This window comes from Pseudanabaena cinerea FACHB-1277 (assembly GCF_014696345.1).
GTDB classification, from domain to species: Bacteria; Cyanobacteriota; Cyanobacteriia; order Pseudanabaenales; family Pseudanabaenaceae; genus Pseudanabaena; species Pseudanabaena cinerea.
Genome location: NZ_JACJPY010000005.1, coordinates 57,672 through 114,801, shown reverse-complemented (window position 1 = coordinate 114,801; position 57,130 = coordinate 57,672). Strand labels below are relative to the sequence as shown.

Genomic DNA, 57,130 nt, shown 5'->3' with positions numbered 1-57,130 from the left:
GCTCCCGAATATTAGCGCTTCTCTGCCACAGCTAACGGCAGCGATCGCTGAGTTACAAGTCAAGGGTTACAACATCCCCAACTAGTCGATCCGCAAACTGAAGAAGAGAAAGCGATTAAGGCGAAATATTCTAAGTTTTTGGGCAGTGCGGTCAATCCTATGTTGCGGGAAGGGAATAGCGATCGCTACTTTCCTGCGTCAACTGTTCAAACTTGGCTGAGAATAGCCATGAATGTAGTCATGTTGACGATCTGAATTGCGATAAAATCGTTAACATGAATTTCCTAAATCATCACCACAAACCATTGCCCGAAATCCTTCCCAAAATCATTTATTACGAAGAAATTGATTCGACTAATAGCGAGGCTTGGCGGTTGCTCGATCGCCGACAGGCTGATGTTGGTGATGCGATCGTTGCCAAACGGCAAAGCCAAGGGCGAGGGCAGAGAGGACATCATTGGCAGTCAGATGTGGGGGGCTTATTTATGTCTGTGATTTTGCAACCACAGATTGCCGCGATCGATGCCCATCAAATCACCCTCTGGACAGCATGGGCAGTTGCAAAAGCCCTCAGAGAGACGGGGGCAGATGTCAATATTAAATGGCTCAATGATTTGGTAATCGATCGCCGCAAATTGGGAGGCATTCTCACCGAAACGAAGATTGAATCGGGCTGGATTGATTATGCAGTGGTGGGGATCGGTATTAACTGGACAAATACTGTCCCCGATGGCGCGATCGCCCTGAGCGAATTGCCCACCACCCTATCAAGTCTAGATGAACTGATCGAAATCGTGCGATCGGGCATAGCTTTGGGGCAGCAGCGTTACACAAAGGAAGGAATTACAGGCATCTTAGCGGAATACTGCGAGATGCTCCATAGCCGTCAAGTGCTGACAAATATTGCAGGACAGGAACAGCGCGGCAATATTATCGACATTAGACCAACGGGCGAACTGGTTGTAAGATGGGAGAAAAATTCCACTGATGCGCTCTATCAACCTCACACATTTTCTGTTGGCTATTAAACATAGACTGCAATACGCAAAGCATATGCGAAAAATCACGATTCCTTCGATCACCCTAGCAACCTTGCTCTGTTTGTCCACAAACAGTCATCTTACTGATTTTCTATCAGGTTCTGTTTTTGGTAGTCCAGTCTATGCTGCAACCAAATCAGCGATTTCACCCGAAATCATGCCTGAAGCTGCCCCAGCGATCAATCCAGCGATCAACCCAGTGATCAATCCAGCAATTAATCTGGAGCCATCAGCACCAAGTTCTGTAACTCCAGGACCAGAGGCGATCGCCCCAATCAACAACGCCGCTCCTGAGCGTGAAGGCATCCAAATCAAAATTGAGTCTAACTCGAATATGGCAGTGGAGCCATTATTGGAGCGTCCTGTGGAAGTGGTCTTAGAAAATCGTGCCACTGGCTGCAAATTTACTGCTAGTAGTCTGTTAGAGCGAGATGCGGATCTTTGTAATCCTGAAGCGGCGATCGCTAAGAGCAGACAACAGCAATATCAAGCCAACAATTACGACAGCAGCGTGATTTATACGGCGGCGGCGGGAGAAACCTCACTGCAAGTACGCCGCCTCACACCGAAGGAAATCGCTGCCATGAGCATTCCTAGCAATGGCGACAAAAAAATGCTATTTCCCTTAATCGTTCCTTCGATTATTAGCTCTATCTTTGGTGAAAGGGTACATCCCATTACAGGACAAGTCAGCTTTCATCAAGGAACTGACCTAGCTGCGCCAGAGGGTACGCCTGTGGTTGCGGCGTTTAGCGGTCGGGTTGAGGTGGCTGGCTGGGCTGGTGGCTATGGACTGATGGTGAGCATCACTCACGGCGACACCCATGAGACGCGCTATGCCCACCTGTCAGAGGTACTGGTCAAGTCTGGTCAAGAAATCAAGCAAGGAACCGTCATTGGACTAGTCGGCAGCACGGGGATGTCCACAGGTCCGCATCTGCACTTTGAAATCTGGAAACGGATGCAGGATGGTTTTGTGGCGATCGATCCCACATCACAGCTAATTCTGGCAATGGAAAACCTGCAAAAGTACTTAGCTCAGACCTCAAAGGCTCCTAACAAAGCATAAAGTTACTCCCTTCCCAATCGAAAATTAGCGGTGCAAAGCGCCGCTAATTCTTATTTATTAAGGATTTATTACAGAACAGACTAGGAACGCAACACCCTTACCACTGTACTTTGGGGCAGATTGCTCGCCCTGAGTTCTAGGGTTGAGCTATTTAACTTCTGTACCGTATCCTTGGGCATTAATGCCAGAAAGTCATCGATCACCGCCAATTGGCAGGAGGCACTAGATTTATCGGTACGGTAATAAACAGGGATCACCACCTTCGGATTTAGCTCCTGCACGATCGCCCTAGCTTCTGTCGCCGAATATGCCTTAGCCTGCATCGGATCGTTGCCACCAGTAACACCACCCACAGGCACAATCAACACATCAGGTCGTCCCATCAAAATCCTCTGCGATGGCGCGATCACCCCTGCCGCGCCGCCCAAATGCAAAACAAAAATGCCAGACTGCTTCCAGCGCCAAGCCACATTGCGCCCAAACCTACGCCCACCAATGCGATCATGATCCATGGTAATCCCTTGCAGATTTATGCCTTTAAGGTTATAAGAACCTGGCTCCGACAGTACTCTAGCATTCTTGGGCAACTCTTCTAAATAGCCCTCATCAAGCAAGCGTGAGCTAATCAGAATATAATCGGCGGCGGACTTAGGGGCGGGTAAATTGGCAGTACAACCAACGGGCTTAAAGGGATGGGTCAAAAAACGCACCCCATCACCCGAAGCCAAAAATGACATATGCCCTAGCCATTCTAGTCTGAGGGTGTCATTGGTTTGAGACTGGGCAGCATCAGCGATGACCATACCTGTAAAAGCCGATATGAGTCCACCTTGAGCGAGTCGAAGAATTTGTCTGCGGCGCATTATGTTTGGCTTATGTTTGAATTTGTGTATGGAATTTGTGTGTAATTTTAGTTGAGAACTGCACCTGTGACGGTCAGATCCTTGAGAAAGTTTCTGAGTAAATCTTTACCCGCATCGGTCAAAATACTTTCGGGATGAAACTGTACGCCTTGCACATGGGGATATTGCTTGTGGCGCACCCCCATAATGATGTCGTCCTCAGTCCAAGCAGTTATTTCAAGGACATCAGGACAGTTGTGGCGATCAATCACGAGGCTATGATAACGGGTGGCGGTGAATGGATTTGCCAAACCAGCCAAGATGCCCACCCCAGTATGATAAATCTGCGAGGTCTTGCCATGCATTAGATAAGGGGCAGCAACCACCTTGCCGCCATACATTAAGCCCATGCTTTGATGTCCCAGACATACGCCTAAAATCGGCGTATTTGCACCCATATCTTGAATGATATCTAGGGATACGCCCGCTTCTTCAGGACGACCAGGCCCTGGGGAGATCACCACGCCTGCGGGATGCAGTTGCTTTACTTGATCAATAGTTATTTCATCATTGCGCTTGACTACAACTTCGCCTAAGTCAGGAAATTCGGGCAGTAACTCGCCAAGGTACTGGACAAGGTTGTAGGTAAAACTGTCGTAATTGTCGATAACGAGAATCATGGTGGCTGTAGTTTTATGAGGGCTTGATGTTCTGCGATCAACGGTGCTTTGCGCCACCTATCGCAGACTAGTAAAATACTTTTGGGTGGGTATCTCAATATATTTGTACATTAAATAGGCAACGATCGCTGAGACGATCAGCGCGATCGCCACGCCCATAATTTTGATCGGTTCACCCTGCCCAAATCTAGAGATAATATTAATTACCCTAAAGCCAATTGTACAATGTACCAAGTATAAAGAATAGGAAATTGCACCTAAGAAAGTAAAGAAACTAATTTTAGGCGATCGCACAAATACGATTAAAACAGCACTCACGAAGCCAACTGACATATACAATAAGCCTTTATCAAAATATAAAATCAAACAAGTTATGGCAGTTGTCAATATATATTGAGTTAAGTTTATTTTTTGAGAGACAAATTGAAAGCCAATAGTACCCAAGTTAAATAATAATAGCCAACTAAAGACCAGGGACTTATCTGTTATCAAGAATGGCAATCCGTAGGCAATAGCTAGGACGATTAACTGATAGAGCAGCTTGGAGCTATTGATCAAAGGGAAAAGACAAATAATCAGCAAATAATATTGTAAATCGATCGCTAATGTCCAAAACACTGGACTCATGGCAGGAGCCGTTGGTATTAAATCATTTAAGAAAAACAAATGCAAGAATATATTTAATGGGGTAATACTGGGATCATTGACTTGAAACTTTGATGTAACTAGGGTAACTAAAAATAAACCAATAACTAATAAAATAGTTGCCAAATAAGCTGGATAGATTCTAATAATTCTTTTAGTTAATGAGCTATACCAATCAGATTTTAATTGGAAGTTTTTGCGCCATAGGGAATAGGGAATTACAAATCCTGAGATGACAAAAAATACCGCGATCGCCACCCAACCATATTTAGGGATTAGCCCCAGAGACAATGGTATTGCCTCTAAGTAACGATCTTTGCCATAGTCGGTTAAATGAAATAAAGCAACGACCAAAGCCGCTAAGCCTCTTAAAATCTCAATGGTTTCAAACTTGGCTTTGTTTGAAGACTGATGGTTAATTTGCAAACTTGGCATTACTGGTATAGCTTTTTGAGGTTTGAAGTACTAATTTTTGGGCATCGCGGCAAACCGCACTTTCAAAAATCATCTTGAGTGATGTTACCCCGCAAGGACTTGATCTCACCACGCTTGGCTTTGGCTTCGATGCGGCGATCTTGGGCGCGGCGAGATGGTTTGGTGGGTTTGCGCTTGATCGGCACGATCGCCACACTTTTAATTAATTCTTGCAACCGTTTGAGGGCATCTTCGCGGTTCTGCTCTTGAGTGCGATGCTGTTGCGCTTTGATAATGATCATGCCATCTTTGGTAATGCGGCGATCGCTGAGATTTAGCAATCTCTCTTTATAAAGTGGCGATAGGGATGAAGCATGGATATCAAAGCGCAAATGAATTGCTGTTGATACTTTATTCACATTTTGTCCGCCAGCCCCTTGCGATCGGATCGCATTTAGCTCGATCTCATCTGGGGAAATGGCAGTATATTTAGAAATCTGTAACATATGATTTCAATATACTTGCCTGCGACTATATTTGCTAAGATTTGGGCATTTAATTGGCATTGATCGAAAACTAGTTGCAAATTCAACTGCAAACTTAACTGCAAACTTAACTTTATGAAACTAGTTCTGGCAGCTTTTGCATCAGGCTTAGCCCTTGCCCTTTGTCCTATGGAGTTGGCGATCGCCCAGTCCCGTCAAAATCTATCACCAAAAATTCCCGCGCAAACACAGGTGGTTATCCCAGCTAATGAAACGGCAGATCAACTTTTAGAGAGGGGCAATGCCTATGTGCGTTTGGGCAATGTAGAGGGCGCAATCATTGTTTTTCGGGCAACCATCAAGAAAAATCCTGAATTGACGGCAGGGCATTACAACCTTGGGTTGGCATATGCCCAAGCGGGTAAGCTCAAGGAAGCCATTCACTCTTTTCAGAGGGCAACCCGCCTCGATCCCAAATTTGCCCTTGCCTTTAGCAATTTGGGTGCAGCGCTGTTACAGTCTGGCAATCCTAGCGCCGCCATTCCCAATTTGCAGAGAGCCGCCAGCCTTGATCCGAAATTAACGGTTGCCTATTACAATCTGGGGCTTGCCTATAAAGAAAAGAAGGATACTAATCGAGCGATCGCCAATTTTAATCAAGCTTTGCAACTCAATCCCCAATCACCAGAAACCCTCTACCATCTGGGTTTATTATTTCAAGGACAGGGAGACATTCGTCGGGCGATCGCCAATTATGCTAGTGCTTTAAAGCTCAATCCTGAATATGCCGAGGCTTATTACAATTTGGGGGCTGCCCTATTAATTCAGGGAGATGTCAATCAGGCGATCGACCTAATTGGCAAAGCGATCCAGTTGCGCTCAAACTATGCCGAGGCCTTTTATACATTGGGTATTGCTCAGGCGCGATCGGGCAGAAAGCAAGAGGCAATTCAATCTTTTATTCAGGCGCAGGCTTATTTTAATCAACAAAAAAATACACAATGGGCGCAACTAAGTGATCGGCAAATCCAAAGGTTGCGTCAGTCTTAATCTTTGGCAAGGTTACGAAAATGGTTTGCTGTCGCTATATCATAGAAAGTTAGCCCTTTTAATTTTTATTGCAAACTTAATGACCTTGACTGCCGCATCTCACGACCTTTCCCAAGCGATTCAAACCATTGATCACGAATTGTCTAGGCGATCGCTTGCCCTTGATCCTGCGGGCTACTTCATCATCTATATTGATCGTGAGCAAAACCTAATCTGTGCCAAATACTATAGCAACAACATTAATGAGCAGGGCTTAGCCACTGACCCCGACACAGGTAAGCCGATTCCTGCTAAGGGCAAGGTGGATCGCCAAGCTATACAATTGTTTACGGGGCGCAGTGCCAAAGAGCTATGCGTCAAAATCTTCGAGCAAACTCAACCCTGTCCTGTTACACTGTTTGACCATGCTGCATATTTGGGACGAGAGGCGCAGCGTGCAGAATTAGCATTATTGCAGCAACAGGAATATATTCAAGACTAGTACTTGTAGCGGTTTGCATCTTATCTTGTCTTGGGCAAAATGTAGACGCAAAACCTAGACGCAAAAACATTACTAGGATTGATTTTTTGTTTTCAAGTGGGTACGCACTTATTTGAAAGCCCAATAAGTTAGGAAAATCTTTGCTAAGTCCAATCACCTATTTTTCAGATGTCATTCCCCATGCTCACCTCCATCAATAACTGGTGGGAAATCCAAGTTGTTGCCGACTCCCCTCTAGAAGAACAGATCTTTTGGCGCTTGCAAAATTTTGGCTGTCAAGGCATGGTCACGCAATCCAAAGATGGACAGATTCTTGTACAGAGCTATCTGCCCATTGAAAAGGGGACGGTCTTAGATCTTGCCGCCCTTGCCCTCTGGCTCAAACAAGATGCGATCGCCTTTAACTATGAGCCACCAGTTACAAAATGGGTGGTGATCAGTGACGAAGATTGGTCGTCAAGTTGGAAACAACATTGGCATCCACAAAAAATCGGCGATATGTTTGTCATTTATCCCGCTTGGATTGAGCCAGAAACCACAGATGGCGATCGCAAAATCTTAAGGCTCGATCCTGGTAGTGCCTTTGGTACTGGCGCTCACGCCACCACCCAGCTATGCCTAGAAGCGCTAGAAATGCGACTGTGGGGTGCAAAACCAGAGGATAACATTGTGGTTGCCGATGTCGGTTGTGGCTCAGGTATTCTGAGTATTGGCGCTCTGTTGATTGGCGCAAGTCAAACCTATGCCATCGACAATGACATTTTAGCGATTAAGGCGACTAATCATAACCGTCAGCTCAATGGCATCGCCGCCGACAAAATTTGGGTGCAGGAGGGCAGTATTGAGGATCTGATTGCCAATATGCCTGTGGCTGCCAATGGTTTTACCTGCAATATTTTGGCGGATGTGATTGTGGAAATGGTTCCCTATTTTGATCAGTTGGTGGATGCCAATGGTTGGGGCATTTTAAGCGGTATTTTGACGGAGCAGGTTCCTAAGGTTGCCGATGCCCTTGATGCTCATAAGTGGGTGATTGCCACCTTTTGGAAGCGGCAGGAATGGGCTTGTTTAACCATCAGGCGATCGGAATATTAAAGTAAGAACGGCGCAAAGCGCCATTCTTTTTTTTGATGGTTTTAAAATGGCTTTAAGTGGGAACTAACTCTCCTGGGCGGAGCCTAATCCATTTGCCCATTTCAGATACAAAGCTTTCACAACCGACCACATCCCATTCCATTTGAATATCGTCTTGATCGGTGCGGATATTGACGTTGATTGTGGGTGAGGTTGCTTCAAAGTCTGGAAATTCGGTTAAATGCGGCTGCAAATGCTGAGCCTCGACTGCATGGTAAGTTATGCAGCGATCGACATAGGTGCAGTTAATACAGATACACATAGTATTACCCTAAGTATTACCCTAAATCACCTTTCTATTTTAGCTATAGCAAAGCTAGGTTTTGTTTATAGCGCTTTGTGCTGGCTCAAAAGCCAGACATTACGACCAAGCCGCGCCTTATCTTGGTTCTTGATCTTGGTTCGTGTTTGAGTATAAACGCGATATAATTTGATTCGCACAGAAATCTTAAAATTTAAACCTTAAAATCTCAAGTAAAGGCAACGCATGGCGACACCACATAGGACCAAACAGATCAGTCTTCGGTTTCCTTTGCCTTTATTAAGCCAAGTTAAGTCCCAAGCTGATGCCAAACAACAGGCGATCGCGGATTGGATTTTGTCAGTAATTAGTCGTGAGGTGGAAGAAGTTAAAAGTGAATCTGACCCAGAAGAGGAGCATAAGTCTCAATCTCAGCCATCTCAGCCTCAGTCTGAGCTTGTAAGCTATATCGATGACTATGTGCAGAGCTATGTACAAACCTATGTGCAGAATTATTTAAAAAAATGTCTAGAGCCAATTTATTTGCAAGTATCAGAAATTAAGGAACTGAGGTTACAGTTGGGGGAGTTCAAAGCCTGATTGAGCAAGGTAAATTCAATCAGGCGACTCCAGAGCAAACATTTCCAAATCCTAGTAATCAAGGCGATCAAGCTGCCAACTTTGAGCAGGTTTCCAACGGCGTACCTAGTGGGGCATGGTCAAATATTGGTAAGCCTTTGTTTAATTCTTTGGTGGGTTTTGCCTTAGAGGTGGGCGATCGCTTGGTGATCAATGGGGAAGAAGTAATTTTTAAAGGATGGATCGATCAATCGCAAACGTCAATAACGGTGCAGGCGATCGCTGATGCGACCGAGCGGAAAATTCAGGCTAGGGAGATCAAAAGCTTGGGGCGATCGGTCATGACAGAATCGCCAAATCCATCTACTGATCATCAGTCTCCAAATGCGGAAATGCCTCCTGAAAATCACGCAGATCCATTATTTACTGATACTGCCCATGGGGATCATGACAATGTTGATCCATCCCCAACTGTTGCAGAAACACCCGATGAGCCTGTAACTCCTACCTATAATGCTTGGGAAGTTTGGACATATCTAGAACGGCAGCGCCTCAAAACCTTGAAGCTAATTAATACCTTTGATGCTGAATGGGAGGCTAATCGATTTGTGCGTGAGGCAGAGCGCAATACACCGCCCAATTTACGCATACATTACGAGATCTGCCCAATTTGGCGCGATCTTGATAGTGCCGCCTCAGATGTTAATCAGGATGCTCAGGCTTCTTCCCCAGATGACAGTTCAAGCGATCACGATGCTGGCGAATATGCCGATGCGATCGATGTAGAAATTATTAGCTAGTCTGAGGCTCCAGACATTACGAATTTCAATGGATTTGAGACGGATGATCCCAATACGACTTGGACATTGCGTTTTTACGATAGTGCTAATGGCAATGTCGGAAATTTAACAGGGGCAACACTCGACATTACGCCTGTTCCTTTTGAGTTTTCCCCGACCTTTGGCTTATTGGCTTTAGGTGGTTGGATTGGGCGCAAAAAAATTGCCAGCAAATTTAAAGCTTGGCGCGATCGCGATAACTAGATCGATTGTTCCATTCTCTCTAATGTTGCTAGAGATCTGACGGATCGATGCCCAGTTCTCTTAATTTGGCAAAGGCGCGATCGCGTTCCTGAGCGAGCCGATCGCGTTCTTCAAAAATTATATCGGGGTCGTTAAATGGCTCCCCATTGGGATAGAACAGTGCTAGACCATCCGCAAACATCTCAAAACGAACACCTAACATCGGTGAAGTCCAAGGAAAGTTAAGGGGCGTAATTGCCTCAAATTCCAGACCTTGAGATGATCGCACCATTCCCAAAAACTCGTAAGACTTAGGATCGTAGAAGAACATCTCTAACACACCATACTGCCGATAAAATTGTTGCTTTTTGAGCATTTCAGTGGCGCTATTACTTTCCAAAAGAATTTCAAAGACCACATGGGGGGCAATATTTTCCTCTTCCCATTGTTTGTAACTGCGGCGATCGCCATCCGATCTCCCAAAAACCACCATTGCATCTGGGGCTTGGGCTGGCGCAGGAGGAGTCGTAACCTGTTGAGGATACCAGAGCAAGTCCCCTGCCACAAAAACCGTTTGCCCTCGAAATAGGTGCTTGAGGTTAGAGACTAATAGCACAATCCAACGGTATTGCAGAGTATTGTCAGCCATGGGTTTACCATCGGAGTCTGGGTAAAGATTTGGGAAGTCGAGCGAGCGGGTGAGGGCTTGGATCATGGGCTTCTTCTCCAACAGTGGATCTTATTATATGGTAGTTATGAGAGCATAATCATCCTCAGAACATGAAAACTTCACGCAAATAGGTGAAGCCAGGAAAAGGATATGACCGAAATCTTTTGAGATTGGCAATTTTGAGATTGGCAATTTTGTTGCTGACTTTTCATGTAAAATACCCAAAGCTATGAACTCATCAAAATAATACAAATAAATAAAAAATTATGGGAGAAATTGGTAACGCAATGGTTTTGTCAATGGTGCTGATTCCTGTTGGCATCGCTTTTGGCTATTTTTTGCTTAAATTACAGGGCGAAGAAGAAGAAGCTTAACGGCAATTACTGCAATAACGACAAGTACCTAAGGGAGAATCGTGGCGTAAAGGGTCACAATTATCTCTTAGGTTTTATGATTTTTATTTTCTATTTTTCGCTCTATGGCAATTTTTGAAGTTTCTGTGCCTGCCACTACAGGTAATCTTGGTCCTGGATTTGACTGCTTAGGTGCAGCTTTGTCTTTGTATAACCGCTTTGAATTGGCGATCGCCGATCGCCTGACGATTACGGCTGCGGGTGAAGGAGCCGCACAGGTGGAACGGGATGAAACAAATTTGGTATATCGAGCGATCGCCAAGGTTTATCAGCATTTAGATCGTCCCATTCCCCCAGTGGCAATCCATACGGATACAGCGATTCCTCTGGCGCGGGGCTTGGGCAGTTCGGCAACGGCGATCGTGGGCGGCATTGTCGGCGCAAATTTATTGGCAGGTTCGCCCCTTGATCGTCTGGAATTATTAAATTTGGCGATCGCAATGGAAGGACATCCTGATAATGTTGCCCCAGCGCTGTTGGGCGGCTGTCAATTAATGGCTTCTAATCAGGCTGGCGGCTGGGAATTTTGCGATCTAGCTTGGCATGATGACATTGCGATCGCTGTGGCAATTCCTAATTTTGAGTTATCAACCGCCAAGGCTAGAGCAGTTCTGCCCAAACAGGTTTCGATGCAGGATGCCATTTTTAATGCCTCTCACCTTGCCCTCTTGAGTCATGGCATTCAAACGGGCAATCCCCAATGGCTGACCGCAGGGCTACAGGATCGCTTGCATCAACCCTATCGCCAAGATTTAATTATAGGAATGCCTGAAGTGCAAAGGGCAGCGATCGCCGCAGGAGCCTATGGCATGGTGATCAGTGGTGCAGGTCCGACATTGTTATCCCTTGCGCCGCAAACTAAAATTGATGCCGTGGCAATGGCAATGCAGCAGGCTTGGCAAAATTTAGGCATCACCGCCATCACTAAATGCTTAGCGATCGCCAAAGATGGTACGACCATTCGTTAAAAATATCGCGAGATTCTATGACTTACGCCCCTATGCAGCCACCCTTGCGGGTTGGTATTGTTGGTTCTGGCTTTGTTGCCAAGCTCCGTGCCGATATTCTCACCCAAGATCCTCGCACTGAAGTCATGGCGATCGCAGGGACTCTTGCCAAAGCCACAGCGATCGCCCAAGAACTACAAATTCCCCATGTGCATCAATATTGGTCGGAGATGGTGATCCGCGATGATATTGATCTAGTGGTCGTATGCAATGTCAATCGCGATCACAGTGCCGTAGTTCGGCAAGCAATGCGATCGGGCAAGCACGTTATTGTCGAATATCCCCTCGCCTTTACCTATAGCGAAGCTCAAGAATTAATTAACTTGGCGCAACAGCAAAACCTCATGCTCCATGTGGAACATATTGAGTTATTGGGCGGCGTACATCAATTAGTTTTAGAAAATCTATCTAAAATTGGCAACCCCTTTTACGCTCGCTATGTCACCAAAAGCCCACAACGCCCTGTCCCTGATAAATGGACTTATAAGTCCGACCTGTTTGGATTCCCCCTCACCGCCGCCGTTTCTCGCATCAATCGCATTACTGCCCTATTTGGCAAGGTGCAGCAGGTGTCCTGTCAATTACGCGATGACAGCGATCGCGATCATAGCTTCAAGTCTTGTATTTGCAACGCCCAACTTCAGTTTGAGAATGGCGTGCTAGCAGATATTAGCTATGCCAAGGGCGAAAACTTTTGGCAAGCAGAAAGGACTATGGAACTTCAGGGCAGTGATGGCGCAATCATTTTTACAGGCGATCGCGGCAAATTAATCACTGCCGATGGTGAAATAGAACTAGATGCAGGGACAACGCGGGGGCTATTTAAAAAGGATACGGAAATCGTGCTAGAGCATTTGCTGAGTACAGGCGATCGCCCTCTTTACAACAGCCATGATCTAATTTTGCATTCGATCGCTGTCGCCAATGCGGCCGAAAAGTCGGCAACCACGCACCAGATGATCGCGCTACCAGACTTTAGCCTATCATGACAAAGCAATGAATGCCTTTACCAAATCTAGAAATTGAAAATAGATAGAATTGAAAATAGATAGAGATGCTATGCACCCCAACTGGCAGGAAATTATTCCCGTAATTGAGAACTTGACAAAGCAGGTGGGCGATCGCCTGTTAACAGATTTTGAGCAAACAAGAGTAGCGATCGCTAAGGATGATGGTAGCCTTGTGACTAAAAGCGATCGTTGGGCAGATACATACATCAAAGATGCCTTAGAAAAAGCATTTCCTGAATTTGGGGTATTAACAGAAGAAGGTTCCCAAATCCTGCCCGATCTTGAATGGACTTGGGTAATAGATCCCCTGGATGGCACGACCAACTTTGCTAGAGGGATTCCGATTTGGGGAATTTCTCTAGGGCTTTTACACCAAGGCACACCCGTATTTGGCTATGTGGCGATGCCTCCTTTGCAACAAAACATCTATGGTTGGGCAGACGATCGCAGTGCTGCGGCTTTTTGCAACGGATTACCACTCCAATTGGCGGCTGATCCCCCTGATGCGGCAAAGCTCGATAATTATTTTTTCAGTGCCTGTTCCCGTAGTTTGGCAAAAATGGGGCGATCGCAGTTTCCCTTTAAATTGCGAATGTTGGGTGTAGCTAGTTACAACCTATTGACAGTCGCCCTCGGTTCCACGATTGGTGCGGTGGAAGCCACCCCAAAAATCTGGGATATCGCCGCAGTCTGGGTCATCCTCAAGGCGATCGGAGCAGTTTGGATGCCCTTAGAATCCGCAGATATTTTTCCCTTAGCATTAGGCAAAGATTTTAGTCAGCGCAGCTTTCCCACCTTAGTAATTAGTCATCCTCAGTTTTTGCCAATGGCTCAAGAAATTATTGGTTCTTCTTGGTTGGAGGGAATGGGTAAAACTAATGCGAAAGACAGACTAACAATCTAGAATTAAAATACTTAAAATTCACAAAACATACAACAATTATCGAAGGCGCTGTAAAGGGAAGAAATGCCCAACGGGACCTTGCCCCTTACCGATCGCCAAAGCATATTTCAAAGCTGTGGTTACATACACCTTTGCATCCTGTACCGCTTGCAAGTTGGGCTTACCCAATGCGAGATTGGCAGCGATCGCTGCTGATAGGGTGCAGCCAGTACCGTGAGTATGGATCGTGTCAATCGCTTCTGTTTGCAAGGTTTCGAGGCGATCGCCATCAAACCATACATCAACAGCTTTGAGATCCCCCGTCATGCCGCCGCCCTTGATCAATACTGACCGCGCCCCCAATTTGTAGATTTTTTGTGCCGCCGCCTGCATATCCGCCAAAGTATGAATCTCCATCTCTGCCAAAATTTGCGCTTCATAGCGATTAGGTGTAGCGATCGCTGCGATCGGGAGCAATAAATCGCCCATGGCATGAATGGCATCATCATCTAGCAACTTTGCGCCCACCCGCGACACCATCACAGGATCAACCACCACATTGCCACATCCGAAAGCCACTAATTTTTTGGCTGTAATTTGAATAATTTCTTGATTGAGCAGCATTCCTGTTTTAATCGCGCTGACCCGCATATCCACCATCACCGCCTCAAACTGTGCAGCCACCGCCTGTGCCGACATTGCATCTACCCTTGTTACACCCTGCGTATTTTGAGCAGTGATGCAGGTCAATACAGAAGTCCCATGCACACAGTGAAAAGCAAAGGTACGTAAATCTGCCTGTATGCCTGCACCACCGCCACTGTCCGATCCTGCGATCGTCATAGCGATCGGTACATTATCCGATTGGTATTTATCTTGATATTTATCTTGATCAGTCATCGCAATTATCACCAAAATCAACTTATCAGAAAAATGAGTTTACCGCCCCTGCTGCTTCTCCACAAGCTCAGTAACCACCAGCAAGGTTTTAAGCTAATTCCTGCTACCACGGCTAACGTGAATAACAATGATGTTTTAAGGTCTATTTGTGATTAAGCCTTCGGGTGATGGTGTGGCGATCGCCAATGATGAAGATTTTAAGCCTGTTACATGGTAGGATAATCGCCTTGTTAAACCGCTTGAGAGGACTTATCAGGGTGGTTCGTATATCGAGTTACCGCTCCCTTATGATTTATCTCCTTATCTCCTATGTTAGTCCAGCCTAGATAAATGGAGGGTTTTGAAAAAATGCAACTTTTTACTATTGGTCATTCAAATCACAGCATCAAGACTTTTATTGAGCTTTTACAAAAGCATAATATTACGGCTTTAGCTGATGTGCGCTCGCGTCCCTATACCCGTTACTTACCTGACTATTGCCAAGCACAATTAAAAGATCATCTAGAAGCTAATAAAATCCGTTATGTATTTCTAGGACAAGAGCTAGGTGCAAGACCAGAAGACCAAGGTTGTTATGTAGATGGCAAAGCAATTTATGAAAAAATCGCCGCTACAGATTTATTTGCTGATGGAATTAGACGTATTTTAAAAGGTGTTAAAAGTCGTAATCGCATTGCTCTAATGTGTGCCGAAAAAGATCCAATGACTTGCCACCGTGCGATTTTGATTTGTCCTCATCTTAAAGAATATAATTTAGATATTCAACATATTAAGCCCGATGGTTCATTAGAATCTTATGCAGAGTTAGAAGATCGTTTATTGATTAAACATGGATTTAAAGGAGTCATCCAGACATCTTTATTTGAAATGTCACCTCACAGTGATCTAGATCATGAAGATCAACTTATGGAGGCATATAGAAAGCAGGGTGCAGAAATTGCCTATGTAGAAACCAAAGGAGAAGTTTATGCCTAGTTCAACTCAACTATTTACAATTGGCTTTACCCAAAAGAGTGCTGAGCAATTTTTTGAGATTTTGATCAAGTCTGGAGTAAAGACATTAATTGACACAAGACTAAACAATGTCTCTCAGTTGGCAGGTTTTGCTAAAAAAAATGACTTAAAGTACTTTCTCAAACAGATTGGTGGTATTGATTATATTCATATTACAGATTTAGCCCCAACTAAAGATATTTTGGATGATTACAAAAAAAATAAAGGAGATTGGGGGATATATGAAGAGAAATTTCTTAAACTGATCTCAGAACGTCAAATTGAAAAGAAAGTAACACCTGAATTAATTAATCATGGCTGTTTGCTATGCAGCCAAGAGAATGGAATTAAACAATTGATTTGGCTAAAAAGCGGCGATCGCTATAACAGCCTGTATGATCGGAGAAAAACACACAGAAAGATCATGGCTGAACAACCAGAAGCACAACTAGAAAGTAAATTTGATAGCAGATTAGGATTTTGGGTGATCTGGGTCTTATTTGGGATTTATGCCTTTATCTTTGCGCCGCCCGATCGCCCCGAAACCTTGACCATGATCCAAAAGCTAATCGCTGGCGAATGGTCTAGCATCAATGGCTATATCGTGGCAATTTTTAATTTGATGGGGATATTTCCTTTAGTTTATGCCTGTATTTTGGCGAGTGATGGTCGCGGACAAAAAGTACCTGCATGGATATTCTCCGCATTATCATTCCTAGTCGGCGCGTTTGCTCTTTTGCCTTACTTTGCCCTACGTCAACCCAATCCCAGCTTTACTGGCGAAAAAAGTTGGTATGTCAAGATTTTGGATGCTCGCATAACCGCGATCGCTGCAACCGCGATCGCCATTTATTTCCTGCTGTATGGCTTTAACAATGGCAACTGGTCAGACTTTATCCAGCAATGGCAAACCAACCGCTTTATTCATGTGATGAGTTTAGATTTTTGCCTATTGTCACTACTGTTTCCTTGGTTACTCAGTGATGATATGGAACGGCGCGGCATGATTAATGATGGCAATGTGCAGTTTTTCACAATCATCGCCCTGATTCCCCTAATCGGAGCTTTGATCTACTTATGTCTGCGATCGCCCTTACCATCTGAGTAAAAAGAACGTGGCAAAGCCACGTTCTTTTTACTTTACGATCGCCTGCATCATGCGACTAGCTTGCAATCCATAGCTGCCGCCGAAGAGGTTGAAATGATTGAGAATGTGGTAGAGATTGTATAGAGTCTTGCGGCGATGATAGCCAACATCAAGAGGATAACTGGCTTGATAGGCTTGATAAAACTGGGCAGGAAAACCACCAAATAATTCCGTCATCGCCAGATCCACCTCATGATCGCCGTAATACAGCGCAGGATCAAAAATTACAGGCTCACCATCGGCAAAACCCACATTTCCACCCCAAAGATCCCCATGCACCATTGCAGGCTGTGGCTGATAGTCTGCAAACAAAGCAGGAATGACATCATAAACTTGCGACTCAGCGATCGGGCAGCGCCAACCTTTGCGCCTTGCTAATTTAATCTGAAATCCTAACCGATGATTAATCCAAAAATCTAACCAATCCTTTGTCCAATCATTCACCTGCGGCGTTGCCCCAATCGTATTATGGCGATCCCAACCGAAGCCTCGATCGCTAGTGACATGATGCATCGCTGCTAGCTTACGCCCCATAGCATCCCAATTTTGGCTCCCACCCAGATTCAGATTTTCCATCACTAGATAGGCTGTCTCGCCCGTAGTTCCCCAGCAAATCGGTTGAGGGACGCGCATAGTTTGAGTTGCATAGATCTGTTGCAGGGCGATCGCCTCAGCCATAAACATTTCTAGGCAATTAGCCCGATTAGTTTTCACAAAAAAGTGGCGATCGCGATCGGATACAGTCATCGTCTCATTGATACAGCCCCCCGTTTGGGCGCGTTGCTGACCAATAGTAAATTTTTGCCCTGTCACCTGTGAAATAGCGATCGCAATTTCATCCCACATACTACCCCAGCATTACCATCATTACATTTATAGGTATTTTATAGATATTTATAGCGCTTGATAGTGCTTGACACTGCCATAAAGTCCAAAAAAATAGTTAATGATTTGTAACATTTTTAATAAAAAGCAAGTACAAATCAAAGAAAAAAGCTAAAGTTGCTTTCATGTATTGCCATACAAAAGAGCAGATCAAGATTCTGCACTAGAAAACAATCTTGATTTACTTTTTCCAGAAATATTTTCGGTTATTGTTACTACACAACGATGCTCGAAAATACTTCTAAGTTTCAAGTCAGCACCAAACGCTGCATTTCTTACTTTTCACTCTTTACTCTTCACTTTTTATTTTTTACTCTTTACTCTTTACTCTTTACTCTTTACTCTTTACTCTTTACTCTTTACCCTTTACTTTAAATCAGGTGAAATATGATGAATAACATTGGTAAATACCGCTTTGTCTGTACCCTGACCCTCAGCGACATCTTAGGGCAGGTTATTGTTTGGCTAGGAGTTATTTTTGCCGCCCTAGCCTCAGCCCTATCTCTAATGAGCAAGCCGATCTATTCCTTTGGCGCAGTGGGTTTAATCGTGGTGACATCTTTGCCATTTCTACTATTTACCTTTGTCACCACATTGTTTAATCATATTGATATTGTGCCACTCACTGAAGAAGAGATTCAAATCAAGAAGTCTCAAGTCTCAGGGGTGCGTAAAACTGCCGCTAAAGCTTAAATTTCAAATTAAATTTCAAAAGCTTTTTGGGTTTAGCCCAAAGCGTTGCGGTACAGACAGTTAAGATTTTGAGTAGTACAGAAAGATTTTTGATGATGGTGCAGAACGCCAATAATCAAAGATCTTTCTGCGTTTTTACAATGCTTTGCGCTCAAACCCAACCCAGCCAAAATTTTAAGCTTGTTGCCAAGCAAGGCTTTTAGGCTTCTTCCTATAGTTCATTAAGGCGGTAAGCGCAGTAAGCTGATTGACTGACAAATCTTAACCATAAACTGGCAAGATGCTCGTTTCACAAGGATTCTTGCCTTTGTGGGTCAGACATCTTGACTGACAAGGCTTGCAACTTTTGTCAGTCAATCAGGGGCTGTAAGTCAGTGCCAAGCGCTATAGGATAACGGCAGAAATAGGTAGACATTGCGATCATTGTCTGCTAGATCATTAGCAAACTGTCACAAACTATTCAAATAGGTGGGGTCTAATTACTGTGCGGCAAATTAACTTTGTGATTATTTTTGTATTTGCATTGGCGCTTGTCCTATTTTCTTTGCAAAACAACTCTCCAGCATCAATACAACTGATTCCGAACCTTAAGGTATCTGCACCGATCTCGGTGGAGTTAATTTTGGCTATGGGGCTTGGTGCGACTTTAGCTTGGCTATTTAGCATATGGTCTGGACTACAACGATCGCTAGAAATGCGAAACAAAAACAAACAAATTCAGAATTTGCAAGAAACTGTTCAAAGTCTCTCCGTGGAAATCGAAGAGCGTAAGCGACTAGTCTCAGCATCGGCGATCGATGTGGAAATTGATGAGGACAAGTCAAAAAACTAGAATACTAGCTATTTCGACTTAATTGGTGTATTTTTAAGCATCTGCTTCTTGGAAGCTTCATGACCCTATCGATCGCTGAATCTGTAACCAAAGACGCTATTGCCCTCTTGATTGACCTTGCGGAACGAGGCGAAATTGATCCTTGGGATGTACAGGTCATTGACGTGGTGGATCGCTTCTTATCACGCTTAATTATCAGCGATCGCCACGACCTGCATGAGTCTGGGCAAGCTATGCTTTATGCGGCGATGCTAGTCTTGCTCAAAGCCAATTCTCTCGCCGCTCAGGCAAATTACGATCAAGAAGCAGCTTGCGGCGAACAGTCAGAAGATCTCAATGAGCTAGAAAATGAATTAGCGATCGCACTGAGGCTGCCCACAGACTTTGATAAAAGACTGCGGCGGCTACCTGTTGCCAGACCACCCCAAGCTCGGAGAATCACACTAGAGGAGTTAATTGCCCAGATTGAGGCGATCGCGGAGGTGGTGGATCGCAAATCCTCAAAATCTAGCAAGCGTCCTATACAGGGCAAGATCGCAAGGAAGGCAGCGATGAAAGCCATTGCTCAACTTGCTCACAAAGAGAATCTATCGGAGATGGTGGAAGAAATAGAACGCTATTTCTTAGCTCACCCTGATACAGAAATAGAGATCTCAGACTTGGCGGCAGTATTTAATGATCGCGTTGGTGTGTTTTGGGGACTATTACTGATGTCTGCCCAATCCAAGGTGGAATTATCTCAAGTAGAATTTTACGGCAAAATCCAGATCAAGCCCATCTTGCCAGCACCTGCTACTAAAGAAGAAAACTTAGTGAATAGGCCCTATAGTTTGTCACCAGAAAGCACTCAATTACAATTATTCTCTGAATTAAAGGAAGTGTCGTGAAATATTTATATCAAATTCTCTCAAAGCAGTTAGCAAAGAAACTCTTAGGTATAGGAACGCTTGCATTATGTAGTATGCCCATCGCCTATGATCATGTCGTAGCCCAAATCAGAAACAGAGCGCCATATCAACCACCGATGATTACTATTGGCATAGATATCAATGATGTCCTTACCGACAAAGATATTCCCACAGGGCAGAAGGGCTTTGCTCGCGACTATTTGATCACAGCAACCAAGGACGATCGCTTGGAAATCTCGGTTAATGCCAGTGGGTTTGATACAGTATTAAGCCTTTTGGACAGCAAAGGTGAGGTCATTGCCGAAAATGACGATATTGCCAGCAGTGACACTAATTCGCAGATATTTTTACGAATGCGTCAAAATGGAACCTATACGATCCGTGTTTCTTCCTTTGGTGGCAGTAGCGGCGGTAAATTCACATTGAGGGTAAATAAGCTTCAGTTGGCTAATTAAGCACCTCAGAAACCATGCTTTCTTGCCAATCTAAAATGGCAAATAAGACCGAATAAATTCACCCACCAAATATAAAGAACCGCATAAAACAACAATGGGCGGCATGGGCGATCGCCTATTGGTAAAGGCAGCAGTTAAGCCACTGGACAGGTCGGCACAGGCAATAGATGGTGCGTTGAGAAATTGATCGGCAAGTTTTGCTAAGTCTGCGGAGTCGGTCGTAGCAGCACTTGGCACAGGGACAGTGATGCAGAGATCATCGGGATGCAGCAATGCCTTGAGAATGCCTGTTTGATCCTTGGTGTTGAGAATGCCAATCAGCCAAATTCGGCGCTGGTGTGGATAAGTCTCATCCATAAACTGCCGCAGATACTCAGCCGCAGGGACATTATGCGCTCCATCAATGAGAATTTTGTGGATTTCGCCATGCAAATTAAACTCAAGCCATTGCAAACGTCCTGCCCATGCTGTCTTGGCTATCCCTTCACAGATCGCCCGATCGCTTACCTGCCAACCCTGATTTCTCAGGCTCTGGATCGCGGCGATCGCCAATGCCGAATTTAATAATTGATGCTTGCCTAGCAGGGGCAGAGCATAATTTAAACCTTGGTATGTCGCACCTGCGGGTGTGGCTTGGGCAGGCTCAACGATGGTGATCGGTGCAGCATAGGCTTGTGCCTTAGTCTGGATCGCGGCGATCGCTTCGGGGGCATTGATGGCAACCACCACGGGGCATTGGGGTTTGATGATTCCTGCCTTTTCCGCCGCGATCGCGCCAAGGGTGTTGCCGAGTTGCTGACAGTGATCTAACCCAATGGCAGTAATTACCGATACTAAGGGGCGATCGCCAACATTTGTGGCATCTAGTCTGCCCCCCAAACCTGTCTCCAGAATTGCCAGATCGAGATTATGGCGGCGCTTCTGCTCAGCAAAATACCACCACATCGCCGCCGTAAATACTTCAAACTGGGTTGGGGGCAAATCAGGCGTGATCGCCCGATCCACTGCTTGCAAAGCGGCGCTCAAGTCCTGCTCACTGATCCAATCGCCATTAATGGAAATTCTTTCGCGCCAATCTAATAAATGTGGCGATGTATAGCGCCCCACCCGATAGCCTGCCTCCTGCAAGATTGACAGCAAAAAGGCACAAACGGAACCTTTGCCATTTGTGCCTGCCACATGAATGAGCGGAACTTGGGTGTGAGGATTACCAAGACGGGTTAACAGATCGGTGATCCTTTCTAAACCAAGGTGAATGCCAAATTTGTCAAAACTGGCTAAATATGCGTCTGGAGAGAGATCAACTGGCTTTAGATACATGAACTTCAAGGGCGTAGATTTTGCCTTGGGCATCGATTTCGGCGATATGCCGACCCTGCATCGCAAATAGTTCACCACTATTGCGCTTACCTGCGATCGCCCAAATTGCTTCTAGTCCATTTTCCGTCTTTCTGGTTGTCCAGATCCGTTGCATCCCTGCATAGTTTTCAAAAAACTGCCTGTATAACTGGGCGATCGCCTGTTTGCCCATTACCTTCCGCGCCCCCGCAGGTTGCACTTCCGCTTCGTCAGCAAATAGCGCTACCAACTGCTCAAATGCCTCACTATCAATACTTGCCCGTTCTGAAAGCTCAAAATATTTGTCTAAAACTGTCATAGTTGACCTGCCCCAATTTAATCTAGTGCCACAATGGATAAACTTAATTTAAACTTGTTTGTAAATATATATTAAGCATTTCTTGCTGATTAGCACTTCATCCAATGGGATCAGAAAAAATAACCAGACCGCAGCATTGCGGTAGGATATAGCAACTGGAGACTAAAAGAAATTGTATGGTGCATCAACTGCCGACAGGCGCAAAGGACTTATTACCCCTCGATGTTGCTCAAAAATCTTGGATCGATCAACAGATTCAGCAAACTTTTCAGGCTTGGGGCTATCAACGCATCATCACACCGACAGTCGAGCATTTGCGATCTCTGACCGCAGGCGGAGCGGTTGATCCTGAGTCAGTAATCCAACTGCACAGTGACAGCACTAATATTTTAGGGCTACGTCCCGAATTTACCGCCTCGATCGCCCGTGCCTATGCTGCTAGATTGGGGGCTAACGTGACTGCGCCGCAGAGGTTGTACTACAGCGCTAATGTATTTCGGCGCAAAGCTAACCGTAGCTCTGAGGAATCTTTTCAGGCGGGGGTGGAATTATTGGGGGCATCGGGACTAATTGCTGATGCGGAAATATTAATGTTACTAGGCGACAGTCTTGATGCAGTGGCGCTAGGGGATTGGCAAATAATTTTGGGGGATGCCCGTTTGACAGGCGCTTTGCTAGATCTATTGCCTGAGCAGTATCGCGCTAAGGTACGTCAAGCCTTGTCCAGCCTTGATCGAGTGGGCTTGATGGAGATGGATTTGCCTGAAGATGTTAAGGGCTATGGGTTGGACTTAATCGATCTCAGGGGCAAGCCCAAGGATGTCCTGAGTCGGCTTTCGGCAATGGCATGGACATCTTCTTTAACTGGTGAAATTAGCTATCTCAAGTCCTTAATCGAGATTTGGGAAAGTTATGGCAAGTCTGGTTTGGCAAATGGGGGCGATCGCCTCATTTTAGATTTGAGCTTAGTACAAACCTTTGATTACTACACAGGTATCGTCTTTGAGGTGGCTTGCAATAATTATATAGTTGCCCAAGGGGGACGCTACGATCAACTATTGGGCATCTATCACCCCAAAGGTGTGAGCTATCCCAGTATCGGTTTTTGCCTTACCCTAGAGGAGATCCAACAGGCTTTAGGCGCAAAGTTATCCGCTCCGCTCAACAGTCCATCTTGCCTAGTGGTGGCACGTACCCCTGCCGCCATCCCTGCCGCCTTTGCCTATGCTGCGGATTTGCGTCAAACCCAAAAAGGGGCGATCGAGCTAGAGCTAGAATTTCGTGATCCTGATATGGTGCGAAACCATGCGCGATCGCGTGGCATTACCCAAATCGCATGGATAGACGGTCAAGGCGCAATCAATTTTGAAGAGTCTGATTAATTTCAAATTCAAGAGCTAAATGAGGCAAAAAGTAAATGAGCATGACCTTTGAGCAAATGCAGGAATTGCTGACACAGACAGCAATGGGGTTAGCAGAAACCAATAAAGCGTTGGCAGATACTAATAAGGCATTGAATCGTGTTGAGGCGATCGCTGAGTCCAATGCAAGAGCTATACAAGCAACAGCCAATAAACTAGATGAAAAGTTTGATCAAATTGCTAATGCGATCATTAGAGATCAAGAAATGATTACAAAACTAGATCGACGTTATCGCAAGCAACAAGCAGAAATTAAAGGGCTAAGGCTTGAGACAAGACGAATTTTAGAGCGCTGGTTAGGCGAGCCATTTCCCGATGATCCAGACCTAGATGATGAAGATTAGAAGATTAAAGGAGTAAATGCGGTGCGATACGCCGCTTCTACTGCTTTCTGGATTTAAAGTCAACTAATGGAAAATAAGCTGGGGACGAGACTCGAACTCGTGACCTACTGATTACAAATCAGTTGCTCTACCAACTGAGCTACACCAGCAAATTTATTGGCAAATTTTATTGCTAGATGATCATAACAGAGCAAGTGTCGCTTTCGCAAGACCTAAAGTACTCAGCGCTGAATTAAAGCGCTGAATTAAAAGTTTGCTGTGCAAAGCCCAGTAACATAATAACGAAAATGTCTGTATTATTAAGTCAACGCATCAAACTAGCATTAAAACCAAGAGCTAAAAGCTAAACAGTACAAAACAAAGAAAAGACCATGGCAAGGACAAGCGATCGCACCGACAATAAAAATCACTACCAAACTCTAAGGATTAGCTATGGTGCTGCCCCTGCTGAGGTCAAAAAAGCCTATCGCGGACTAGTCAAAGAATATCACCCCGACTGCAATCATCATTTAGACAACCATGATGATATCGCTTCTATTAATCTTGCTTACGAAGTTCTCAGCAATCCGCAATCTCGCGCCCATTACGATCGCACCCTAGGACTAAAGCGGAACCCCAATAGCAGCAACCCTCAGGGAGGCAGAAGCCCCCAATCGCGGCGAGAAGGTCATCTCAATGAGGATCAAAAAATTGATCGCTGGACTAAGCAAGTATATGAGCCAATCATGGAGATGTTAGAGGTGATTCTTGATAGCCTCGATGAGCAAATTGATGATCTTGCCGATGACCCCTATGACGATGGCTTGATGGAAGATTTTGAAGACTACATTGATGAATGTCGCGGCTCCTATAGTAAGGCGCAGATTTTTTTTAGGGCTGTGCCTAACCCTGCATCGGCAGCAGGTATTGCCAGCTATTTATACCATTGCTTAAATGCGATCGCTGATGGTATTGAGGAACTCAAATATTTCACAATGAATTTTGACGATCGCCATTTGCATACAGGGCAGGAGCTATGGCGCAGGGCGGAAGAAATGCGTTATCACGCCCAAAGGTCGATGCAGAGTTTACAAAAAGAATAAAAGCCCAAAGCGCTGCTATGCATTACTTTTGTTTTTTTGAGCGTAATCGTTGGCTATAATTGGCACTATTTTTTAGTACCATAATCTATAACCGTTTACTCCCTCACCACCTATGTCCATTGAGCTTAACGATCCCGCATTGCCTACTCCCCGTTGGCATACCCTCAGCGTTGATGAAGCCCTTGATAATCTCCACAGTGATGCCGATCGCGGTATCAGCAATCAAGAAGTTAGTAACCGCTTGGCAAAATATGGGGCTAATGAATTGATCGAAAAGGCAGGGCGATCTCCATTGCAGATTTTTATCGATCAATTTACCAATATCATGCTGATTATGCTGATGGCGGTGGCAGTAGTTTCGGCAATTCTGGATATTCGCGATCGCGAATTCCCCAAAGATGCGATCGCAATTACGGTGATCGTGCTACTCAATGGCATTCTCGGCTATGCCCAAGAATCTAACGCCGAAAAAGCTCTAGCAGCCCTCAAACGGCTCTCCTCGCCCAGAGTGAAAGTGGTGCGCGGGGGCAACATCATTGAGGTCAATGGCAAAGAGTTAGTACCTGGGGACGTGATGTTTCTGGAAGCGGGGGTGCAGGTTGCCGCCGATGGCAGATTGCTGGAGGCGCAAAATCTACAAATCCGCGAATCGGCGCTCACGGGGGAGGCGGAATCGGTCAATAAAAACCCTAACTTAACCTTAGAACTAGATGCGAGTTTGGGCGATCGCCACAATTGCGTTTACCAAGGCACAGAGGTAATTCAAGGACGCGCTAAGGTCTTAGTTACCAAAACGGGAATGCAGACAGAGCTGGGCAAAATCGCCACCCTAATTCAGGATGTGGAAACCGATGACACACCCCTACAACAAAGAATGACGCAACTAGGCAATGTGTTAGTAAGCGGTTCGCTGATTTTGGTGGCACTTGTGGTGGGCATCGGGATGTTAAACAAAGGTAATTTTGCCGACCTACTCAAAACCTCCCTCAGTATGGCGGTTGCCGTTGTGCCTGAAGGCTTGCCTGCGGTGGTAACTGTTACCCTTGCCCTCGGCACACAGCGCATGGTCAAACGCCATGCCCTAATTCGCCGTCTCCCTGCCGTGGAAACCCTTGGCTCTGTCACCACGATCTGCTCTGACAAAACAGGGACGCTGACCCAAAATAAAATGGTGGTACAAAATATCCGTACCGCCCAACATTCCCTCAAAATTACTGGCGAAGGCTACGCCCCGACTGGCAAATTTTTAAGTGATACTAGTGCCATTGAGGTGCAGAATTTTCCTGAAGTCCAGCAATTGCTGATGTCTTGCATATTTTGTAACGACGCGATTTTGCAGCAGAAGGATGGGGAATGGATCATTATCGGCGATCCTACAGAGGGCGCATTATTGGTGCTATCGGGTAAAGGTGGCTGTGATGCTGCCGAATGGCAACATCGGATGCCCCGCTATGCAGAGGTTCCCTTCTCCTCTGAGCGCAAACGTATGAGCGTATTGGTGCAGGGTGAAATGGGCGGCTATGTGATGTTTTGTAAGGGTTCGCCCGAATTGACCCTCGAATGCTGTACCCATATTCAAATTGGCGATCAGGTAAGGGCGATCGCCGCCGATCAACGCCAACAAGTGCTTGAGCAGAATAATCAATTGGCTGCCGATGGCTTGCGGGTGCTGGGCTTTGCCTATCGCAACATCGCCAACCTGCCCGAAAATGGCATTACCGAAGCCGATGAAAGCAATTTAACTTGGGTGGGACTTGTGGGAATGTTTGACGCACCCCGCCCAGAGGTACGCGAAGCCGTCAAGCAATGTCGTCAAGCAGGTATCCGCCCTGTGATGATTACGGGGGATCATCAACTCACTGCCAAGGCGATCGCCGAAAATCTAGGTATCGCTCAAGCAGGCGATCGGGTGATTACAGGCAAAGAGCTAGAACTAATGGATGCCCAAGCGCTAGATCAAGCAGTAATTGATGTGAGCGTCTATGCCAGAGTTTCCCCAGAGCATAAATTACGCATCGTACAGTCCTTGCAAAGACAGCATCAGTTTGTGGCGATGACAGGGGATGGCGTTAATGATGCCCCTGCCCTCAAACAAGCAGACATCGGCATTGCCATGGGCATCACAGGTACGGATGTATCCAAAGAAGCCAGTGACATGATCTTGCTTGATGACAACTTTGCCACAATTGTCGCCGCTACCGAAGAAGGGCGCGTTGTTTACACCAATATTCGCCGATTCATCAAGTACATTCTCGGTAGCAATATCGGGGAAGTGATTACTATTGCCGTCGCCCCATTTATCGGATTAACCGTACCCCTCATCCCCTTACAAATCCTGTGGATGAATCTTGTCACCGATGGTTTACCCGCCCTCGCCCTTGCAGTTGAGCCAGCCGAACCCAATGTCATGAAACGTCCACCCTTTGATCCCCGCGAAAGCATCTTTGCAAGGGGCATGGGTTCATACATGATTAGAGTCGGTATTATTTTGGCAGTAATTACGATTTGCCTAATGGTATGGTCTGAGTCATATACAACTAGCAATTTTGACGGAATCTATAAGCCTGAACGTTGGACAACGATGGTATTTACGACCCTCTGCCTTGCTCAAATGGGTCATGCGATCGCCATTCGCTCAAATACCCAACTGATGATCGAGCTTAACCCAATGACTAATCCCTATGTCTGGGGATCGGTAATTATGACTACGGTTCTGCAATTGTTGCTGATATATGTAGAGCCATTACGCAACTTTTTTGGTACGCATCTAATTAGCCCTACGGAGTTGGCAGTCTGCGTTGGCTTTAGCTCTTTGATGTTTGTTTGGATCGAGCTAGAGAAACTAGTGATTCGTTGGTGGGCTTGGAAAGGGCAAAGATAGCTGATGAATGAGTTGCTCTAGATTTGCTTTAATGTAAGTATAGATAGCTGTATCTCTACTTAACAATCTTAAGGACAACCTCAAAAAGTATGCTAGGCTACAAATAGGGGTAGCATTTCAAGTGTATTAAAGTTCAAGAATCAGTGGAGGAGTTAATTTGAAAAAGGTTGAAGCGATCATTCGTCCGTTTAAGCTTGACGAAGTTAAAATTGCTCTGGTAAATGCTGGTGTAGTCGGTATGACTGTATCAGAGGTACGCGGTTTTGGTCGTCAAAAAGGACAAACAGAGCGTTATCGTGGCTCTGAATATACGGTTGAATTCTTACAAAAGCTCAAAATTGAGATTGTTGTAGAAGATGACCAAGTTGACATGGTGGTAGATAAAGTTATTGCTGCTGCCCGTACTGGTGAAATTGGTGACGGTAAGATTTTCGTGTCTCCTGTAGAGCGAATTATCCGTATCCGTACTGGTGAGAAGGATTTAGAAGCGGTCTAAGTTTACGCCCTAGATTTTTTCAACATACTTTCAGCATACAAAGAGAGGCAAAGCTTGGCTTTGCCTCTCTTTGTGAATTTATTTGTGAATTATACAGTTGTTGCCAATCTTTATCTTTTGGGCTTAGAGCTATTTTAATGAAATTAAGTTATGCGATTAATTTTTACACCGAGTTTTAATAACTTCCAAAAGATTAATTCCACACAAGCTTGGTCTTTGTTTGTCACAGGCTGCAAAAATGATAATTCTTTTGGCACAAACCCAATGATTGGTAAATATCTAACAGTGGCAATTTTGGGGGCGGTCTTCGCCGAAATTGTAGAAATTATTCTCAAAGCCGTTTAGATCATATACCTGCATACCATTCATAGCCGATATCCTCCCAATAGCCACGCTTTGCGGTTAATGTTTCCTTTAATTCGATGCGTGTCACCCATTTACTGAGTTTGTAACCGAGTTTAACGGGAGATGCTAAGCGCAGGGGTGCGCCATAGGCGGGTGTAAGGGACTGTCCGTTTTTGTGGGATGCCATCAAGGTTTGCGGGTGCATGGCTGAGTCGAGATCCCAGCTTTCGTAATAGCCATCGGCGGAATAGAAATAGATGTATTTTGCAGTCGGCTTTGGCTGGGCGATCGCCACTAAATCCCGTAGCCGTAGCCCGCCCCACTGCACGATCGCCGCCCAACCTTCAACACAAACATGACGGATCACCATATTTACAAAGGGCAGGGGCAAACTTTGGAATTCCTGCATACTGAGACTGAGTGGTTGGTTTACAGCACCATCAATGCTGAGGCGATAGGTAAGCGGATTAATCGCGGGTGTGCCGCGAAAACTATTGACAATTAATTTGTCTGGCTCGATCGCCGCAATGGGAAATTCTGGGACTAGTTGCTGCGGTTTAAAGATTAAGGATTCCACACTTTGGTTTAACGGCTCTGATAGCTTGCCAACTAGCCCTTCGGCAACGCTGCCAAAGCCAATGGTCAGAATACCTGCACCTGCTAAATTGAGAAAGCGGCGACGGGGTAAAACTTCCGATTCATGATCATCTGGCTCTGGGTTCGATGGCAAATTGGTTGGGTTTGGTTCAGTTGAGGACATGGTGAAATGACGATGTTAAGACGATATTAATAGATTGAGATAAGTTACTTAGTATTTTTTTCTTAGCGTTTCTTACTTAGCATTTTTCCAAAACATGGAATCTAACAAGCTATCGCCGCCAACCTTGCGCCCTAGTTGGGAGTGGAGCGCAGCGAGGCTAATTGCGATCGGTACGATCAGGAAATGCGTAATCCGCAGTGCATCCCAACCACCAAAGCTATCGACAATCCAATAAAATTGTGCGGGTTTATACATCCCCAAGCCCGAATAAATAGCGAGTAACAAAACGGGGATGATCATTGTATAAACTAAACGATGCCAAGCATAATTTTTGCGTTTAGGGTTCTGCCCGACTAATAAGGCTTTGATATCCTTGTTGCTGGCATAGCGATGCCGCCATCTTTTTGTCGCCACCACATAAATGCCGTACCACAATAGGTTCAGGCTAAATATCCACATTGAGGCAAAGTGCCAGTGCCTCCCCCCTGCTAACCAGCCACCAAGTCCTAAAATTGCGGGTAAATGTATCCCTTCCCGACCACCAAATACGGGATTGGCGTTATAAATTTGTAAACCACTGGTGATCATCAGAAATAAGCTGATGAAACTGACCCAATGAAAGATTTTGGCAGGTAAGGCTTGGATTGGCGATCGCATAGAATTAGGAAAAACTTATTTCTACAAAACATACAACCCCGAATGCCCATTTGTTACTAAATGCTAGGAAATCACTAAGAAATCACAAAAAAAGACATCGCCTAAGCGATGTCTTTTGCGTTATTCAGATATGAAATTATGGCTTCTTAGGCTCTGCTGCTGGGGTAGCATCAGTCTTCGGTGCGTCCGCAGGCTTGGTGTCAGACTTCATCGCATCGGGCTTAGCGTCAGTCTTTGGTGCTGCGGGGGTTGCAGCAGCATCGGGCTTAGCGTCAGTCTTAGCATCAGTCTTCGGTGCATCCGCAGGCTTGGTATCAGACTTCATCGCATCGGGCTTAGCGTCAGTCTTCGGTGCGTCCGCAGGCTTGGTATCAGACTTCATCGCATCGGGCTTAGCGTCAGTCTTCGGTGCTGCGGGGGTTGCGGCTGGATCAGCAGGGGTAGTAGCGGCTGGAGCTGTAGGAGCAGGAGCAGGGGTTTCGGTAGCGCAGGAAGCTAAGCCAGCAGAGAGGGATAGACCAGCGATAACTAGGAGAGCTTTTAAGTTCATATTGGTATTTGTTTTTAGGCAGTATTTTGTTGACTTTTGAGCAAATAACTATAGGCAATGGCTTACGCCAACATAAGTATGAGTTTTATAACTATGTTGGCGGTTTCGTGGAGGAGCTTGCGTATAATTACTCACTAAAGATGATTCTAGGTTAAGTATGGATTAATTAATAGCTTAATTTTTGTGAATTTGTGATCTGTATAACCTATATAAGCGCCAAACTATGCAGAAGCTTTACGGAGTATTGATGACATAGGCAAATGCCCGAAAATATACCTATAAGAATTATTGAACAATTGCTTAGAGGCGATCGCCTTAATAAAGATGATTGTTTACTGTTAGTTGCTGATGTTATTACCAATGGCGATCGCTTTCTATCTTTACCCAGTGAGGGTTATCAAGCCAAATGGCAAAAAAGCCAAATTTATCAACAGGCGCAAATTTCCATATCAGAAGATCAAGCTTTAGGTCAACCACACAACCCTCATTTTGCCGAAGATCTTGCTTTAGAGATAATCCAGCAGCGATCGCAATTAATGCGGTCAGTGTATGAAGATATATTGATAAGTCTCAAAAACGAAAATATTGAACTTGATCAGTCTTTGCTATTGCCAATACTTTGGCATTATTGGCTGCCACTCGCCCAAGCCCTTGCCAGACAGCAAAGTTTGATTAACCGACCATTTATCCAGGGCTTGCTGGGCGGACAGGGAACGGGCAAAACCACAATGGGGGCGATCCTGAAAGTAATTCTGAAATATTTGCATAAAAGTTTCATTAGCCTCTCTATAGATGACTTTTATAAAACCTATGCCGAGCGCCAAAAGTTACGAGATCGTCGTCCAGATTTAATCTGGCGTGGTCCCCCTAGTACCCATGACATTGACCTTTGTTTGCAGACTTTGCAAAGCTTACAGAAATTAAAGTCTCCAAGCGATCGCCCAAATTTTGAGCCAATTAAGTCAACCAATATTCCTCGCTTTGATAAATCGCTGCACAATGGCGCTGGCGATCGTATCGCCCCTGTAATTTGCCAAAGCGCTGACATCATTCTGTTTGAAGGTTGGTTTGTGGGGATGCACCCCTTACCCATTTCCGCATTTCGCAACGCGATCCCGCCCATTCTGTCAGAGCGCGATCGCGACTTTGCCCTAGAGTGCAACGCCAACCTACACAACTACTTACCAATCTGGCAAACCCTTGATAGCTTGATCGTCCTTGTCCCAGAGAGTTATCACTACTGCTTACAATGGCGTATCGCGGCGGAGCATAAATTAATTAGCCAAAGCCAAGGTAAAACAGGTATGAGCGATCAGGAAATTACAGAATTTGTAGAATATTTCTGGAAAGCCCTCCACCCCGAATTATTCATCCCACCCCTAATCCAGCCAGAAATCAATCCCCATTGCCCCAAGCTTAACCAATATGGCTTCCCCTATGCCGACTGGGTAATCAAAATTGGGAGATCGCATTTTCCCACAGCGATCCACAGCGTTACCGCCTAAAAAACATTCTCACCAACGAATAATCGATTATGATGTTAAAAATCAAATAGATTAGACTAGTCCAACAGACTATTCTGAGTAACCCATATCTTAAAATTAAGATCCTAATAAAATCCAAAACTTTGTAATTTACCAACCCTCAATCGCGAGATTTGCGTAAATATACAGTTCAGTTTGAATTATCATAAATTAAAATAAAGAATCGTTAAGATCTTACTGACTACAATCTAACTACATAAACTAAGGAACATTTGCAATGGGATTACCCTGGTATCGAGTGCATACAGTTCTTCTCAATGACCCAGGAAGACTGATCGCCACGCACCTGATGCACACCGCTCTCGTAGCAGGTTGGGCAGGCTCGATGGCGCTATATGAGTTAGCGATTTTTGATCCTAGCGACCCCGTACTTAACCCCATGTGGCGGCAAGGTATGTTTGTCATGCCCTTCATGACCCGTCTAGGAATTACCAACTCATGGAGTGGCTGGACAATTACTGGTGAGCAGGTTGCTGACCCCGGTTTCTGGTCCTTTGAAGGTGTGGCTCTAGCCCACATCGTCCTCTCAGGTTTACTTTTCCTAGCTGCAATTTGGCACTGGGTAAACTGGGATCTTGAATTGTTTAGAGACCCTCGCACAGGTGAGCCAGCTTTGGACTTGCCGAAAATGTTTGGTATTCACTTATTTCTGTCTGGTTTACTTTGTTTTGGGTTTGGTGCATTCCACCAAACAGGCCTATTCGGACCTGGAATGTGGGTATCCGATGCTTACGGCTTAACGGGTCATGTTGCCCCTGTTGCCCCAGAATGGGGACCTAATGGGTTTAACCCCTTTAACGCTGGTGGCATTGTCGCTCACCACATCGCCGCAGGCATTGTTGGCATTATTGCGGGTCTGTTTCACTTGACCGTGCGTCCACCAGAGCGTCTATACAAAGCTCTGCGTATGGGTAACATCGAAACCGTACTCTCTAGCAGTATTGCTGCCGTATTTTTTGCCGCTTTCGTGGTTGCTGGAACGATGTGGTACGGCTCCGCCGCCACCCCGATCGAATTATTCGGTCCAACCCGCTATCAGTGGGATAGTAGCTCTTTCCAACAGGAAATTTCGCGCCGTGTCCAGGCTGGGCTTAATGCTGGCTTGACCGAAGAAGAATCATGGTCAAAGATTCCTGACAAACTTGCTTTTTATGACTATGTTGGCAATAGCCCAGCTAAGGGTGGTTTGTTCCGTGTCGGTCCAATGAATAATGGTGATGGTATTGCTCAAGGTTGGCAAGGGCATCCCATATTTAAGGACAGAGATGGTCGCGAATTGAGCGTGCGCCGCTTGCCTAACTTCTTTGAAACCTTCCCCGTGGTTCTCCAAGATCAAGATGGTATCGTTCGCGCTGATATTCCCTTCCGCCGTGCTGAATCTAAGTACAGTGTTGAGCAAACTGGCGTAACAGTTTCTTTTGTTGGTGGTGCATTGAATGGTAAGTCTTTCGCTGATGCTCCTAACGTGAAGAAGTATGCTCGTCAAGCTCAGCTAGGTGAAATATTTGAATTTGACCAAGAAACCAATAAGTCTGATGGTGTATTCCGTACTAGCCCTCGTGGTTGGTTTACTTTTGGTCACGCTGTATTTGCATTGTTCTTCTTCTTTGGTCATATTTGGCATGGTGCGCGTACTTTGTTCCGCGATGTGTTTGCTGGTGTTGACCCAGAACTCAGTGAAGAGCAAGTTGAATGGGGTGCATTTCAAAAGGTTGGCGACAAAACTACTCGCGCTGTTGAGGCATAGAAAACAATGGAAGCTCTCACTTACACTTTAATTTTTGCTTGTTTAATCGGTCTATTCTTCTTTGCGATTTTCTTTCGTGAGCCGCCTAAGGTAATCACCAAGGACAAGAAGTAGTTAGGTCAGATCACAAAAGTGTTGTCATGCTTTTGTGATTTACAAACGGATCTAGTGAAGGTTGCAAATTTTCTTATTTTGTCTTAGGCAAATTGCAAGCCTCTATACAAGGTTCTATGGATAGAAAAGGGGATGCATTAACTGCATCCCCTTTTCTGTTTGTATTTTATTGTAGTTAAACCTAGGAGTATTTTTGAAAGCCCTGATGTCTAAAAACATTATTGCCCGTAAGGAATTGTCCTAACATGGTCTTACTCAGTGCTAATCTTGCGACTCGCTTTGCAATCGTGAATTTCTGTAAGCCCTACGGTATTTGCTTTATTGTAATATTGAGCCTCGCTGGAAGCGCGGGGTTTTAAACCCAATTTTCCGATCACTATGTCAAATCAAACTTCTGCCGATACCAATGCTCCTAGCAAAGACTGGCTACAAGTCTTCAAAGACTTTTTCTCGAAAAAGTTAAAAAGACTAGCAACGCCCCAAGGAATTAGCTATGCAGTGATCGGGGCGATCGCTGCTAGTAGCGCAATGGTCACAGGTTTAGAGATAGAATTTGTACCTAGTTTGGAACGACAAGCTCAATCGACATTTTTTAGCTGGCGTGGCACGATCGCACCACCAAAGGACATTATAATTTTGGCGATCGATGATCTATCGCTGCGGCAAGGTGATTTTTATGATGCCAAAAAGCGCCCTTTTTTAGAGCCTTTTCGCACGACCACATGGAAGCGCATCGTTTATGCTCAAGTCTTAGAAAAACTAGCAAAGGCAGGAGCTAAGGCAGTTGCTTTTGATATTTTATTTGTCGCCCCTAGTGATCATGGGGAAGCTGATGATAAAAGGTTTGAGCAAGCGATCGCCAAGTATGGCAGTAAGGCGGTATTTGCTGCGAGCTATGAGTTTACGCAAATTGGGGATGCAAATATTATGCAGTTCGCATCCCCTGAGGCAATCTTTCCCGTCAAGCCTAGCAATTTAGGATTGATTAACTTTCAACCTGAAATCACTCAAAATATTCATCGCTTAGGTGTGCAGCCACCCGCCGATAGTGGCTTACCGATTATCCCCACCTTTGCCGCTACAGCCCTTAACACAGCCAAGATCAACTATCCCACTCCTAGAGGTGACGGCATTTACTTTTTTGGCGGTGCAGATACATGGGCAAATGCCAAACAACAGATTCCCTTTTACTATGTGATCGATCCTGATACTTGGCAAAGTGAAGAGCTGCAAAATGGCAAGTTCTTTAAGGATAAAATCGTGCTGATTGGGGCGACTGCTCCTTCTAAACAGGATATTCAGAACTCAGCGATGGGAAGAATGCCAGGGGTGGAAATCCATGCTAATGCGATCGCCACACTCATGCAGGGTAAGACTATGGCAAATCTGTTTAGTACGACTTCGGAGCAGGGTGTATTTGTATTTGTGCTGGTTATTGGTTCAGGATTGCTACTATGCTTGCTGAAGCGTCCAAACTTACAAATTTTAGCGGCTTTGGCTGGGTCGATCGCTTGGGTGACGATCGGCTATGTCAGTTTTATCTATGGCTACACAATTTTGCCTGTGGTAATTCCTGCGATCGCGATCGGCTTGAGTGGCATTACCCTCTTAACCACGGGTTCTATTTCCGCGCAGATTGACAAATTGTTACTGCGGCGCACTCTAGAACGCTATGTGGCTGCTCCCATTGTCGAAGAAATCATCAATCAACCAGAGGGATTTCGCGATCTACTCGAAGGTAGAACCATCAAGGCTGCTGTACTCTTTTCCGATATTCGTGGCTTTACCACTCTCTCTAGTCGCTTACCCGCCAAGCTGTTGATTCAGCAACTGAATACCTATCTCGGTGGTATGGTGGATGCGATTTTGGAGTATCAAGGTACAATCGATAAATTTATTGGCGATGCCATTATGGCGGAGTTTGGGTCGCCTGTTTCGCGGGGAGAAAAGGTGGATGCGATGAATGCAATTAATGCAGCGCTAAATATGCGGAAAACCCTCACGGAACTGCGTAAGGTCTGGCAATCGGAAAATAAAATTCCCTTTTCCAATGGTATTGGTATTAACTACGGAGAAATCACTGTCGGAAATATTGGTTCCAATCGCCGTTTGGAATATGCTGTCATTGGCGATACGGTGAATGTGGCAAGTCGGGTGGAAGGTATGACTAAGGAACTGGGGACGGATATTGTGATTACAGGGCAGCTTTATGAGATGGTTAAGGAGCAAATTGATGTGGTTGATTTTGGCGAACACGCCCTCAAAGGGCGGGTGGGCAATGTGCATTTGTATGGTGTAATTGGATTGAAAGGGGGCGATCACACAGATTATGAGCAGGTGCAGATGGATTTAAAACGCCATATGGCAGTAATTGATGTTCTGAAGAAGGGGAATTTACCCATGCGTCAGGAGTAACAGAAATTTTGAAAGCCTTGTTTGAAAGCCTTGCTTCGTGAAGACTTCAAGATTTTTATTGGTCTAAATTTCAGTGCAAAGCTCTGTAATTTGGTATAGAGTGTAGTTTCTTACGGTCATAAAAGTAAGGATTATTTTTGATTTTCTATGAACTCCAATCTCAAGCTACCATTTCTCAAATTTTTGCAGCCCCTACAGCTATGGCTAAGTAGATGGAGCCGTAGCTGCCAAGCAAAATTCTGGCAATTGATGATGCCTGTGCAGGCATGGCGGGATGGTAGTTGGTTGGTGCGAGATCGTCTGTTGGGTTGCCTATTGGTAATTATGGTTGCGACTTTGCCATTTTTAGAAAATGCCCAAACGGGAGTAATTGGAGCCGCCGCCGCGATCGCCTTGTTGATGTTGTGGCTAAGCGATCGCCGCGATCAAGAGGAGCAGAGCAGTCCAATTTATCCGCCCTTGTTCAGCTATTGGTGCATTGCTGCGATCGCCACTTTGATTTCTCCCGTAAAGATGGCGGCGCTGGATGGCTTGATCAAACTGACGATCTATATGCTGGCATTTGTGGCGATGGCTAGGGTGATGCGGGCGGGTTGGCGATCAATTTTGGTGGGTGCTTATTTGATCGCGGCACTAGTTGCTAGTGCCTATGGGGTGCAGCAGTGGTACCTCGGTGCGCCCGAACTTGCCACTTGGACAGATCCTACCTCCGAATCCGCAGGGATTACCCGTGTCTATAGTTTTTTAGGCAATCCCAATCTATTCGCAGGGTTTCTGATGCCTGCCTTGCCCTTGGGGGCGATCGCTGCCATCTATTGGCAGAGCTGGGGAATGAAAGTACTCTCCGCCCTTACCGCAATCATGGGCGCATTTTGCATCACCCAAACCCAAAGCCGAGGCGGATTAATTGGGCTAGTGGTCACTAGTTTTGCTTTAATGATTCTCTTAATCTATTGGTGGGGTAAACGCTTACCCTCATGGACATTACCCACCGCCCTTGGTGGTATGGCTGGCGCGATCGCCCTTGGCACAATTGCGGTCGCGCCTTTACGGACAAGGGTACTGAGTATTTTCGGCACTGCCGACAGCAGTAATGCCTTTCGGGTGAATGTATGGATGTCGGTAATTAATATGGTGAAGGCTAGACCATTTTTGGGAATTGGACCTGGCAACAAGGCTTTTAACCTGATTTATCCGCTCTATCAGCGATCGGGTTATAGCGCCCTTGGAGCCTATTCTGTCCCGTTGGAACTCACTGTTGAGACAGGATTTATTGGCGTAATTTGCTACAGTTGGTTAGTAATTACCGTATTCACGCAAGGTTGGCAAATTCTCAATCGTTTACGCAGCGATCGCCATGCCGATGGTCTGTTAATAATTGGGGCGATCGCCACTGTTTCAGGAATGTTAGCCCATGGTTTATTCGATACAGTCTGGTATCGCCCTCAGGTGCAATTGCTCTGGTGGTTAGCGATCGCCCTAGTTGAGAGTTTATGTATTGCCCCCGTGACTTCACCTCTCGAAGAATAGGGGTTATAGCAATGCAATTTGCGTTTTATGCCCTAAGCAAACCTTAAAGAGCTTCATTACATTGCGGTGCAATGAAATCTTCACGAACCCAACCCCTAGTGGCACTTGGCTCATATTCTACAAAATACCAAGTCGATCCTTGACTATCCTCTCTGCTGATGCGTTGCCCTCTGGCATTGTCCAGCATTGTTACACTTTGACCGACTAGCAAATAACTAGGACTACTAAACTCAGTACCTGCGCCACTTCGCAAATTTACCCGCGATCCGCGTTCTCTACCGACAAGTTGCACCGTACAGCCACTATTAAATTGGGCAATGTATTGAGTGGCAGACTGTGCAGATCCAGCAAGGGGTGCTGCTAATAAACCGAGAATTGGCGCGATCGCCCCAATCACAATATTTTTAATTTTCATAATTAGGTATGGCTAAAAACAGCCATAGTTAACATTACTAAAAAGCCTGTGATCATTTTACGCAGTCTCTGACATGAGGCGATCGCGCTATTGAGGCTGGATCTAAATTGCATCAGGATCAACTCCAATTGACTTTAAGTAATTAGCTAATTTTTCCTTTTGTTGTCGTTCTTGCTCGGCGATCGCCCGTTGTTGAGCCGCGATCGCCTCTGCTTGCAATTGTGCCAAACTTGCCTGTGCCGCTCTCTCCTCTGCGGTCAAATATCTGACATTATCGCGATCGTACCAGTAGAGCCATTCGCGCTCCCAATGGTCACGATTGCTACGCTCACAGCCAAGTCCTAAGCCGATTTCTGGCATCCATACCACTTTGCTCCCTTCCTGCAACAGCGTCACTGATGGCAGCAATTGGTATTTACCATCGATTAGTTTATAGATCTCTAGGGATTCGTGTTTTTTGTAAAGTCCCCTGCGACCACTTGCAAGGTTGTAGATGGCATAGTAAAGAATGCCTAAGTCTTGATATTGCCTTAGCTTTTGATCGTATTCGCCATTATATTTCTTAGAAATTACTTCCAATGCCAATATGGGAATGACCTGCTCTTGCCATAACACATAGCTCAATCTCCCTCTTTCATCAGTGCATCTTGGTACACCCAAAGCCAGAAAACCATCAGGAACGATTACTTTCGATTTTTCGGGTTCTTGGATATTTGGCTCATAGTAAACGCCCATATCTACACCCCAAAACCAATCTTGGCGATCGCCCCAAATTAACCGCAGTAAATTAAGCAGCATATTGGGAATGTCATTTTGGAGTTCATTGTCCACAGGTGTTTCATCGGAATCTGGCAAGTCTTCTGCCGTTGGTAGTTGGCGATATTCGGAAGGAACTGTAATCATCAATTTCCACCGTTAGCTTGGTTCTTTTACTGTTATACCAAATAAAGAAACGGCTACGCCGTTTCCTTACTTGATAGCTATGGCTAGAACAGAAAATATCGCTGTGCCATTGGCAAAATCGAGGCAGGTTCACAGGTTAGTAATTCGCCATCGGCGCGAACTTCGTAAGTCTCAGAATCTACTTCAATTTTGGGCAGTGCATCATTAAGCTTGAGATCGCGCTTGCTAATGTTGCGATTGTTCTTAGTGGCAATGATTTGTTTCTTCAGTCCCAACTGTTCAGGAATCCCACGCTCGATCGCAATCTGTGACATAAAAGTAAAGGAAGTTTGAGCGATCGCACTGCCATAGCTGCCAAACATCGGACGCATATGCACAGGCTGCGGCGTGGGAATGCTGGCATTGGCATCACCCATCTGGGCATAGGCGATAAACCCAGCTTTTAGAACCAGTTCGGGCTTCACACCAAAAAAGGCTGGACTCCAGAGACAGAGATCGGCGATTTTACCCACCTCAATGGAACCAACATATTCGGCAATACCATGGGCGATCGCAGGGTTAATTGTGTACTTTGCCACATAGCGGCGAGCGCGGAAATTATCGGCTCTAGTACTTTCAGAATTCGTGAGCGAATTGGTGAGAACGCCGCGCTGCACCTTCATTTTATGGGCAGTTTGCCATGTGCGGATAATCACTTCGCCCACCCGTCCCATTGCTTGGGAGTCGGAAGAAATCATACTAAATGCACCGATGTCGTGGAGAATATCTTCGGCGGCGATCGTCTCGCGGCGAATACGGGATTCTGCAAAGGCAATATCTTCGGGAATGCTAGGATCGAGATGGTGACAGACCATCAGCATATCCAAATGTTCATCAAGGGTATTGAGGGTATAGGGGCGCGTGGGATTGGTGGAAGATGGCAAAACATTCGCCTCACCGCAGATCTTGATAATGTCGGGGGCATGACCGCCGCCTGCGCCCTCAGTGTGATAGGTATGAATCACGCGATTTTTAAAGGCAGCGATCGTATCTTCCACAAAGCCCGCCTCATTCAGCGTATCCGTATGGATGGCAACCTGCACATCATATTCATCGGCAACCCCCAAACAGGTATCGATAGTGGCGGGTGTGGTTCCCCAATCTTCATGGAGTTTTAGACCCATCGCCCCTGATTCTATCTGTTCCACCAAGCCTTCAGGCTTGCTGCTGTTGCCTTTACCAAGGAAGCCTAAATTCATCGGAAATGCTTCCGCCGCTTCGAGCATTCGCGCCATATTCCAAGATCCAGGGGTGCAGGTGGTGGCATTTGTGCCTGTTGCGGGACCAGTACCGCCGCCGATCATGGTCGTTACCCCAGAGGCGATCGCCACTTCAATCTGTTGTGGCGCAATGAAGTGAATATGAGAATCAATACCGCCTGCGGTGAGAATGCGTCCTTCCCCAGCGATTACTTCAGTACTAGCGCCAATAATGATATCAATATTGTTCTGAATATAAGGATTACCTGCTTTACCGATCGCTGCAATCTTACCATCCTTAATCCCCACATCTGCTTTGACAACTCCCCACCAATCAAGGATCAGCGCATTGGTAATCACCACATCGACAGCGCCACCTGCCCTTGTAATGGGAGATTGTCCCATGCCATCGCGGATCACCTTACCGCCACCAAATTTGACCTCATCGCCATAGGTGGTGTAGTCGCGCTCCACCTCGATAAATAGTTCTGTGTCAGCTAAGCGCACGCGATCGCCAACGGTTGCGCCATAGGTGTCAGCATAGGCACGGCGGGACATTCTGTAACTCATTGGGTTTTCTCCTTGGTAAAATATTGAGATTGCGGCAAAGATTGATTCAGGTAATAGCGATGCCAATAGTTTTTAATATTTTCAAAATCTTGTAAAGATCTTTCTCATGGCGCATCAATGTATATTCATCGGAAGTATATTCATCGGAAATTCCATAAATAGGTTGATCTTGCCATGCTAGTTTAAGAAAAACAAAATTACTGCCATTTGTCACCATTCCATAAATAGGTTGTTCGCGATTAGGATGAGCCAACATATAGGCAAGGGCTTGAGGGATGCCCTTCTGCAATGAAACTCCTGCTTGTTTGGATTCAATTACTAAAATCCAAAAGCGATCCTGAATGACTAAGACATCAATTTTGCCGTGAATAGTTAAGTTTTCATCTTTGACCGCAACTTTAATCGACTTTTCAGCAACGGAATAGAACGGTGGCTGATAAAACCTTGCCATATCAAGAAGTGGCGACACCACAATCATTTTCACCATTTCCTCTAGCATCAAGCGCTTGGACAAGTGGAGATAATTAGTTTTGATGCGATCTAATTGCTCCTGCTCTTTAGGTTCTATATCAAGATGCTCGTTCTGCCACTCTGGGGAAAAATCAGGGTGATCGCTCAAAGTTAAATTAAATGACTTTTCCAAATCATAAAGCGTCAATTTTTCCACAGTAATGGTTGTGGTCATAGCCTAGTCCTCTAGTTAGTCTTCATAATTTGCCTTCGACCAAGGCATTAAACCCATATACCTCACGACTGCCCACATAGGGAACTAGATTAATCTCCTTTTCATCCCCTGGCTCAAAACGGACTGAGGTTCCCGCAGGAATGTCTAGGTGTGTGCCTCTGGCGCGATCGCGTTCAAAGATTAAGGCGCGATTGGCTTCATAGAAATGGTAATGGGAACCGACTTGGATCGGGCGATCCCCAGAATTGGCAACCTTGAGGGTAATTACTTCCCGCCCAGCATTTAATTCAATGTCGCCTTCTTGAGTAATGATTTCACCAGGAATCATAGATATATCTCCATTATTTGAGTTTTTGGTCGGATTTTGATTGGGTTTTGATTTGACAATTTAGATGTTTAGAATTTGAGCGGCAGTTAATTCCAATTCAGAAAAAGTTCGCGAGATAATTTTGTCATCGTCTGTAAATTTAGTGGTTTGGTACTTACCATTTTCATCTAGCAAATTTACAAATACGGTGGGGACTTTGGGGTTGCCGAGAAAATCACGACTGGCGATCGCCAGATAATCGACAATCCAATATTCAGGAATACCTAGACGCTGATATTCATCAAACTTGTCAATATAGTCGTCATCCCAGTTGTTTGAAGCAACTTCTACCGCAAGCTGAATTTTTTCACGCAGTCCCTTGTAATCATGGCGATTGGAGCGCCAAATAGTTGCATCAATTACACTTAAATCAGGTATGCGTCCATGTTCATTTCCCTCTTGATCAGTAGTTCTAATGGGGATTGCTCTTTTGACTACATAGTTAAGAGATAAACGTTCTACCTCTCGATAAAAACGTCTGTTGATGAACTCACCAACATCATCGTGATTGCGTGTAAATGCCATTTCTGAAATCTCGACTATTTTGCCGTTAATAAGTTCGTAGTGCTTACCATTCTCTGGATAAATTTCTAAAAACTGATCAAAAGTTAATTTTGGTTTTAGCTCAATTGTTTTGAGCTTGCTTTGTATTGAAGCGATCGCCACCATCTCAAACCTCCAAAATTAGTTAGGATTGAATAAATTTAGCGAATGGGATTATGGACAGTGACAAGTTTTGTGCCATCGGGGAAGGTTGCTTCCACTTGCACATCATGGATCATCTCAGGAATGCCTTCCATTACATCGTCACGGGTGAGTAGGGTTGCGCCATAGCTCATTAATTCGGCTACGGTTTTGCCTTCTCTAGCACCTTCCATTATTTCGGCGGTAATAATTGCTACCGCTTCAGGATAATTAAGCTTCAAGCCTTTAGCCTTGCGGCGCTCAGCGACACGCGCCGCCGTAAAAATCAACAATTTATCTTTTTCTTGAGGCGTAAGTTGCATGATTTACCAAACCCGTGGTACGCAAATTGCTCTACCCCTATAGGATACACGCAAAAGCTGCCAAATTTGCTGAAACCATTTACGCGCATCACTAGAAGAATCACCGCAATAACGACAAACCAAACCGCATAGCGATCGCGTTACACCCGACATCCCCTCATAATTGCCAAGTTCCCATGTGGCACGAATGCGGGTGACTAATTCGGGAGATACTTCTGCACCGACAAATACAAAACTAGCGGCGATCGCATAGTCATTGAGGGCATTGGCGCTGGCTAAAATCTGGGGATCGCCCTTTAGCCATTGTTGATCGATCCATAGTGGCTTTTGGTTGCGCCATACTTGTGTTTGTGATCGCCAATTGCCATTGAGAAATTTTTCGCCACGAGCGGTGCGCCCAAACCTGACGATTTCCCAAAAGGTACAGGTAGCTTGATTGGCTAGCTCGATCCTGGTAGTTTGGCGATATTGGGACTCAGCGAAAGCGATCGTTTCTTGGGGAAACCATTCCAAACTTGCGCCTTCGCCAATGTGGATCTGCACATCTTGCAGAGCATCTGCACCATTGCTGCGATAGATTTTGGTGGCGGAGGCGGTGGTGAGCAGGGCTTGGGTCTGCGGTGCAAGGTGAATATGCGCGGCAAGGCGATCGCCGCCCACAAAGCCGCCTGCGGTATGCAGTAAGACACAATGACAGACTTCTTCGCCTTCGGGATAGAGCGATCGCTGAATTTTCCAAGGGGCAACGGCATAACTGCGGGTCAGTACCGTTTGCTGGTTGCGCTTAGTAAAGTCTAAGTCTAGTCTGCCTGTCCAATAATTTGAAGTCATAGGAATCTTTGTACCATTGCCACTAAGTCCTGCTCACTGACCATGCGCCGTTCTGAACAGTAAGTCATCAAGTATATGCCATTATTCATGCGGACTGTGCTAGCGCGTACCCGAAAATCGTCGGTCAAAAACCAGCACCGCTCCTGTCCTTGATTTTGATCGTATTCCGTATCAATGGTTAAAATACCATCATCGCCAAACCAATAGCGGCTAACCACAGGAATTTTCTCCACATAACCTTGATTGCGTAGCAGTTTGCCCGATCGCCCTGTGACATCATCGGGAATATCCACCAATATCGCCGCTTGCTCTGGGTTCGGCTCTTGACTGCCTTCTTCGTGGGGTTGCCACATGAAACTGGCACCACAGGCAGCGATCGCCGCGTCAATCCCCTGATCTAGGCAAATTTTTTGCACCCGTTCGTCACCCTTACCCACCAGATTGACATGAATTTTGGAATCGCCCGACTCATCGGCAACCGCATCAAAATGATGGACAGTGCGATGGATCAACCATACACCCTCACTCTTTTTAAAAAAGTCGATCATGGTCATGGGCGGGACAAGCATGGGCAAAATTCCTTAATTGCAATAAACAAACCTCAAAGCAAAGCCTCCCGCTAAGCAGGAGGCTTTGCTATTTATGTCATTTTATACCCTTTCGTGGAACGTGCGTTTAATTACATCCATCTGCTGCTCACGGGTGAGCTTGATGAAGTTGACCGCGTAGCCCGAAACACGGATGGTTAGCTGGGGATAATTTTCAGGATGATCCATTGCATCTAGTAAGGTGTCACGGTTGAGGGCGTTAACATTAATGTGGTGTCCGCCATCGTGGAAGTAGCCATCGAGCAGACCGACCAGATTGTTAATGCGATCGCTTTCCTGTCTGCCGAGCGCCGCAGGCACAATCGAGAAGGTATTGGAAATACCATCTTGACAATCGCTGTAGGGCAGTTTGGCAACGGAAGATAAAGATGCGATCGCGCCGCAGCAGTCTCTTCCATGCATGGGGTTTGCGCCTGGGGCAAAGGGTTCACCAGCTTTGCGTCCATCGGGCGTGCTACCTGTCTTCTTGCCATAGACCACATTGGAAGTGATCGTTAGCACCGATTGGGTGGCGGTTGCGCCTCGATAGGTCTTTTGCTTACGGATTTCATTCATAAAGCGCGAAACCAATTCACTGGCAATGCTATCCACACGATCGTCATTATTGCCGTATTGGGGATATTCGCCTTCGGTAACATAATCGATCGCCAAGCCCTTTTCATCGCGAATGACCTTGACCTTGGCGTATTTAATAGCCGAGAGAGAATCGGCAACTACTGATAAACCAGCAATGCCGCAAGCCATTGTGCGATAGACATCGCGATCGTGCAGTGCCATTTCGATGCGCTCGTAGCAATACTTGTCGTGCATATAGTGGATCACATTCAAAGTATTGACATAGAGACGCGCCAACCATGCCATCATTTGGTGCAGACGTTCGGTGACTTCGCCATAGTCCAAATATTCACCAGTAATCGGGGCAAAGTGGGGGGCGATTTGATCGCCAGACTTTTCATCGCGACCACCATTGATTGCATAGAGCAGAGTCTTTGCGAGGTTGACCCTTGCGCCAAAAAACTGCATCTGCTTCCCAATTCGCATCACCGACACACAACAGGCGATCGCATAGTCATCGCCATAGGTGGGACGCATCAGATCATCATTTTCATACTGGATGGAACTGGTGTCGCTGGAGACTTTGGCACAGAACTGTTTAAAGTCTTCAGGCAGATGTTCTGACCACAGCACGGTTAAATTAGGCTCAGGAGCCGCGCCCAAGGTGTTTAGAGTATGCAGGAAGCGGAAACTATTCTTGGTGACTAGCGTCCGACCATCGGCACTCATGCCGCCGATTACTTCTGTTACCCATGTGGGATCGCCTGAAAATAGGGCATTGTAATCAGGAGTTCTCAAGAATCTAACCATCCGCAATTTCATTACGAAATGATCAATTAATTCTTGCAGTTCTATTTCGGTAATCGCGCCTTTTTGCAAGTCCCGTTCAAAATAAATATCAAGGAATGTGGAAACGCGACCGAGGGACATGGCTGCGCCGTTTTGTTCCTTGACGGCTCCAAGATAGGCAAAATACAGCCACTGCACAGCTTCACGGGCATTTGCCGCAGGCCGACCAATGTTAAAGCCATATTTGGCTGCCATTTCCTTTAGTTCAAACAGGGCGCGAATTTGTTCAGAAATCTCTTCGCGCAGACGAATGATATTTTCATCGATCACATCAACTTCAAGGGATTCCTGCTGATGCTTCTTGTCATCGATCAGGCGATCGCAACCGTAAAGTGCCACACGGCGATAGTCGCCGATGATTCGCCCACGCCCATAGGCATCGGGCAGTCCTGTAATGATACCCGATCGCCTAGCCTTTCGCATTTCGCTAGTATAGGCATCGAATACACCGTCATTATGGGTTTTGCGATATTTAGAAAAAATTTCTTCCGTTTGCGGATCAAGTGCATAGCCATAGGCTTCTAAACCTGCCTTGACCACACGAATGCCACCATAGGGCATAATGGCGCGTTTGAGGGGCTGATCGGTCTGCAAGCCCACAATTTGCTCTAGTTCGCGATTGATGTAGCCCGCATCATGGGCAGTAATGGAAGTGGGAATTTTAGTGTCAGCATCGAGAACCCCCTTTTCTCTCTCTTGACGCATTAATTCGGAGACTTCTTGCCAAAGTTGTTGCGTTCTTGGGGTGACAGACTCCAAAAAGCCGCTATCCCCTGCATAGGGCGTATAGTTCCTTTGAATAAAGTCTCTGACGTTAATCTCTCGTTCCCAAATACCTTCTGAAAAACCTTGCCATTCAACATACATTTGTTTAACCTCCAAAGCTACTTCGCCTATAGCGGTCTTCACTTGGTCTAGGGCAGAATGAAAACTAAAAACCATTATTAGGGTTCAGTTTCTATTTTGAGTTCTGTTTTCAGTTGAGTAAGAACTGATTTGAAAACCGCTATGGTTCCTATTATAGATTTAGGATTCAAGATATTGAATTATTACTGTCTTTTTATTACAAAAGTTAACTGTGTCGGGATCTAACAACAATACAAATTATTAGGTGCTTAATCTTTTATTAATCTTTGTGGTTTATGATGAAAATTCTACCTCCAAGCCCTATTTAATCAAGCCCTTAAGGAATGAGATCGCTTGCTCTGCTGCTCAAAAATTGTTTGCTTGACTCAAATATAAAAGTAAATGTCACAGTCAGACAAAAGCGTAAAGAACTGCACATTTTGCTGGAGTCTACCTATTTTGGCGAGCGCCAGTTATTGATGCAGTCGGTTAAACAATGCTTTCAGGATTGTTCTCACGATTTTCAAGATTTTGACATTCGCAAATACGATGCCGTAAGGGTTTATGGATTTTTCTATGGACAGCCTTTACCTGAATGGATAGAATTAATTCAACTATCCCATCACAGTATAGGTAGTAATAACCCATTGGCTGAACCTTTGGGCAGATATTCAGATGCGACACTTGCAAAATCATCGGGCGTAGAATCGGATGACTATGCCCTCAATCAAGCCGCAGCACCAGTCAAAGAACCAGAGGAAAAATCAGTAATTTGCGATCGCTTCATTGTTTGCGGACTAGGTAGCCTCGGTCAACACGCGGTTTTTAATTTACATAAGTTTGCCTATCGCGAATATTCGGTAAAGATCTGTGCAGTTGATCGAGTTCAGCCTGAGCTTACGGAATTTGATAATTTTGCCGAATTACTAGATCAAGAAATTATTATTGGTGACTGCCGCCGTTCTGATGTATTGAGCAAAGCGGGTATTCATGACTGTCGAGCGATTCTATTGGTGACGAGTAATGAAAATGTGAATATTGAAGCGGCAATCACTGCCCGTCGCCTCAATCCTAGCTTGCATATAGTTGTACGTTCATCGCGCCAAAATCTCAATCAACTACTAAAGGAACAGCTAGGTAATTTTGTGGCTCTCGATCCCGTAGATCTACCTGCGGCGGCTTTTGCGGTAGCAGGGATTGGTGAAGGCACTCTGGGACTATTTCAGATCGGTGATCGTAAATTGCGGGTTGTCGAATGCACCCTTACCGATGACAATTACCGCTTTTTGCGAACCCCTGCCTACCTACTCCACAAAAAAAATTCGCGAATGCTGAGCATTTCAGGACAAGCTAACGATCGCCTATTTTTTCAATGGCAGCCAGAGCAAGTTATGCAGGTCGGTGACAAAATCGCCTTTATCGAATGCGTGGATCAGGACTTGATGACCACCCAACAGCGTAACGTTGAGTTTATTGCGGCTCCATTATCCCCTTGGCAGAGACTTCGGCAAATAGTCGGCAGGATCAACCAAGCTGTTTTTTGGCAAACCCAATGGCGTAAGCTCAAAACTTGGTTTAAATCTGAGCGATCGCGTCAATTAGTTTTTTGGGGGCTCATTACTGCCTTTCTGCTCTGGGTAATTAGTGCCATAGTCCTTTTTACCAATGTGCCGAATATCTCATGGCAAAAAGCAATTTCGGCAAGTATGGTTTTACTGTTAGGAGGATTTGGTGATGTTTTTGGTGGACTGGAAGAGGATAAAGTGCCGTTTTGGATCGTCATCTATTGTCTATCGATCACCTTGGTGAGTTTACTGTTTTTGCTGGGGATTGTGGGTTTGATTGCCGATCAAATTCTAAGTTCTAAGTTTGAATTTTTTAAGCGATCGCTGCCCCTACCCACCCGCGATCACATCGTTTTAATTGGCTTTGGTCGCCTTGGGCAGAGGATTGCCGATCTCCTATTCAAACTAAAAATGCCAATGATCATCGTTAGCGAAAATCCCCACGATAGCGATCTGATCACCAAAGTACCTTGGATGACAGGCAATATTATCCAAGAACTTAGTAAAGCTAACCTGAGTAAAGCCAAGAGCGTCATATCTGTCACTGATGACCAAATGCTCAATCTAGAAGCAGCTTTACTTGCGCGGGAGGCAAACAAACATCAGCAACAACCGATCAACCTCGCGATCCGCACCTACGATCGCTACTTCAGCGAAAACCTTTCCGAACTACTCCCCAGTTCCCAATCCTTCTGTGCCTATGCCCTATCGGCTGAGGCATTTGCGGGGGCAGCCTTTGGTGAAAATATGCTCAGCCTATTTCGCCTCAATCAACGCACAGTCTTAGTCGCTGAATACGAAATTAGCGCCGATGATACGCTAGTGGGTAAAAATCTCTCACAAATTGCCTATGGGTATACTGTTGTCCCCGTGTATCTCAAAAAAGCTAAGCCCAAAGCCGATGGGGTTTCTGACTTTTTTATGCCCTCCGATGATGAGGTGATGAATGTGGGCGATCGCCTCACCGTTCTCGCCTCTATTTCGGGGCTAAGGCGCATCGAGCTAGGCAACTTGCACTTACCCAAACGTTGGCAATTGCGAGCCAAGCCCCCCCTTAATTCTAGTGTGTTGCTAGATGCGGGTAACAAGCTTAAAAATATTTCGGGCTGTGACCTAGATTTAGCGCGGCGCTTTATGGACAGCCTCCCTGCGGCGATCGAGTTACCGATGTATGACACCCAAGCCTATCGCCTCGGTCAAATCCTGATCCGCCTACTCCCCATCAAAATTTATCCGATTTAGAGCCAAAGTAAAACCAATTAAAAAAACAATTAAAAATTTTGTTAGCAATTATGCCAAACATTTGCTATCATACAAATCACTCTTTGAGCAGCAAGGGTGACTGGCGCAGTGGTAGCGCATCGGACTCTTAATCCGCTGGCCCTGGGTTCGAATCCCAGGTCACCCATTCATATTTACTTCCCAGCCAAGCATTAACAGTACAAAGCGATGCACTGTTATTTTTTAATGTCTATTTTTAGAATGGGAAGGGAGTATAAAATCTAAACCAAGATCGAACTAAGAAAAAAAGGAAGCATTGCTAAGCGTAGATCTCTTGATTTTAAAAAATTCATAATTATTAAGTAATAAGTCAAAAGATTAAGGTTCTTGTATAGGTAGATCTGCTGATTATGGCTGTATGATACTTTCTATATCAAAAGACATATCCACAAGTCTGTATTAAGTATTAGGTATATTATTATGACTAAACTCCAAGTCTCAATCAAGGGGGATATATGAAAATTAAAGGATATGGATTTTTTATTACTGAGCCAAACGCTTATAAATCATTAGAATGCAATATCTGCGGTGCTGAATGCCTAGTTGAGCGTAACTTGCCAGCAAAATCAGGCTTTATATCGGCTATGGCGAGGATGGATGAACCTCGTGATAAATTTTCTTGTCCCAATCTAGAGGAAGAATGGCATGGACAGGCAGTAAAACTCGTAATGGAAATAGAGAAAACGCCAAGCAAGCGTCTTGCACAACTAATGCAGCAAGATCTAGAAGATTTACTTCACGAAAATAATATTCATTAGACCTGTTGGGAAATAACCAGCAATATCGCTGAAATCCTTACAGAGATTGGCTTTTATGATTTTTTAAGTGAATATCGCGCAAACCCTTGCTGTGACTAGGTTACAAGGCTTTTTGAACTTATTTCCCAACAGGTCTATTAATTTCTCGCTAACATTTGCATATTTATTGAGAGGTAACGCGGTGACGATTAAATCTTTAGATTTTCCCCAATTTAACGCCAACAATTTGCAAAACGAACTGCAAAGCGATCTGAGTGACTATGTCGCGCATTTACAAGTACATATGGCTTTGCAAGCTCGTAACCTCGTCCCTAATTTGAGTGGCGATCGGACCCATGACAGCCGTAGTCAAATGCTATGTAGCACCCAAGCTGACTTTGAAAGATTAGCATCCCGCCTCTAGAACCCCAAAGACTTCACCACAGGAAGTCTTTTTTTTGGCACAATAGACAATAAGCGAGTTACCACGCTAAGCGCGGTAATTTGCTATGCAAATAAGTCTATTTTGAGGTGTCATGCAAGCTGAGACGTTAGAACTGTTGGAATGGAATCGGTTATGTCAGCATTTATCCACATTTACAACGACAAAGCTGGGTGCGATCGCCTCGACAAGATTGCCGATCCCCGATCGCTACGAGCAAACATGGGAACTGCTCACCCAAACTAAAGAAGCCTATGCCCTTGAGGAGAGAAATGCGGGGGTATCCCTTGATGGGATTCAGGATATTACGGAGGCGGTGCTGAGGGCAGAGAAACAGGGCAATCTGTCAGCATCGGAACTATGGGCAGTGGCAACCACTCTAGCAGGGGCAAGGAATTTGCGCCGCCAGATCGATAATGCCGACTGCTGCCCCAATTTACAGATTTTGACTAGCGATTTGCGGACATACCCTGATGTGGAGCAGGAGATCTATCGCTGCATAGATGAGGGCGGCAATGTGTTGGATCGTGCTTCGGCAAGGTTGGGAGAGATTCGGGATGAGCTAACTGCGGTACGCGATCAAATTATTACTAAGCTGCAAAATATTATGCAGCGCAACGCTAATTCCTTACAGGAGCAGATTATTACCCAACGCAGCGATCGCTATGTGTTGTCGGTGAAGTCGCCCCAACGCGATCGCATCCCTGGGGTAGTGCATGATACTTCTAGTACGGGCATGACCCTATTTGTGGAGCCGAACTCCATTGTGCAATCCAATAATCGCTTGCGGCAATTGCAAAAGATGGAGCAGACCCAAATTGAGATCATTCTGGCGGCGCTGAGTGCCAAGGTGACGGATATTGCGGAGGATTTGCAAAGGCTGTTAATTATTGTCACCAAAATTGATCTGGCAGTGGCAAAGGCGCGTTATGCCTATTGGTTGGGGGCAAATCCGCCCTATTTTAGTCAAAGGCAAGAACATCAGGCGATCGTGTTGCGCCAGTTACGCCATCCGCTTTTGGTGTGGCAAGAGCGTAATGAAGAGGGGCGATCGGTGGTTCCTGTGGATATTTTAGTGTCCCCAGATATTGCGGTGGTGGTAATCACAGGCCCGAATACGGGCGGCAAAACCGCGACTCTAAAAACCTTTGGACTAGCGGCGCTGATGGCAAAGGCGGGAATGTATATCCCTGCTAGAGAGCCTGTGGAAATGCCTTGGTTCGATCTGGTGTTGGCGGATATTGGCGATGAGCAATCCCTACAGCAAAATTTATCGACCTTTTCAGGACATATTCGCCGCATTGGGCGCATTCTGGATGCCCTTTCCGATCAATCGTTAGTGCTGCTCGATGAGGTGGGTGCGGGTACTGACCCTTCAGAGGGCAGTGCGATCGCTACGGCATTATTGGAATATCTCGGCGAACATACAAGCCTGACCATTGCCACCACCCATTTCGGCGAACTCAAGGCTTTGAAATATCAAAATCCTAAATTTGAGAATGCCTCGGTGGAGTTTGATGACGCATCCCTAGCGCCTACCTATCATTTGCTATGGGGGATTCCAGGGCGCTCCAATGCCTTAGCGATCGCTGGTCGTTTGGGCTTACCGCAGGATATTATCGATGCTGCCCAAACCCGTGTGGGCATTGGTTCGGCGGAAATGAATGAGGTGATTGCCGAACTGGAGGCACAGCGCCGCGAGCAAACCCAAAAAACGACCGCCGCCGCCCATTTATTAGCAGAAACAGAACGACTGCATAGTGAGATTTTGGAACGGGCGGAAAAGATGCGATCGCAGGCAAAGGAATTGCGGGAGAAGCAAGAAAAGGAAGTGGCAGCCGCGATCGCCCAAGCCCAAAAAGAAGTGGGGCGCGTCATTCGCAAACTGCAAAAGGGCGAACAGTCCGACGAACAGATTGCGGCAGTACAGCGCACAGAGCAACGCATTGAGGAGTTGACCAAGCGGCATATGCCTGAAGTTATCGAGCAGAAGGTGGAGGTGCTAGTTAAAATCGGCGATCGGGTACGCATCCCTAAATTTGGCAAGGTTGCCCAAGCCATCACGGCTCCCAATAGTTCGGGAGAGTTTTCGGTGCGCCTTGGTCACATGAAGTTAACCGTTAATCTGGCGGATATTGAAAAGATTAGTTAGTGTGGTGGCGCAATGCGCTACCACACTAGTTTTTTGCCAAAGCAAAAGCACCTAGCCATTGGCTAGGTGCTTTTGCTTTATGGGAAATCTATAGGATCTTGAGGTTACAGACAACTGCTGGAAGGATCTTATTTAGAGAACAGCCCCAGCGCACAGCTCGGAAACCTGAAGACCCACACATTTACCGTTACTACTATCTGACTGCATGGGCATCACCTCCTTCTGTCTAAATGTTTAATAATGTTTACTTAGGCTTTCAAGCTTTAAGATAACGTATAAGTTAAAGTTTTAATTTGCCTATAGATGAATATAATCGAGAAATCCAAAATTGACAATACCGATTATTAAAATTATAGAAATTTGGACTTTAGGATACTATCGATCAATTACACCAGTTTGCGCTGACTTAAAATGTAAGGAGTTTTTGGAAGGCTTGCTTTCAAAATTTTTCTACACTACTCAAAACATCAAGAAGCGGACTGAGAATTAATATTTTTTGCAGCTCTTTATAAATTCATTGTTAGTTCACAAAATTAACTCTGATCATTCTTAAGATCAATTTATGAAAGGATGACCACTATTTATATCCATGACCACCAAGCCGATTATCCTTGCAGGGCGCTATCAGATTCTTAAACCTCTTGTCAGTGGTGGTTTTGGGAGAACTTTTTTGTCAAAAGATTTACAGTTGCCCAACTCGCCTTACTGTGTGGTAAAGCAGTTGAACCCTAAATTGCAGAAAGAACAAGAACTGGCGATCGCCAAGCGGCTATTTGATCGAGAGGCGCAAACCTTGCATGAGCTTGGCAATCATCCACAAATTCCGCGCTTATTTGCCCATTTTGAGCAGGGGGGCAAGTTTTATTTGGTACAGGAATTTGTAGATGGAAATACGATTAAGGCTGAGTTTGCGAGCGGTCATAAATGGACGCAAGCGGAGTTAATTCTTTCATTGCGAAATATTCTGCAAGTTCTCGCCTTTGTGCATCAGTCAAATGTGATCCATCGGGATATCAAACCTGCTAACCTAATTCGCCGCCAGAGCGATCGCCAGATCTGCCTGATCGACTTTGGGGCGGTCAAGGCGATTAGCAACATTGCGATTGATGAGATGCAATCGGAGCGCGAAGCCAAAACGGTCGTAGTGGGTTCGCTACTTTATATGCCTAGTGAGCAGTTAGCAGGACAGCCCAAATTCTCTAGTGATATTTATGCTCTAGGAATTGTCTGCCTCCAAGGGCTAACGGGATTGACCCACGATCAACTACCCAAGGATAGCCAAAACAATGAATATCTATGTACCCTCGCGACGGCAAAGGTGGGCATACAGATTAATTTAAAATTGGCGGCAATCATCGACAAAATGGTGTGCTATGACTATCGCCAAAGGTTTAGAGATGCTGGGGAGACATTGCAGACCTTAAATGATTTTCTAAATTCCATTGCCACTAATACCAAAATCATCCCTACCCCTCCCAGCCCAGACCTTACCCAGACCTTTGAGTTGGAGGAGCCTGAGGGACAAATTGCGATCAGCTCAAAGTTTTATACGATGCGATCGCCCATTGAGCAAGACTGTTGTGAGACGATTTTGCGATCAGGAGCTTTAATCAGGATCAAAGCACCGCGCCAGATGGGCAAATCTTCATTATTGATGCGGACTCTTGCCTATGCTAAATACAAGGGTTGTCAAGTGGCACACCTTTATTTTCAGCAAGCAGATAGTGATGTTTTTGCAGATTTGGATCTGTTTTTGAAATGGTTTTGTGCGAGTGTGGCGGCGGAGTTAAATCTTGAAGAAAATATTGATACTTATTGGCAAGGTGTTTTAGGTAGCAAGAATAAATGTACTAAATATTTTCAACGCTATTTATTAGCCGCCTTTGATACGCCGATTGTGTTGGGTTTGGATGATCTAGACTTAATATTCCAATATCCTAAAATTGCCTCAGATTTTTTTGGATTGCTGCGAGCTTGGCATGAGAAGGCAAAGAATGAAGAAATATGGAAAAAGCTTAGGCTCGTAATTGTGCATTCTAAGGAGGTTTATATTCCTTTGAATATCAATCAATCTCCCTTTAATGTGGGTTTACCAATCGAGTTACCTGAGTTTAACTATGAGCAGGTGCGTGATTTGGTGAGCCGCCACCAATTGAATTGGCAGACATCTGATATCGATCAACTGATGCAGCTTACAGGGGGACAGCCCTATTTAGTGCGGCAGGCTCTTTATCAAATTGCAAGAGGGCGCTTAAATTGGGCGCAGTTAATACAATCTGCATCAACGGAAGAAGGGATTTATGGCGATCACCTACGTCGTCAATTGGGAAATCTTAAGGAGGATCAGGAGTTGTTAGAAGCATTTAGAGAATTATTAATCAGCGATCGCCCATTACAGTTAGATAGCCGTCTGGCTTTTAAGTTGCGGAGTATTGGCTTAGTTAAGTTTCTGGGCAACCAAGTTGTGCCGATGTGTGAGCTATATTATGAATACTTCCGTCAGAGTTTAAGGATTTAGCCGAGAGATTATCCGTTAAAACTGATAAAGACATGACTTTAGGAAACCAAATCCACAACTTATATCAAGTTGGTGGCAGCTTGACGCTAGACTCACAGACCTATGTGGAGCGGCAGGCTGACACGGATTTATATGAGAGCTTAAAGCAAGGGGAATTTTGCTATATCCTCAATTCTCGGCAAATGGGCAAGTCTAGCCTTAGGGTACGCACGATGAAGCGACTCGTTGAAGAAGGTTATACCTGTGCGGCTGTCGACATTACGGCGATCGGTACTTCTGATATTAGTCCCGATCAATGGTATGCAGGATTGATTGATAGCATTGTCAGCAGCCTTAATCTATATGATGTTTTTGATTTAGAAGCATGGTGGGAACAGCATCGATTAATTTCGCCTGTGCAGCGTTTTGGCAAATTCCTAGATGAAGGGCTGCTCAAACATATTTCCTCCCCCATTGTCTTGTTTATTGATGAAATTGATAGCATCCTCAGTTTAGGATTTCCTGTGGATGATTTTTTTGCCTTAATTCGCGAAGCCTTTAACCGTAGAGCTGATCGCATTTCCTATAGAAGACTAACCTTTGCCATTTTTGGTGTAGCTACCCCTGGGGATCTCATTCATGATCGTCAGCGTACTCCCTTTAATATTGGTCGAGCGATCGAGTTGCGTGGCTTTCAACTCAAAGAAGCTAAACCTTTGCTCAGAGGGATATTAACCAAGTCTAAAAACCCTGTAGCGGTACTAAAAGCAATTATTGCTTATACAGGGGGGCAACCTTTTTTAACTCAGAAACTTTGCAAAATGGTTCTCAATTCCTGCGAGCAGATTCCTCTCAACCATGAGTTGGTCTGGGTGAGTAATTTGGTGCGATCGCAGTTAGTGGAAAATTGGGAAGCGCGGGATCAACCAGAACATTTCAAAACAATTCGCGATCGCATTCTTTGGAGTAGTGAAAATCGGCAAGGAAAGTTGCTGGGGCTATATCAACAGATTTTACAATCAGAAATATATGCTCAAAGTCATGCTAATTATCGCAATCAAAACGCAGATCAAGATCCAGATGCGACTGTTCCTAAGCTAGAGGAGGGCATTATTGCCGATGATAGTCAAGAACAAACAGAACTACGTATGACGGGGCTAGTGGTTAAGCGCAATGGTCGCCTCAAGGTTTATAATCCAATTTACGCTGCCATTTTTAATCAGCAATGGGTAAATCAAGCGCTTGCTAATTTACGTCCCTATAGTGAAGCATTTAAAGCTTGGGTTGATTCTGGTTATCAAGATGAGTCAAGGCTTTTAAGGGGACGCGCCTTACAGGATGCGCTGCAATGGGCGGCGGATAAGAACTTAAGCAATCAAGACTATCAGTTCTTCTCGGCAAGCCAAGAATGTGAAAAGAAAGAAATAGAATTAGCATTAGTTGCCCAAGAGGAAGCTAACCAAGTTTTGTCGGCAGCTAAAAGCCGTCTGGAACAGACCCTAATGGCAGAACGAGATGCCAAAGTTCGCCTAGTGGAGATGCAGCAAAAACTCTATGCCAG

The 57,130-nt window shown here is 45.3% G+C and carries 58 protein-coding genes, 2 tRNA genes and 1 pseudogene (2 of these 61 only partly in view); 37 read left to right on the top strand and 24 right to left on the bottom strand.

Annotation, left to right across the window (positions count from 1 at the left end; translation table 11 throughout):
• From H6F44_RS03130 to H6F44_RS03120, 3 genes and pseudogenes are all read left to right on the top strand, one after another.
• Nucleotides 1–201: pseudogene (locus tag H6F44_RS03130) on the top strand (NADP-dependent isocitrate dehydrogenase) (its annotated part extends 251 nt beyond the left edge of the window); the annotation flags it as partial.
• Between the two features lie 74 nt (nt 202–275).
• Entirely contained in the window at nt 276–1,028 is a 753-nt protein-coding gene (locus tag H6F44_RS03125) for a biotin--[acetyl-CoA-carboxylase] ligase (RefSeq protein WP_190349446.1), read from the top strand.
• A 25-nt stretch (nt 1,029–1,053) separates the two neighbouring features.
• Complete coding sequence (locus H6F44_RS03120; RefSeq protein WP_199301959.1) at nt 1,054–2,109, top strand: M23 family metallopeptidase; 1,056 nt, start codon at nt 1,054–1,056, stop codon at nt 2,107–2,109.
• 80 nt (nt 2,110–2,189) lie between these two features.
• Here H6F44_RS03120 and H6F44_RS03115 read toward each other — a convergent pair whose 3' ends face one another.
• The 4 genes from H6F44_RS03115 to arfB form a co-directional block, all read right to left on the bottom strand.
• Nucleotides 2,190–2,972: an MBL fold metallo-hydrolase gene (locus H6F44_RS03115; protein WP_190349444.1), complete on the bottom strand. Its 783-nt coding sequence runs from the start codon at nt 2,970–2,972 to the stop codon at nt 2,190–2,192.
• 47 nt (nt 2,973–3,019) lie between these two features.
• Entirely contained in the window at nt 3,020–3,631 is a 612-nt protein-coding gene (locus H6F44_RS03110; RefSeq protein WP_190349443.1) for an anthranilate synthase component II, read from the bottom strand.
• Nucleotides 3,632–3,688: 57 nt separating this feature from the next.
• Nucleotides 3,689–4,711 carry an acyltransferase family protein gene (locus H6F44_RS03105; RefSeq protein WP_190349442.1) on the bottom strand — a complete coding sequence of 341 codons (1,023 nt, stop codon included), beginning with the start codon at nt 4,709–4,711 and terminating at the stop codon, nt 3,689–3,691.
• Nucleotides 4,712–4,773: 62 nt separating this feature from the next.
• Nucleotides 4,774–5,196 (bottom strand): alternative ribosome rescue aminoacyl-tRNA hydrolase ArfB, encoded by a 423-nt coding sequence (gene arfB, locus H6F44_RS03100; RefSeq protein WP_190349441.1) that lies wholly within the window; start codon nt 5,194–5,196, stop codon nt 4,774–4,776.
• A gap of 114 nt (nt 5,197–5,310) precedes the next feature.
• Between arfB and H6F44_RS03095 the strand changes: the two genes are divergently transcribed.
• From H6F44_RS03095 to prmA, 3 genes are all read left to right on the top strand, one after another.
• Nucleotides 5,311–6,225: a tetratricopeptide repeat protein gene (locus tag H6F44_RS03095; RefSeq protein WP_190349440.1), complete on the top strand. Its 915-nt coding sequence runs from the start codon at nt 5,311–5,313 to the stop codon at nt 6,223–6,225.
• Nucleotides 6,226–6,304: 79 nt separating this feature from the next.
• Entirely contained in the window at nt 6,305–6,706 is a 402-nt protein-coding gene (locus H6F44_RS03090) for a DUF4346 domain-containing protein (protein ID WP_190349439.1), read from the top strand.
• A gap of 168 nt (nt 6,707–6,874) precedes the next feature.
• The gene (gene prmA, locus H6F44_RS03085) at nt 6,875–7,801 is read left to right on the top strand and encodes a 50S ribosomal protein L11 methyltransferase (protein WP_190349438.1); all 927 of its coding nucleotides are present in this window, start codon (nt 6,875–6,877) and stop codon (nt 7,799–7,801) included.
• A gap of 52 nt (nt 7,802–7,853) precedes the next feature.
• Here the strand turns inward: prmA and H6F44_RS03080 are convergent, their stop codons facing one another.
• A complete protein-coding gene (locus H6F44_RS03080) occupies nt 7,854–8,102 on the bottom strand; it encodes a Ycf34 family protein (protein WP_190349437.1) in 249 nt (82 codons plus the stop codon).
• Between the two features lie 270 nt (nt 8,103–8,372).
• On the opposite strand from H6F44_RS03080, the gene H6F44_RS03075 reads away from it, so the two are divergent.
• From H6F44_RS03075 to H6F44_RS03065, 3 genes are all read left to right on the top strand, one after another.
• Nucleotides 8,373–8,681 carry a hypothetical protein gene (locus H6F44_RS03075; RefSeq protein ID WP_190349436.1) on the top strand — a complete coding sequence of 103 codons (309 nt, stop codon included), beginning with the start codon at nt 8,373–8,375 and terminating at the stop codon, nt 8,679–8,681.
• A 137-nt stretch (nt 8,682–8,818) separates the two neighbouring features.
• Nucleotides 8,819–9,460, top strand: a complete 642-nt coding sequence (locus H6F44_RS03070) for a hypothetical protein (protein WP_190349435.1) — start codon at nt 8,819–8,821, stop codon at nt 9,458–9,460.
• Between the two features lie 66 nt (nt 9,461–9,526).
• The gene (locus H6F44_RS03065; protein ID WP_190349434.1) at nt 9,527–9,703 is read left to right on the top strand and encodes a PFE-CTERM domain-containing protein; all 177 of its coding nucleotides are present in this window, start codon (nt 9,527–9,529) and stop codon (nt 9,701–9,703) included.
• Between the two features lie 28 nt (nt 9,704–9,731).
• On the opposite strand, the gene H6F44_RS03060 is transcribed toward H6F44_RS03065, so the two are convergent.
• Nucleotides 9,732–10,397 (bottom strand): Uma2 family endonuclease, encoded by a 666-nt coding sequence (locus H6F44_RS03060; RefSeq protein WP_190349433.1) that lies wholly within the window; start codon nt 10,395–10,397, stop codon nt 9,732–9,734.
• Nucleotides 10,398–10,618: 221 nt separating this feature from the next.
• On the opposite strand from H6F44_RS03060, the gene petM reads away from it, so the two are divergent.
• The 4 genes from petM (at nt 10,619) to H6F44_RS03040 (ending at nt 13,686) form a co-directional block, all read left to right on the top strand.
• The gene (gene petM / locus H6F44_RS03055) at nt 10,619–10,726 is read left to right on the top strand and encodes a cytochrome b6-f complex subunit PetM (RefSeq protein WP_190349432.1); all 108 of its coding nucleotides are present in this window, start codon (nt 10,619–10,621) and stop codon (nt 10,724–10,726) included.
• Nucleotides 10,727–10,830: 104 nt separating this feature from the next.
• On the top strand, nt 10,831–11,733 hold the full coding sequence (gene thrB, locus H6F44_RS03050; protein ID WP_190349431.1) for a homoserine kinase: 903 nt from the start codon (nt 10,831–10,833) through the stop codon (nt 11,731–11,733).
• A gap of 17 nt (nt 11,734–11,750) precedes the next feature.
• Nucleotides 11,751–12,761, top strand: a complete 1,011-nt coding sequence (locus tag H6F44_RS03045) for a Gfo/Idh/MocA family protein (RefSeq protein ID WP_199301958.1) — start codon at nt 11,751–11,753, stop codon at nt 12,759–12,761.
• A 49-nt stretch (nt 12,762–12,810) separates the two neighbouring features.
• Complete coding sequence (locus tag H6F44_RS03040; RefSeq protein WP_322096155.1) at nt 12,811–13,686, top strand: inositol monophosphatase family protein; 876 nt, start codon at nt 12,811–12,813, stop codon at nt 13,684–13,686.
• 36 nt (nt 13,687–13,722) lie between these two features.
• On the opposite strand, the gene thiD is transcribed toward H6F44_RS03040, so the two are convergent.
• Nucleotides 13,723–14,565, bottom strand: coding sequence for a bifunctional hydroxymethylpyrimidine kinase/phosphomethylpyrimidine kinase (gene thiD / locus H6F44_RS03035; RefSeq protein ID WP_242016415.1), 843 nt, complete (start codon nt 14,563–14,565; stop codon nt 13,723–13,725).
• Nucleotides 14,566–14,913: 348 nt separating this feature from the next.
• On the opposite strand from thiD, the gene H6F44_RS03030 reads away from it, so the two are divergent.
• Nucleotides 14,914–15,540, top strand: a complete 627-nt coding sequence (locus H6F44_RS03030) for a DUF488 domain-containing protein (RefSeq protein WP_190349461.1) — start codon at nt 14,914–14,916, stop codon at nt 15,538–15,540.
• On the top strand, nt 15,533–16,666 hold the full coding sequence (locus tag H6F44_RS23050) for a DUF488 domain-containing protein (RefSeq protein ID WP_190349430.1): 1,134 nt from the start codon (nt 15,533–15,535) through the stop codon (nt 16,664–16,666). Before H6F44_RS03030 ends, H6F44_RS23050 begins: the two co-directional genes overlap by 8 nt.
• A 27-nt stretch (nt 16,667–16,693) precedes the next feature.
• Here H6F44_RS23050 and H6F44_RS03020 read toward each other — a convergent pair whose 3' ends face one another.
• Nucleotides 16,694–17,551, bottom strand: a complete 858-nt coding sequence (locus H6F44_RS03020; protein ID WP_190349429.1) for a fructosamine kinase family protein — start codon at nt 17,549–17,551, stop codon at nt 16,694–16,696.
• A 429-nt stretch (nt 17,552–17,980) separates the two neighbouring features.
• On the opposite strand from H6F44_RS03020, the gene H6F44_RS03015 reads away from it, so the two are divergent.
• From H6F44_RS03015 to H6F44_RS03000, 4 genes are all read left to right on the top strand, one after another.
• Entirely contained in the window at nt 17,981–18,283 is a 303-nt protein-coding gene (locus H6F44_RS03015) for a hypothetical protein (RefSeq protein WP_190349428.1), read from the top strand.
• Between the two features lie 484 nt (nt 18,284–18,767).
• Nucleotides 18,768–19,115 carry a LapA family protein gene (locus H6F44_RS03010; RefSeq protein ID WP_190349427.1) on the top strand — a complete coding sequence of 116 codons (348 nt, stop codon included), beginning with the start codon at nt 18,768–18,770 and terminating at the stop codon, nt 19,113–19,115.
• 59 nt (nt 19,116–19,174) lie between these two features.
• Nucleotides 19,175–20,002 carry a segregation/condensation protein A gene (locus tag H6F44_RS03005; RefSeq protein WP_190349426.1) on the top strand — a complete coding sequence of 276 codons (828 nt, stop codon included), beginning with the start codon at nt 19,175–19,177 and terminating at the stop codon, nt 20,000–20,002.
• Nucleotides 19,999–20,478, top strand: a complete 480-nt coding sequence (locus H6F44_RS03000; RefSeq protein ID WP_322096154.1) for a PPC domain-containing protein — start codon at nt 19,999–20,001, stop codon at nt 20,476–20,478. The genes H6F44_RS03005 and H6F44_RS03000 overlap by 4 nt, the downstream gene beginning before the upstream one ends.
• A 30-nt stretch (nt 20,479–20,508) precedes the next feature.
• On the opposite strand, the gene H6F44_RS02995 is transcribed toward H6F44_RS03000, so the two are convergent.
• Nucleotides 20,509–21,798, bottom strand: a complete 1,290-nt coding sequence (locus H6F44_RS02995; RefSeq protein WP_190349425.1) for a bifunctional folylpolyglutamate synthase/dihydrofolate synthase — start codon at nt 21,796–21,798, stop codon at nt 20,509–20,511.
• Nucleotides 21,779–22,135, bottom strand: coding sequence for a nuclear transport factor 2 family protein (locus H6F44_RS02990; protein WP_190349424.1), 357 nt, complete (start codon nt 22,133–22,135; stop codon nt 21,779–21,781). Before H6F44_RS02990 ends, H6F44_RS02995 begins: the two co-directional genes overlap by 20 nt.
• Before the next feature lie 176 nt (nt 22,136–22,311).
• Between H6F44_RS02990 and H6F44_RS02985 the strand changes: the two genes are divergently transcribed.
• Complete coding sequence (locus H6F44_RS02985) at nt 22,312–23,517, top strand: ATP phosphoribosyltransferase regulatory subunit (protein ID WP_190349423.1); 1,206 nt, start codon at nt 22,312–22,314, stop codon at nt 23,515–23,517.
• A gap of 35 nt (nt 23,518–23,552) precedes the next feature.
• Complete coding sequence (locus H6F44_RS02980) at nt 23,553–23,900, top strand: hypothetical protein (RefSeq protein ID WP_199301957.1); 348 nt, start codon at nt 23,553–23,555, stop codon at nt 23,898–23,900.
• Between the two features lie 76 nt (nt 23,901–23,976).
• On the opposite strand, the gene H6F44_RS02975 is transcribed toward H6F44_RS02980, so the two are convergent.
• Nucleotides 23,977–24,049 (bottom strand) — tRNA-Thr (locus H6F44_RS02975).
• Between the two features lie 222 nt (nt 24,050–24,271).
• On the opposite strand from H6F44_RS02975, the gene H6F44_RS02970 reads away from it, so the two are divergent.
• From H6F44_RS02970 to H6F44_RS02955, 4 genes are all read left to right on the top strand, one after another.
• Nucleotides 24,272–24,982: a J domain-containing protein gene (locus H6F44_RS02970; protein WP_190349422.1), complete on the top strand. Its 711-nt coding sequence runs from the start codon at nt 24,272–24,274 to the stop codon at nt 24,980–24,982.
• A 112-nt stretch (nt 24,983–25,094) separates the two neighbouring features.
• Nucleotides 25,095–27,863, top strand: coding sequence for a cation-translocating P-type ATPase (locus H6F44_RS02965; protein ID WP_190349421.1), 2,769 nt, complete (start codon nt 25,095–25,097; stop codon nt 27,861–27,863).
• 157 nt (nt 27,864–28,020) lie between these two features.
• Entirely contained in the window at nt 28,021–28,359 is a 339-nt protein-coding gene (locus H6F44_RS02960; protein ID WP_190349420.1) for a P-II family nitrogen regulator, read from the top strand.
• Nucleotides 28,360–28,509: 150 nt separating this feature from the next.
• Complete coding sequence (locus H6F44_RS02955) at nt 28,510–28,704, top strand: hypothetical protein (protein ID WP_190349419.1); 195 nt, start codon at nt 28,510–28,512, stop codon at nt 28,702–28,704.
• Nucleotide 28,705: 1 nt separating this feature from the next.
• Here H6F44_RS02955 and H6F44_RS02950 read toward each other — a convergent pair whose 3' ends face one another.
• From H6F44_RS02950 to H6F44_RS02940, 3 genes are all read right to left on the bottom strand, one after another.
• Complete coding sequence (locus H6F44_RS02950; protein ID WP_190349418.1) at nt 28,706–29,464, bottom strand: molybdopterin-dependent oxidoreductase; 759 nt, start codon at nt 29,462–29,464, stop codon at nt 28,706–28,708.
• Nucleotides 29,465–29,536: 72 nt separating this feature from the next.
• On the bottom strand, nt 29,537–30,121 hold the full coding sequence (locus tag H6F44_RS02945; RefSeq protein WP_190349417.1) for a cytochrome b/b6 domain-containing protein: 585 nt from the start codon (nt 30,119–30,121) through the stop codon (nt 29,537–29,539).
• Nucleotides 30,122–30,257: 136 nt separating this feature from the next.
• Nucleotides 30,258–30,671, bottom strand: coding sequence for a hypothetical protein (locus H6F44_RS02940; protein WP_190349416.1), 414 nt, complete (start codon nt 30,669–30,671; stop codon nt 30,258–30,260).
• A 260-nt stretch (nt 30,672–30,931) separates the two neighbouring features.
• On the opposite strand from H6F44_RS02940, the gene H6F44_RS02935 reads away from it, so the two are divergent.
• The 5 genes from H6F44_RS02935 to H6F44_RS02915 all read left to right on the top strand — a co-directional run bounded on the left by H6F44_RS02935 (nt 30,932) and on the right by H6F44_RS02915 (nt 38,021).
• A complete protein-coding gene (locus H6F44_RS02935) occupies nt 30,932–32,176 on the top strand; it encodes a glycerate kinase (RefSeq protein ID WP_190349415.1) in 1,245 nt (414 codons plus the stop codon).
• A gap of 256 nt (nt 32,177–32,432) precedes the next feature.
• Entirely contained in the window at nt 32,433–33,962 is a 1,530-nt protein-coding gene (psbB, locus tag H6F44_RS02930) for a photosystem II chlorophyll-binding protein CP47 (RefSeq protein WP_190349414.1), read from the top strand.
• 6 nt (nt 33,963–33,968) lie between these two features.
• Nucleotides 33,969–34,076 carry a photosystem II reaction center protein T gene (locus H6F44_RS02925; protein ID WP_142656807.1) on the top strand — a complete coding sequence of 36 codons (108 nt, stop codon included), beginning with the start codon at nt 33,969–33,971 and terminating at the stop codon, nt 34,074–34,076.
• Between the two features lie 378 nt (nt 34,077–34,454).
• Nucleotides 34,455–36,491: a CHASE2 domain-containing protein gene (locus H6F44_RS02920; RefSeq protein ID WP_190349413.1), complete on the top strand. Its 2,037-nt coding sequence runs from the start codon at nt 34,455–34,457 to the stop codon at nt 36,489–36,491.
• A gap of 147 nt (nt 36,492–36,638) precedes the next feature.
• Nucleotides 36,639–38,021, top strand: coding sequence for an IctB family putative bicarbonate transporter (locus H6F44_RS02915; protein WP_190349412.1), 1,383 nt, complete (start codon nt 36,639–36,641; stop codon nt 38,019–38,021).
• 43 nt (nt 38,022–38,064) lie between these two features.
• Here H6F44_RS02915 and H6F44_RS02910 read toward each other — a convergent pair whose 3' ends face one another.
• The 10 genes from H6F44_RS02910 to pflB form a co-directional block, all read right to left on the bottom strand.
• Nucleotides 38,065–38,436 carry an SH3 domain-containing protein gene (locus tag H6F44_RS02910; RefSeq protein WP_190349411.1) on the bottom strand — a complete coding sequence of 124 codons (372 nt, stop codon included), beginning with the start codon at nt 38,434–38,436 and terminating at the stop codon, nt 38,065–38,067.
• A 102-nt stretch (nt 38,437–38,538) separates the two neighbouring features.
• The gene (locus tag H6F44_RS02905; protein WP_190349410.1) at nt 38,539–39,339 is read right to left on the bottom strand and encodes a Uma2 family endonuclease; all 801 of its coding nucleotides are present in this window, start codon (nt 39,337–39,339) and stop codon (nt 38,539–38,541) included.
• Between the two features lie 83 nt (nt 39,340–39,422).
• Nucleotides 39,423–41,147: an urease subunit alpha gene (gene ureC, locus H6F44_RS02900; RefSeq protein WP_190349409.1), complete on the bottom strand. Its 1,725-nt coding sequence runs from the start codon at nt 41,145–41,147 to the stop codon at nt 39,423–39,425.
• Between the two features lie 46 nt (nt 41,148–41,193).
• Entirely contained in the window at nt 41,194–41,832 is a 639-nt protein-coding gene (locus tag H6F44_RS02895; protein ID WP_190349408.1) for a restriction endonuclease subunit R, read from the bottom strand.
• A gap of 22 nt (nt 41,833–41,854) precedes the next feature.
• Nucleotides 41,855–42,160, bottom strand: a complete 306-nt coding sequence (locus H6F44_RS02890) for an urease subunit beta (protein ID WP_190349407.1) — start codon at nt 42,158–42,160, stop codon at nt 41,855–41,857.
• A gap of 60 nt (nt 42,161–42,220) precedes the next feature.
• The gene (locus H6F44_RS02885; RefSeq protein ID WP_190349406.1) at nt 42,221–42,868 is read right to left on the bottom strand and encodes a Uma2 family endonuclease; all 648 of its coding nucleotides are present in this window, start codon (nt 42,866–42,868) and stop codon (nt 42,221–42,223) included.
• A gap of 35 nt (nt 42,869–42,903) precedes the next feature.
• A complete protein-coding gene (ureA, locus tag H6F44_RS02880; RefSeq protein WP_190349405.1) occupies nt 42,904–43,206 on the bottom strand; it encodes an urease subunit gamma in 303 nt (100 codons plus the stop codon).
• 3 nt (nt 43,207–43,209) lie between these two features.
• The gene (locus H6F44_RS02875; protein ID WP_190349404.1) at nt 43,210–44,037 is read right to left on the bottom strand and encodes an urease accessory protein UreD; all 828 of its coding nucleotides are present in this window, start codon (nt 44,035–44,037) and stop codon (nt 43,210–43,212) included.
• Entirely contained in the window at nt 44,034–44,606 is a 573-nt protein-coding gene (locus tag H6F44_RS02870) for a phycobiliprotein lyase (protein WP_242016412.1), read from the bottom strand. Before H6F44_RS02870 ends, H6F44_RS02875 begins: the two co-directional genes overlap by 4 nt.
• A gap of 81 nt (nt 44,607–44,687) precedes the next feature.
• Nucleotides 44,688–46,916 (bottom strand): formate C-acetyltransferase, encoded by a 2,229-nt coding sequence (gene pflB, locus H6F44_RS02865; protein WP_190349403.1) that lies wholly within the window; start codon nt 46,914–46,916, stop codon nt 44,688–44,690.
• Between the two features lie 323 nt (nt 46,917–47,239).
• On the opposite strand from pflB, the gene H6F44_RS02860 reads away from it, so the two are divergent.
• The 7 genes from H6F44_RS02860 to H6F44_RS02830 form a co-directional block, all read left to right on the top strand.
• The gene (locus H6F44_RS02860) at nt 47,240–49,702 is read left to right on the top strand and encodes a potassium channel family protein (RefSeq protein WP_190349402.1); all 2,463 of its coding nucleotides are present in this window, start codon (nt 47,240–47,242) and stop codon (nt 49,700–49,702) included.
• 94 nt (nt 49,703–49,796) lie between these two features.
• Nucleotides 49,797–49,868: transfer RNA gene (locus tag H6F44_RS02855), tRNA-Lys, on the top strand.
• Between the two features lie 328 nt (nt 49,869–50,196).
• Complete coding sequence (locus H6F44_RS02850) at nt 50,197–50,499, top strand: hypothetical protein (protein ID WP_190349401.1); 303 nt, start codon at nt 50,197–50,199, stop codon at nt 50,497–50,499.
• 187 nt (nt 50,500–50,686) lie between these two features.
• Nucleotides 50,687–50,902, top strand: a complete 216-nt coding sequence (locus H6F44_RS02845; protein ID WP_190349457.1) for a hypothetical protein — start codon at nt 50,687–50,689, stop codon at nt 50,900–50,902.
• A 112-nt stretch (nt 50,903–51,014) separates the two neighbouring features.
• Entirely contained in the window at nt 51,015–53,072 is a 2,058-nt protein-coding gene (locus tag H6F44_RS02840; RefSeq protein ID WP_190349400.1) for an endonuclease MutS2, read from the top strand.
• A 589-nt stretch (nt 53,073–53,661) separates the two neighbouring features.
• The gene (locus H6F44_RS02835) at nt 53,662–55,590 is read left to right on the top strand and encodes an AAA-like domain-containing protein (protein ID WP_190349399.1); all 1,929 of its coding nucleotides are present in this window, start codon (nt 53,662–53,664) and stop codon (nt 55,588–55,590) included.
• Nucleotides 55,591–55,622: 32 nt separating this feature from the next.
• Nucleotides 55,623–57,130 carry the 5' portion of a WD40 domain-containing protein gene (locus H6F44_RS02830; RefSeq protein ID WP_190349398.1) on the top strand. Its footprint extends 2,011 nt past the window's final position, so the window shows 1,508 of its 3,519 coding nt (coding positions 1–1,508); it begins with the start codon at nt 55,623–55,625; its stop codon lies beyond the right edge, outside the window.

Excerpts from the sequence above, each read along its gene's own strand:
- H6F44_RS02935 (WP_190349415.1), top strand. The coding sequence starts at position 30,932 with ATGCCCGAAAATATACCTATAAGAATTATTGAACAATTGCTTAGAGGC.
- H6F44_RS02840 (WP_190349400.1), top strand. The coding sequence starts at position 51,015 with ATGCAAGCTGAGACGTTAGAACTGTTGGAATGGAATCGGTTATGTCAG.
- H6F44_RS03120 (WP_199301959.1), top strand. The coding sequence starts at position 1,054 with ATGCGAAAAATCACGATTCCTTCGATCACCCTAGCAACCTTGCTCTGT.
- thrB (WP_190349431.1), top strand. The coding sequence starts at position 10,831 with ATGGCAATTTTTGAAGTTTCTGTGCCTGCCACTACAGGTAATCTTGGT.
- H6F44_RS02890 (WP_190349407.1), bottom strand. The coding sequence starts at position 42,160 with ATGATTCCTGGTGAAATCATTACTCAAGAAGGCGACATTGAATTAAAT.
- H6F44_RS02870 (WP_242016412.1), bottom strand. The coding sequence starts at position 44,606 with ATGCTTGTCCCGCCCATGACCATGATCGACTTTTTTAAAAAGAGTGAG.
- H6F44_RS02985 (WP_190349423.1), top strand. The coding sequence starts at position 22,312 with ATGGTGCATCAACTGCCGACAGGCGCAAAGGACTTATTACCCCTCGAT.
- H6F44_RS03080 (WP_190349437.1), bottom strand. The coding sequence starts at position 8,102 with ATGTGTATCTGTATTAACTGCACCTATGTCGATCGCTGCATAACTTAC.
- thiD (WP_242016415.1), bottom strand. The coding sequence starts at position 14,565 with ATGACTGATCAAGATAAATATCAAGATAAATACCAATCGGATAATGTA.
- ureA (WP_190349405.1), bottom strand. The coding sequence starts at position 43,206 with ATGCAACTTACGCCTCAAGAAAAAGATAAATTGTTGATTTTTACGGCG.
- H6F44_RS02990 (WP_190349424.1), bottom strand. The coding sequence starts at position 22,135 with ATGACAGTTTTAGACAAATATTTTGAGCTTTCAGAACGGGCAAGTATT.
- H6F44_RS03045 (WP_199301958.1), top strand. The coding sequence starts at position 11,751 with ATGACTTACGCCCCTATGCAGCCACCCTTGCGGGTTGGTATTGTTGGT.
- H6F44_RS02965 (WP_190349421.1), top strand. The coding sequence starts at position 25,095 with ATGTCCATTGAGCTTAACGATCCCGCATTGCCTACTCCCCGTTGGCAT.
- prmA (WP_190349438.1), top strand. The coding sequence starts at position 6,875 with ATGTCATTCCCCATGCTCACCTCCATCAATAACTGGTGGGAAATCCAA.
- petM (WP_190349432.1), top strand. The coding sequence starts at position 10,619 with ATGGGAGAAATTGGTAACGCAATGGTTTTGTCAATGGTGCTGATTCCT.
- H6F44_RS02945 (WP_190349417.1), bottom strand. The coding sequence starts at position 30,121 with ATGCGATCGCCAATCCAAGCCTTACCTGCCAAAATCTTTCATTGGGTC.
- H6F44_RS23050 (WP_190349430.1), top strand. The coding sequence starts at position 15,533 with ATGCCTAGTTCAACTCAACTATTTACAATTGGCTTTACCCAAAAGAGT.
- H6F44_RS03020 (WP_190349429.1), bottom strand. The coding sequence starts at position 17,551 with ATGTGGGATGAAATTGCGATCGCTATTTCACAGGTGACAGGGCAAAAA.
- H6F44_RS02955 (WP_190349419.1), top strand. The coding sequence starts at position 28,510 with ATGCGATTAATTTTTACACCGAGTTTTAATAACTTCCAAAAGATTAAT.
- H6F44_RS03060 (WP_190349433.1), bottom strand. The coding sequence starts at position 10,397 with ATGATCCAAGCCCTCACCCGCTCGCTCGACTTCCCAAATCTTTACCCA.
- H6F44_RS03090 (WP_190349439.1), top strand. The coding sequence starts at position 6,305 with ATGACCTTGACTGCCGCATCTCACGACCTTTCCCAAGCGATTCAAACC.
- pflB (WP_190349403.1), bottom strand. The coding sequence starts at position 46,916 with ATGTATGTTGAATGGCAAGGTTTTTCAGAAGGTATTTGGGAACGAGAG.
- arfB (WP_190349441.1), bottom strand. The coding sequence starts at position 5,196 with ATGTTACAGATTTCTAAATATACTGCCATTTCCCCAGATGAGATCGAG.
- H6F44_RS02860 (WP_190349402.1), top strand. The coding sequence starts at position 47,240 with ATGAGATCGCTTGCTCTGCTGCTCAAAAATTGTTTGCTTGACTCAAAT.
- psbB (WP_190349414.1), top strand. The coding sequence starts at position 32,433 with ATGGGATTACCCTGGTATCGAGTGCATACAGTTCTTCTCAATGACCCA.
- H6F44_RS03125 (WP_190349446.1), top strand. The coding sequence starts at position 276 with ATGAATTTCCTAAATCATCACCACAAACCATTGCCCGAAATCCTTCCC.
- H6F44_RS02995 (WP_190349425.1), bottom strand. The coding sequence starts at position 21,798 with ATGTATCTAAAGCCAGTTGATCTCTCTCCAGACGCATATTTAGCCAGT.
- H6F44_RS02980 (WP_199301957.1), top strand. The coding sequence starts at position 23,553 with ATGAGCATGACCTTTGAGCAAATGCAGGAATTGCTGACACAGACAGCA.
- H6F44_RS03095 (WP_190349440.1), top strand. The coding sequence starts at position 5,311 with ATGAAACTAGTTCTGGCAGCTTTTGCATCAGGCTTAGCCCTTGCCCTT.
- H6F44_RS02920 (WP_190349413.1), top strand. The coding sequence starts at position 34,455 with ATGTCAAATCAAACTTCTGCCGATACCAATGCTCCTAGCAAAGACTGG.
- H6F44_RS02835 (WP_190349399.1), top strand. The coding sequence starts at position 53,662 with ATGACCACCAAGCCGATTATCCTTGCAGGGCGCTATCAGATTCTTAAA.
- H6F44_RS03005 (WP_190349426.1), top strand. The coding sequence starts at position 19,175 with ATGACCCTATCGATCGCTGAATCTGTAACCAAAGACGCTATTGCCCTC.
- H6F44_RS02915 (WP_190349412.1), top strand. The coding sequence starts at position 36,639 with ATGAACTCCAATCTCAAGCTACCATTTCTCAAATTTTTGCAGCCCCTA.
- H6F44_RS03015 (WP_190349428.1), top strand. The coding sequence starts at position 17,981 with ATGAATAACATTGGTAAATACCGCTTTGTCTGTACCCTGACCCTCAGC.
- H6F44_RS03030 (WP_190349461.1), top strand. The coding sequence starts at position 14,914 with ATGCAACTTTTTACTATTGGTCATTCAAATCACAGCATCAAGACTTTT.
- H6F44_RS02940 (WP_190349416.1), bottom strand. The coding sequence starts at position 30,671 with ATGAACTTAAAAGCTCTCCTAGTTATCGCTGGTCTATCCCTCTCTGCT.
- H6F44_RS03110 (WP_190349443.1), bottom strand. The coding sequence starts at position 3,631 with ATGATTCTCGTTATCGACAATTACGACAGTTTTACCTACAACCTTGTC.
- H6F44_RS02885 (WP_190349406.1), bottom strand. The coding sequence starts at position 42,868 with ATGGTGGCGATCGCTTCAATACAAAGCAAGCTCAAAACAATTGAGCTA.
- H6F44_RS02970 (WP_190349422.1), top strand. The coding sequence starts at position 24,272 with ATGGCAAGGACAAGCGATCGCACCGACAATAAAAATCACTACCAAACT.
- H6F44_RS03115 (WP_190349444.1), bottom strand. The coding sequence starts at position 2,972 with ATGCGCCGCAGACAAATTCTTCGACTCGCTCAAGGTGGACTCATATCG.
- ureC (WP_190349409.1), bottom strand. The coding sequence starts at position 41,147 with ATGAGTTACAGAATGTCCCGCCGTGCCTATGCTGACACCTATGGCGCA.
- H6F44_RS02925 (WP_142656807.1), top strand. The coding sequence starts at position 33,969 with ATGGAAGCTCTCACTTACACTTTAATTTTTGCTTGTTTAATCGGTCTA.
- H6F44_RS03105 (WP_190349442.1), bottom strand. The coding sequence starts at position 4,711 with ATGCCAAGTTTGCAAATTAACCATCAGTCTTCAAACAAAGCCAAGTTT.
- H6F44_RS02950 (WP_190349418.1), bottom strand. The coding sequence starts at position 29,464 with ATGTCCTCAACTGAACCAAACCCAACCAATTTGCCATCGAACCCAGAG.
- H6F44_RS02905 (WP_190349410.1), bottom strand. The coding sequence starts at position 39,339 with ATGATTACAGTTCCTTCCGAATATCGCCAACTACCAACGGCAGAAGAC.
- H6F44_RS02895 (WP_190349408.1), bottom strand. The coding sequence starts at position 41,832 with ATGACCACAACCATTACTGTGGAAAAATTGACGCTTTATGATTTGGAA.
- H6F44_RS02910 (WP_190349411.1), bottom strand. The coding sequence starts at position 38,436 with ATGAAAATTAAAAATATTGTGATTGGGGCGATCGCGCCAATTCTCGGT.
- H6F44_RS02875 (WP_190349404.1), bottom strand. The coding sequence starts at position 44,037 with ATGACTTCAAATTATTGGACAGGCAGACTAGACTTAGACTTTACTAAG.
- H6F44_RS02850 (WP_190349401.1), top strand. The coding sequence starts at position 50,197 with ATGAAAATTAAAGGATATGGATTTTTTATTACTGAGCCAAACGCTTAT.